This is a genomic window from Halococcus sp. IIIV-5B (assembly GCF_003602035.1).
In the GTDB taxonomy this organism is placed as follows: Archaea; Halobacteriota; Halobacteria; order Halobacteriales; family Halococcaceae; genus Halococcus; species Halococcus salsus.
In genome coordinates, this window is record NZ_QZWE01000005.1 from 1 (window position 1) to 53,940 (window position 53,940).

A 53,940-nucleotide genomic window follows, 5' to 3' on the forward strand; every position below is an offset into this window, starting at 1 on the left:
CCCCTCTCCCCTTCCTCCACTTCCGGGGTTCCTCCACCTTGATATCGACCGTCCGAGCCGCGCCGCCGTCTCAGGCGTCGGCCGTCCCGTGGACCTGGTCGCGGACCGCCGAGACGACGTCCGGTTCGGCCATCAGCGCCAGCCGGTCGCCGGGCTCGACTTCGGTCCTCGGCAGCGGGATCGTCATCGGCTCGCCCGCGCGACCGTGGGCGTAGATGCGAGCGTCGTCGGGGATCTCGAGCGCCACGACGCGCTCGCCAACCACCGGGGAGTCCTCGGGGACGACGAGCACGATCGCCGAGAGGTGCTCGGTGACGTCGGCGAGCACACTGAAATCGCCGCCGAGCAGTGCGGTCTTCGCCCCGGCCGCGCCGAGCTGCTCGGGGTAGATGATCTCGTCGACGCCCTCGCTGTACTTGCGGTAGACGTCCTCGGTGAACTCGTCGCTGATCCGGAGGACGGTGCGACAGCCGTGGTCGTTGCCCACCCGACAGACCTCGAAGTTGACCTCGGGGTCGCCGGTGAGGCCGCCGACCGCGTCCGCGGTTTCGAGGTCGGCCGATTCGAGCACCGCCTCCGAGGCCCCGTCGCCCTCGATCACGTCGAGCCCCGCCCCGCGAGCCCGTTCGACCTTCTCGGGGTCGTTCTCGACGACGGTCACCTCGTGGCCCTCCGTGTCGAGGATCTGTGCGGTTCGGATCCCGACGCGACCGTACCCCACCAGTACGCAGTTCATACCCCCTCTTGCGCACCGGGGATGAAAACCCTACCTGGTCTCGTATGAATGCCTTGCCAAGTCGTCGCCAACCCCTATGTACTCCCCGCAAGAATGGGCGCACGATGACGAAGATCGCTATTACCGGTGCGGCGGGCAACGTTGGGCGAGTCCTCGTTGAGGGGTTCGACGACCACGAGGTCACGCCGCTCACCTTCGAGGAAGCGGACGACCTGGAGTCGGTCGTCTGTGACATCACCGACCGCGAGGCGTTCGTCGAGGCGCTCGACGGCCAAGACGTCCTGATCCACCTCGCGGGCAATCCCTCGCCCTACGCCGAGTGGGACGACCTGAAGGACCCCAACATCGACGGGGTCTACAACGCCTACCACGCCGCGATCGAGAACGACCTCGACCGGGTGGTGTTCGCGAGCTCGAACCACGCCGTCAACATGGACGACACCTCCGACACCGCCGAACCCGAGACGATGGCCGCCGACGCGCCCACGGTCTACCCCGAGACCGCTGGCCGGCCTGACTCCTACTACGGCGTCTCGAAGGTCGCGGGCGAGGCGCTCGGCGACTTCTTCTCGAAACGCTACGACATCGAGGCCGTCAGCGTTCGTATCGGCTGGCTGATGACCGAGGACGAACTCGACGAGTCCCAAGAGACCGCGGACAGCGACTACCCCGAGGACGCCGCTCGGTTCGGGCGCGCGATGTGGCTCAGCCACCGCGACTGTCGGGACGTCTTCGAGTCCGCCGCCACCGCCGAGGTCCCGGACGAACCGCTGGTGGTCCACGGGATCTCGCGCAACGACGACCGCTACCTCTCGCTGACCGAGACCCAGCGCACCATCGGCTATCGGCCACGCGACAACGCGAGCGAAACGCTCGAAAACTGATCGTTCGGGACGGGAGAGCGACTGATTACTCGATGTGGCCTTCGCGCCGGAGCTGGTCGGCGTCCTGGTCCTCGTAGCGCCACTCGATCGTGCCCTTCTCGTCCTGCCAGTCCCAGGGTTCGATGATCACGACGTCGCCCTCGTTGATCCAGACCCGATACTTCATTCGACCGGGGATCCGCCCCATGCGCTCTCTCCCGTCCATACACCGTACGCGGACGTGGTTGCCACCGTTGTGCTCGGTGACGACACCGAACACCTGGTTGTCGTCCGGCATTCGGAGGTTCTTTCGTCCGGATCCTTCGCTCATACGTCCCGATAGGTGACATGGACCCTTAAGCCATTGGAAACGCTCGGTAGCGTTTGCCACGCCCGCGATGGAGGGGAACCGATCCGATGGATTGGTGCGCCCAGGGTCGGTACGGGTTCGAACTGTGCCCCCGAACGACTCCACGACCCCGTTCGCGAGCACCGAGGCGTACTACGCCGACCACCGGCCGGGCTACGGCGAGTCCGCCGTCGAGTACCTCCGACATCGATTCGACCTCGACGACGGGTCGCGCGTGCTCGACCTCGGTTGCGGGGCCGGTCAGGTCGCGGTCCCGGTCGCGTCACACGCCGGATCGGTCCTCGGGATGGACCCGAACCCGGTGATGCTCCGGGAGGCCGATGCGCGCGCTCGCCGCGCTGGACGGGAGAACCTGGAGTGGGTCGTCGGCTCGGACGCCGAACTGACGGGGGTCGAGGGCCCCTTCGATCTCGTCACGATGGGGCGCTCGTTTCACTGGATGGACCAAGCGCGAACCCTCGAACGGGTCCACGAGCTCACCGACCCCGGGGGCGGTGTCGCGCTCCTCACCAACCGCGAGTGGATCACGAGAGGGACCAAGGACTGGCAGGACGTGGTCTACGTCCACGTCGGCGAGTACATCGAGGACCTCCCCGACCGAACCGGCCCGATCGAGTACGACGACCCCTGGGACGAACTCGTCGCGACGTTCGGATTCACCGGAGTCGAGACCGCGACCTTCGAGTTCGAGCGCACCTGGGACGTCGATTCGGTCGTCGGCTACCTTTTCTCGCTCTCCTTTTGCTCGCCGGCCACCGTCGGGGACGAGAAAGGGGCGTTCGAGGCGGCCCTCCGTGCGCGGCTCGACGCGTTCGACGAACCGCTCGTCCAGGACGCCGCCGTGACGGTGGTCACCGGCAAGCGATAGCTCCGGCCACCGAAAGCGGCTTTCGCCGTCGCGGGCTACTCGTCCCATGCACGTCGTGGCCAACGCGGCGATGAGCGCCGACGGGAAGCTCTCCTCGCGCCGACGCGAGCAGGTCGTGATCAGCGGGCCCGAGGACTTCGCGAGAGTGGACGCCCTGCGAGCGTCGTGCGACGCGGTGCTCGTCGGGGTCGGCACGGTGCTCGCCGACGACCCTCATCTGACCGTCGAGGACCCCGACCTGCGCGACGAACGGCGCGCGCGCGGCGACCCCGAGCACCCCGCGCGGGTCGTGGTCGACACACGCGCGCGCACGCCGCCCGAGAGCCGGATCCTCGACAGCGAGGCCTCGACCCACGTGCTCGTCGGCGAGGCGGCCCCCGAGGACCGCCGATCGGCGCTCCGTGAGGCCGGCGCGCACCTCGTCGAGGTCGGCGACGACCGAGTAGATCTCACGTCGGGGTTCGCGGCGCTCGAAGCCGAGGGGATCGACCGACTGATGATCGAGGGCGGCGGCGAGGTCCTGTTCTCCGTGTTCGAGGCGGGCCTGGTCGACGAACTCTCGGTCTTTCTCGGCTCGCTGGTCATCGGCGGCCGCGACGCCCCGACCCTCGCCGACGGGGACGGCTTCGTCGACGATTTCCCCCCACTCGAACTCGATGGCGTCGAGCAACTCGACGACGGCGTGCTGTGTCGCTACGCGGTCGGGTGAATCCGTCCTGCGCGTCGAGGAAATCCATCGCGATCGATGGACGAGCGCGATGGGCGAACACCGAGATGTTTCGGTCTCAGCTCTCAGTTCGTGCGAGTTCCGTTTCGTTCACTGGAGACCGCTCCGACGGGTCGCTGGCATCGAAGACTTCGGTCGCTAGCCATGCCTCGGCCCGTCGAAGGCGATATCGAAGCGTCGATTCCGGGATCTCCGTTTCGGCCGCGAGGTCCGAAAGATGGGTCTCACGCGGGGTTTCGTAGTACCCCGCGGCGACAGCGGCTTCGAGCGCCGCACGCTGTTCGTACGGGAGGCCGGTTGTCGTGACCCCACCGTCACTCCGGTCGGTGGGACGCTGGAGCCTGTCGAACTGGAGGGAGACGCCGCTCGAAACCCGATCGTCGAGTTTCTCGTACAACTCGCCGAGTTCTTCCTCGGCTTGGATCAGGAGTCGCCACTCGGTCCGGTTCCCACGGCGCAGCGTGTCGAACAGCACGTTCGAGTCGAGCGTCGACGCGGCGATATCCAACACCGTGTGACACGCGCCGGGTTCGGTGGCGTAGGTGCTGATCGTTCGATTCGTTGGGCCCCGTTCGAGAACATCGTACTCCCACGCGCCAGCACAGTCGTCGTGGGCAGTCACACACCGATCGCCGTGGTCGGTCGTACTGTACACCTCGTCGAGCGCGTCCATCGCCGACTGCGGACCAGTGACCCGATCGACGAACCAGAGACCGTCGTCCGTTCGGCGGATCGTCTCCGACGTGGCGACCGCCTCCGGATTCTCGATGAAGAGATCCACCACCGGATTCACCCCTCGGTCGTGGGTCAGCGTGATACCGAGTTCCTGCATACTGAGTAGTGGTGAATCACGGGGATACACCTGACGCTGCATCCGTCGCCACGGTCAATCATCTTGACTCTCCGACGACGGTGGACCGGTGGCCTCTCGACTGTTCCGCCCGAGGAGCGTTCGGGGACCGAGGCTCCCAGTCAGCGTGCGCCACTCGATCAGCAGGAATCCCAAAACTATGACGACGAACCCGGCGAGCGTCGTCGGGGTCACCTGCTCGTTCAAAAGTAGCCATCCCACGACCGCCGCGACGACCGGGTTCAGGTAGGTGAGGAGGTTCGTCCGAACCGGTCCGATCGTATCGATGAGCCAGAGGTAACATGGATACCCGAGTCCGGTCGAGAAGATCCCGACATAGAGCACTGCGGTCAATCGTGACCCCGTCCAAGCGATCGACCCTGCCGGTTCGCTCAACAGGAGGCTCGCACCGTGGAGCAAGACCGCGCCGAGCACCATCCCCCAGAGGGCGACTGTGATCGACCCGGAATCGGGTTCGGCTCGTTTGAGGAGCACGCTGCCCAGCGAGGTTACGGCCGCCGCACCCAAGACGAGCGCCTGCCCGGTCGCATCCCCACCGAGCAGGTTCGACGGGTTCGGGTCGACGACGACTACCACGCCGACCAACCCAACCGCGACGCCGAGCCAACCGCTCGGCGAGAGTCGCTCGTTCGCCAGCAGGAAGTACGAGTAGACGGGCGCGAAGATCGCCATGAAACTGAAGAGGATCGCGGCGAAGCCCGCCGAAACCGTCTGTTGGCCCGAGAACAGCAATAGGTTCTCCAAAGCCACGATGAACAGTCCGAACGCACCGATCCCGTAGAGGTCGTTTCGGCTCTGTGGCACCACTCGATCGTTCGACAGGGCGACAACGCCGAGGAGCAGGATGGCCCCGATATCGAATCGGAGCGCGGCGTAGAACGCGGGTGGGACCGGGCCAACCGCCGCCCGGACACCCACGAACTGGGTCCCGAAGAACAGCGTCGTCAAGACGAACGCCCCGAGCTTTTTCGCGGTGCTCGTCACTCTTCTTTGCTCCTGTCCGGTCGCGGTGATGAGAGTACTATCATCGGGAGTGAGTAGCGGACGGATCGGGTTGAACACCGGTTCGTGCTATACCGAACACGAATACATTCGGGTAGAGAACGAACTCCGATTCACGAGATGGGTGGAAGTTCCATCACGTCTCGAACCCGTTCGAGGCGCGAACTCGGACGGAATTGATAACCAACCATATCATGCCCGAACCAAATCACTCCGACCGCGACGAGGCGATCGAGACGCTGTTCTACACGCCGCTGAAGCGACGCCGGAGCGTCTCCCAGGAACTGTTCGACGACCACTGGAAGGACGCCCACGGACCGCTGGTGCTCGCCTCCCCGGGCTCCACCAGTATATTCAATACCACCTCGCCCACGACGAGGGACGGCTCTGGCCCTCGACACCGGGCGTCAGCCGCGAGATCGAGGCCGACGAGCAGATCGATGGCGTTGCCGTGCTGGCGTTCGAATCGATGGACGAACGGGAGGCGTGGGTCGAGAACGGCGATGTGCTGATGGTCGACGAACAGAACGCCTTCGAGGAGACCATCGGCTACGAAACCATCGACGGGAACTCGACGACCCACGTCGATCACCGGCGAGACCCGGCTCCGAACGGCGACGACGACTACGAATCGTTGCACGTCCTCTTCCGGAAGAACGAGGGGACGTCCATCGAGCAATTCCACGAGTACATCGCCGAGGAGTTCGTGCCATCACTGGCCGAAAGCGACGACCTGCTTCGCCTCCGGAGTCACCTGATCGAGGGGTACGACAACTCTATCGACCAGCCGCCGGCACCGAACGTCTCTCACGACGCACCACCCGAAAAACAGTATCAGGCAGCGCTCGACATCGCGTTCGACGACCGACTCGCGCTCGAACGCTTCTTCGACTCGTCGGCGTACACCCGAACCGAGGAGCGGCAGCCGGAGTACATCGAACGGATCCACGCCTTCCCGGTTCGGAACACCTACGTTCACAACTACGACGGCGAGATGACGATCGCGGGCCAACGTGGCGCGACGGTCGCCGAAACCATCGCGGACATCGGTGCGCGCAACCAGACCACCGACGAGACCCTCGACCACTTCCGGAAGTAGTCGAATCAACCCAGTGGCCGACCGGCGACGATACCGTGGGGGAACGTTCCGAGGCCGAGACGGCAGCCGCGCCACCCCGACGCTCGCCACTGGCTCGGGTTCCATCGACGGCCGTCTCGAATTCGACAGCATCGACCATCGGAACGGTGGAGTGGTGTGTCGCTACGCGGTTGGCTGAAACCAGGGCCGCAGTGAAGGGCCGTCAGTCGTCGTCGGCGAACGCGGCTTCCGCTTCCGGTGCGGGTTCGTCGTGGGTTTCGAGATAGTCGTCGGCGTCGAGTGCGGCCTTCGCACCCATGCCGCCGGCGGTGACGGCCTGCTGGTAGTGCGAGTCGACGACGTCGCCCGCGCCGAAGATGCCGGGAACGCCGGTTCGGGTCTGACCGCCGCCGGTGCCGCCCTCGGTGTGGAGATAGCCCGTGGCGTCCATCTCGACGCCCGTTCCCTGGAGGTAGCTGGTGTTTGGGGTGTGACCGATGGCGAGGAACACCGCGCCGACGTCGAGGTCGTATTTTTCAGTATCCGGGTCGTCGCGTTTCTCGCTCGGACGCCCGTCGGGGTGAGTGAGAAGCGAGACACCGTCGATCCCGCCTTCGGGGGTGCCGTGGATCTCGTCGAGTTCGGTGTTCTTTCTGACCTCGACCTCGCCAGCCTCGACGTGCTCTTCTAGCCTATCGATCCAGTAGTCCTCGGCGCGGAAGGCCTCGCGGCGGTGGATCAGGTGGACTTTGGAGGCGAACTTCGTGAGGAAGCTGGCCTCCTCCATGGCGGCGTCGCCACCGCCGACGACGACCATCTCCTCGTCGCGGAAGAACGCGCCGTCGCAGGTCGCACAGGTCGAGACGCCGTAGCCCATGAGGTCGTCCTCGCCGGGGACGCCGAGGGTGCGTGCGCTGGCACCGCTGGCGACGATGACCGCGTCGGCGATGAGCGACTCCCCACTGTTCAGGGTGAGTTCGAACGGCCGACCCGAGTCGTCGACGTCCTCGACGACGCCGTGGCGGACGTCGGCCCCGAAGTTCTTGGCCTGGGTCTTCATCCGCTGGACGAGCTCCGAGCCGCCGATACCGTCGGGGAAACCGGGATAGTTGGCGACGTCGGTGGTGAGGGTGAGCTGGCCACCGGGCTCGTCGCCTTCGAGCACCAGTGGGTCGTTGTTCGAGCGGGCGGCGTAGATCGCGGCGGTCAGCCCCGCGATCCCCGACCCGGTGATGACCAGCCGGCGGTGTTCCGGCTCCTGGGTTTCGGACATACCTCCTGTAGGGTCCGCGGAAGTAATTAGCTTGTGGACTCCGGGCTCGAAGCGTTTAGGTGGGTCTCGGCTCTTCGACTCGCATGCCCGCAGACCTCGCGGAGAAGACCGACCGCTACGAACGACTCCTCGCCGAGGCGCTCGACGCCGCGAGCACTGCGCCGCCGGCGGGAACCCCGCTGGCCGGTGTCGCCGCCGACTACGAGGAGATGGCGCGGTCGTATCTCGAGGATGGCCGCCACTTCCGCGAATCGGGCGACCCCGTGAACGCGCTCGCGGCGTTCTCCTACGGCCACGGCTGGCTCGACGCCGGCGCGCGCCTCGGCGTGTTCTCGGTGCCGGACGAGGGCGACCTCTTCACGGTCTGAACCGCCTTCGGCGGTCGGTGTGCTTACAAGGGCTGGGTGTGTCAGTTCCGTTCGATGGAGGCCGTGCTGTGGTACGTGCTGACCGGCACCCGCGGTGGCACGAACCGCGTGCGGATCCTCAAGGCGCTCGATCAGCGCCCACGCAACGCCAACCAGCTCGCCGGGGACCTAGACCTCGATTACAAGACGGTTAGACACCACCTCGACGTGCTGGTCGACAACAACGTTCTCGAAAACAGTGGCGACGACTACGGCGCGGTCTACCTCCCGACGGACCAGGCGCGCCACCACTGGGAGACAATCGAGGACATCATCGAACAGGTGGATTGAGTATGGCCCGATTTGGGAAAGAGTATATGCGAGGCTGTGAGTTAGAGGTGAATAGATGGCGGTTCTGATCGACGGCATGCGCGTCTTCAGCGCGCTCAACGTGCTCTTCCTCCTCGTTCTCGCCTACATCTGGGGCCGGAACTACCTCCGATTCCGCTCGAAGCACACCCTCGGCCTCCTCGTCTTCGCCGTGTTGCTCCTCGCCGAGAACGCGCTGGCGATCTACTTCTTCGTCTTCCATCACGGTCTCACCGCGTGGGTGACCGACCCGTCGCTCGTCCCGCCGCTCGCCCAGGAGGCCATGCTGGCGCTCCGGGTGCTGGAGTTCGCCGGAGTCGCCTTCCTGACCTGGGTGACGTGGGACTGAACCCGGCCGCGACGGCGGCGTACCGGCACGACGATCCACCCTAAAAACATCCCGATTAACGAGGTGATATATGCCCCCGCTCTCACCGCTGCTCTGAGGCCGTGAGACGCCCGATCTCGGCGCTCGATTATCGGTACCTTTAAGTTCTTTACGGACTAACGTGCTGTCAAGCACCGAGTTCTGGGACCGTCCACAGAGTACCCCACACAGAGCACCGTATCAGAGTGCCTATCCAACAATGAGCGACACTACAACCCGGATCAACGAGAAGGAACGAGAGCAGACCGAAGAGGAGATCGACGAGCAGGAAGCGTCCGAGGACGAACTCGCCTGTCCCGAGTGCGGCGGCCGGCTCGCCGCCGACACCGAACACGGCGAGACGGTCTGTACGGACTGCGGGCTCGTCGTCGAGACCGACGAGATCGACCGTGGCCCCGAGTGGCGGGCGTTCGACTCGGCCGAGCGCGACCAGAAGTCGCGCGTGGGCGCGCCGACGACGAACATGATGCACGACAAGGGGCTGTCCACGAACATCGGCTGGCAGAACAAGGACGCCTACGGCAACGCCCTGAGTTCGCGCCAGCGCCAGAAGATGCAGCGGCTGCGGACCTGGAACGAGCGGTTCCGCACCCGCGACTCGAAGGAGCGCAACCTCAAACAGGCCCTCGGCGAGATCGACCGGATGGCGAGCGCGCTCGGCCTCCCGGACTCCGTTCGCGAGACCGCCTCGGTGATCTATCGTCGGGCGCTCGACGAGGACCTCCTTCCTGGCCGCTCGATCGAGGGCGTCTCGACCAGCGCGCTCTACGCCGCCGCGCGTCAGGCCGGCACCCCGCGGAGCCTCGACGAGATCGCGACCGTCTCCAGGGTTGGAAAGATGGAACTCACCCGTACCTACCGCTACGTCGTCCGCGAGCTGGGGCTCGAGATCCAGCCCGCCGACCCCGCAAGCTACGTCCCGCGGTTCGCCTCCGACCTCGACCTCTCGGAGGAGTCCGAGCGCCGCGCGCGCCAGCTCCTCGAGACCGCGAAGGACGAGGGTATCATCAGCGGCAAGAGCCCCGTGGGTCTCGCGGCCGCTGCGGTCTACGCCGCCGCGCTGCTCACCAACGAGAAGGTCACCCAGGGTGCGGTCAGCGAAGTCGCCGACATCAGCGAGGTAACCATCCGAAACCGGTACAAGGAGCTCCTCGAAGCCGAAGGCGACGTCATGGCGGCCTGAACAGCCGACGAACCGTCACCCGAAACCACACGAACTTTTTTGTCGGTCTCGGTCGTCAGAGAGCGGCATGGACGAAGCAGCCGTCCAACTGTTGTGTCCGGAGTGTGCCAAACACTGGCGGTCCGCGCCGCGCGACCTCCCCGCGAGCGACGCGGTCTTTCACTGCCCCAACTGCCACGCGAGCTATCGGCTCACCGAGTTCATGCGGACCGACCGCGACCTCACGACACTCCGACAGTTCGAGTAGCCCCCTCCATCGACCACGTTCGACCCGACCGGTCCCGGTACGTCCCTCGTCGACCTTCCCCCGCCACGACCCGATCAGAGCGGATCGTTCGTGAGGAACCGCCGTAGCCGCCCCGATACGGGGTTTTTTTACAGAGTAGTGTGTTAACGCGCGTCAGGATACTACTATTACCCTCCAGTCGTTAGGCGTACTCGCCCATGAAAAAGCAGGAGCTCATTCACCTCCACGGCCTGCTTGCAGAGGTACGCAAACACCATGAAGCACGAACCGGGACTTCGGTCGAGTACGAGTCCTACGAATCGCTCGGGGTCCGGCCGACCTCGATCCACAAGTCGAAGACCGACCACAAGGCCGCTGTTTTCGCACTCGCCGACGGGATAACCGCGGACATGCGACACAGCGAAGAGACCGAGACGGTCCCCGCGGCCGCCGACTGACGACCCGCGCCGGTTCTGCCGCTCGTTCACCGCCGAGCGCCAGCGTCGCCCTCACCCGTCGAGGAGCTCGTCGAAGTCGGGGAGCATACCGCCGTCCGTCGCCGAATCGTCCCCTTTTGAGTCGTCTTCTTCCGAATCACTACCGTCCGAGTCGTCGAGCACCTCGACCGAGAGCACGTCGAGCGGGATGTTCTCGAGGCGCTGGCCGATCTCCTTCCGGGCGATCCGGCTCGCGTGTTCCTCGCGTTCGACGTTGAAGACGGTCATCTCGAGTTCGAGCGCCACCAGCGCCTCGTCGGCGACTACGAACGCGGGCGGGAGCTCCTCGCCGCCGGGCGTGGTCCGCGTCCCCGCCTCGATCTCGACGTAGCTGAGGTCGGGGTTGAGCATCCCACCGGTCTTCGAGATGGCGATCCGCATCGCCTCGTCCGGCGTCTCGACGTCGTACACCGGGATGGCCGCCTCGACGACGACTCGACAGTCCATGGTGAGACCTTCGCCGGCTGCGGCTATCAACATTTGGTCGCCCCGAGTCGAAAGCGCCAACCCCCCCGCTGGTCGAGGTCCAGCGATGGAAACCGGGACGATCGAGGTCGATTCGCTCGCCGGCGGGGTCGACCTCCAGGCCACCCTCGAATCCGGGCAGTCGTGTTTCTGGGACCGCGCCGACGGCCGAATGTACGACGAATCGGGGGTCGCCCGCGGGTCAGCGTGGTACACCACCGTCCTGCCCCCGGACTTCGCCGGCGACTACGAGGTGGTTCGGGTTCGACAGACCGACGGCCGGCTGGAGTGGGAGTCGAGCACCGATGCCACCGACCATCTCACCCACCTCCTCCGGCTCGACGACGACCTCCCCGCGATTCAGGACGGGGTCCCCGACGACCCGCTCATCGAGACGGCGTTCGACGCCTACGACGGCCTGCGTATCGTCCGCGACCCGCCGTTTCCGACGCTGATCGCCTTCATCTGCTCGGCTCAGATGCGGGTCAAGCGCATCCACACGATGCAGCGCACGATGGCCGAGCGGTTCGGATCTCCTATACAATTCGACGGCGAGACCTACCACGCCTTCCCGACCCCCGACCAGCTCGCGGCCGCGACCGTGGACGACCTCCGCGACTGTTCGCTCGGCTATCGGGCCCCCTACGTCGCCGAAAGCGCGCGGCTCGTCGCGGACGGCGAACTCGATCCCACCGACGCCCGCGGGCGCGAGTACGAGGCCGCCCGCGAGTTCCTGAAGGGGTTCATGGGCGTCGGCGACAAGGTGGCCGACTGCATCCTCCTCTTCTCGCTCGGCTACCTCGAAGCCGTCCCGCTCGACACCTGGATCCAGACGGCCATCGCCGAACACTACCCCGACTGCGACCGCGGTTCGTACACCGAGACCTCGCGGGCCATCCGCGAGCGGTTCGGCGGTCGGTACGCGGGCTACGTCCAGACCCACGTCTTCCACTACCTCCGGGCCAACGGCCCCGACCTCGGCTGACCGGTCGGCGGACTTTTCACCCGCGTGGCCCTGCGTGCAGCCATGACCGACCGCGTTCGCGCACACGTCTTCGTCTCGGGAACCGTCCAGGGCGTCGCCTACCGTGCGAACACCCGCGATGCCGCACGCGAGGCGGGGCTCGACGGCTGGGTGAAGAACCTCGACGACGGCCGGGTCGAGGCGGTCTTCGAGGGCGACGAGGAGAGCGTCGAGGAGCTGGTCGAGTGGTGCCACACCGGCAGCCCGGCGGCCGCGGTCGAATCGGTCGAGGCCGACTACGGGGAGCCCGAGGGCGAGTCGGGGTTCGAGATAGACCGATAGTCCCGCACGCTTAATTCGCCGGCCCCCGGACGAACGGCCATGATCACGACCGATCGGATGGCCGCCGTCGACGCGAACGCCGCGGCGCTCGGCGTGCCACGGAAACAGCTGATGGAGTCGAGCGGCAACGCCGTCGCGCGCACCGTACGGGACCTCGTCGATCCCGGATCCCGAGTCACGATCGTCGCCGGGCGCGGCAACAACGGCGGCGACGCGCTCGTCGCGGCCCGCTTTCTCGACGCGTTCGACACCCACACGCTGTTGCTCGGTCGCGCCGAGACCATCTCGACCGACATCGCCCGCGAGAACTGGGACGCGCTCGTCGAAGCCAAGTACGACACCGAGGAAGTGCAGGATTCACAAGCTATCGACCTCGGGGATCCCGACCTCGTGGTCGACGCGATGCTCGGCACAGGAATAACGGGCGACCTCCGCGAACCCGAGGCCACCGCGGCTCGGGAGATGAACGAGTCCGGCGCGACGGTACTCTCGGTCGACGTCCCCTCCGGTGTGGACGCCGACACCGGGGAGCACAGTTCGAAAGCCGTCGACGCCGACCACGTGGTGACGTTCCACGATTCGAAGCCCGGGCTCGATTCGCTGGATGCCGACGTTCGGGTCGAAGACATCGGGATCCCGGCCGCCGCCGAGCGGTTCGTCGGGCCGGGCGACCTCGCGGTCGAGACGGATCCCCACGCACGAAAAGGCGATTCGGGCCGGGTGATGGTCATCGGCGGCGGGCCCTACACCGGCGCGCCGGCGCTCGCCGCGCAGTCGTCGCTCCGGGCGGGGGCGGATCTAGCCTTCGTCTCGGTTCCCGAGCGGGTCTTCGAGCCGATCGCGGGCTACGCCGAGGACCTCATCGTCCAGCCCTACGACGCACCCCAGCTGGGGCCGGACCAGGTCGACGACCTCCTCGACACCGCGACCCGCCACGACGACATCGTGGTGCTCGGTCCGGGTCTCGGCACCGCGGACGAGACCCTCGACGCGGTCGAGCAGTTCCTCTCGGGATTCGACGGCCGCGCGGTCGTCGACGCCGACGCGCTCTCGGTCGTCCCCGAGGTCGACACCGACGCGACCCTCGTCTGCACGCCGAACCGCCACGAACTCGCCGAGATGGGCGGGCCGGACGTCGACGACCTCGCGGCCCACGCCGACGAGATCGAGGCCTTCGCCGCCGACCTCGGTCACATCGTGCTCGCGAAGGCGAAGGACGACGTGGTCAGCGACGGCGAGCGAACCCGGATCTCGCGCGTCGGAACCCCGGGGATGACCGTCGGCGGTACCGGCGACCTGCTCGCGGGGATCACGGCCGCCCAGCTCGGCACCCGCGAGGCGTTCGACGCGGCCTGTGTCGCCCCCTACGTCAACGGTCGGGCCGCGGAGGCGCTCGACCGCGGGAGCAGGCTGCTCGCCTCGGAGCTCCTCGATGCCATCCCCGAGGCGATGCGGGTCGAGCGATGACCGACGCCGAGCGCGACGAGCGAACGGACCGGTTGACCCACACCACGAGCGAGGGCGACGCGGCGATGGTCGACGTCGGCGCGAAGCCCGACACCGCCCGGCGGGCGGTCGCACGGGGGACGATCCACCTGCGCGAGTCCACGGTCGCGGCGGTCCGCGCCGACGAGATCGAGAAGGGGGACGTGCTCACGACCGCGCGGATCGCCGCCATCGACGCCGTGAAACACACCTGGGAGACGATCCCGCTCTGTCACCAGATCCCGATCACGAACGTCGAAACCGAGTTCGAGGTTGCGGACGACCGCGTGACGCTGACCGTCGCGGTCGAAACCGTTGGAAAGACCGGCTGTGAGATGGAGGCGCTGCAGGGCGTGACGACAGGATTGAACACGGTCTGGGACATGACGAAGGCCGCCGAGAAGGACGAGGCTGGCGAGTATCCGGATACCGCCATCGAAGACGTACGGGTCGTCGAGAAGACGAAACGCGAGCTATGACTCGACCGGGACGGCGAGGGCGGCGGCCTTGTCGCGCGAGCGTTCGACCACCGACGGCCGCGCTGCGAACGACACCGTGACCTGGTCGCCGGCGTCGGTGTAGGTCACGTCCTCGACCTCGGCGTGGTCGTGGATCCACGAGACCACGCCCATCGTGTCGTCGGCCATCGGCATGACGAGCCGTTCGCGCTCGTAGGCCGGGAGCCCCTCCTCGATCCGCTCGACGAGCGTCTCGATGTCTGTGCCCGCGGCGGCGCTCACGGCCACCGGGTTCGGCGCGAGCGTCGAGAGCGCCTCGCGTTTCTCCTGGAGTTTCGCCTCGTCGACCAGGTCGGTCTTGTTGAGTACGGTGACGATCGGGGCCTCGTTCCGTTCGTAGAGCGTGTCGTGGGCGGTGACGAGTTTCTCGCGCATCCGCTCGACCGACTCGCTCGCGTCGACCACGAGGAGCACGAGGTCGGCACGGTAGACCGAATCGAGGGTGGACTTGAACGACTCGACGAGCCAGTGGGGCAGGTCCGAGATGAAGCCGACCGTATCGGTGACGAGGACGGGTCTGTCCATCGCGGCGCGGCGGGTGGTGGTGCCGAGCGTGGTGAACAGTTTGTCCTGGGATTCGGCGGTGGGGTCGAGGTCCGGGTGGAGCCCCTCGTTCTCGTCGACCTCGACGTCCGCCGCCAGCCGCCGGAGGAGGCTCGACTTCCCGGCGTTGGTGTAGCCCGCGAGCGCCACGAGGTCGAAACCCGACTCCCGGCGCTGTTCCCGGCGGTGTTCCTCGGTCACCTCGATCGTCTCCAGCTCGTCGCTGATCGCACTGATCTGGGCTTTGATGTCCTGTTCGCGCGACTCGTCGTACTCCCCGAGCCCCATGAACCCCGGGCGCTCCTCGCGCCGTGCGAGACTGACCTTCGCCTCGACCCGCGGGAGTTCGTACCGGAGCTCGGCGAGTTCGACCTGGAGCTGGGCTTTCTTCGTTCGGGCGCGCTGACCGAAGATCTCGAGGATCAAGCGAAAGCGGTCCATCACCGTCGTGTCGGTCGGGAGTTTCCGTCCCAGATTGTAGGTCTGGTACGGGCCGAGTCGATTGTCGAAGATCACCGTGCTCGCGCCGGTGTCGGCGACGAGCGTGGCGAGTTCGCCGACCTTCCCCTCCCCGAGGTGCAACGCGGCGTCCTCGGTTCTGGTCTGGGTGAGCGTTCCGACGACCTCGTAGCCCGCGGCTCGCGCGAGGTCCCGTATCTCACCGATGTCGGCGCTCCCGGAGTCGACCCGCTTTGCGATGATGGCCTTCATGTCGTTCGGTCGACGCGTCGCGTCGATCGTCCCGAGTTACGTGGCCGAACGCCTTCAATCCCGGGCCTGTCCGGAACGCACACGGACCCGACCGGGGGTGTTCAGTTCCGTTCTTCCGGAGGGACGAACGGGCCGACCGAGACGGTGTACCGCGCGATGGTGGCGAGGCGCACCATGTGGCTCAGGAGGACCGCGAGCGGGAGGAGGACGACGGCGACAGCCGCGGAGACCACCAGCGGCAGGAGCGGCTCGGCGACCATCGAACTCGGCAGTGTGGTGTAGGTCGTCGTGACGTAGAACGAGACGAGGAGCACCGGGATCCCGAGGTAGACCAGGCGACGCGAGAGCTCCGCGAGGTCCTGCTGGATCGCGATGGTCTTGAAGAACTGTCTGGCCACCGCGACCGCCTTCAGGAGGTCACGAACCGCGTCGAGCTCCTCGGTCGCGTCCTCGGAATACTCGTCGTTGCGGGCGCGTGCATCCGTCGCGGTCAGGAGCTGGGCGTAGGCCGGCCCGAGCAGCATCGAGACGACCCGCATCGTGTCGCCGGTTCCCCCGACGTCCGTGAGCCGGTCGGCGTACGACCGGAGGTCCGCGAGATACTCGTCGTCGGAGCCGTCGAGTTCGTCGTCGAGCCTGCCCGCGCGGTCGTCGATCGTCTCGCCGATGAGCGAGAGGAACTCCGCGGGGTCGTTCGGGCTCTCGGTCCGTCCCGCGACCTCCTCGACGGTGTGCCGGAAGTCGAGGGTGCCGTCGAGCCGGTCGGTGAGGCCGTCGACCGTACCGAACACCCGCGAGAGCACCAGCTGGTTGACGGTCAGCGTGATGGTGATCAACGAGAACACCCCGGAGATCACCCCACTGCCGAACATCGTCGCGACGGTGCCCGCCGGTCGGAACGTGACCAGCCCGATGCTCGTCAGCCAGAACGTCACGAGGAAGGTGAGGACGGCCACCAGCACCGAGACGACGAGCCGGTGCCCGTCGACGAGCACCCACTTCGTGAGTTTGTGCACGGGCTCAGACCACCCGGTTCGACCTGACGGTCGCGGTGCGGGTCTCGACCACCGTGCCGTTGACCGTGTTGACGGCGACCAGCGTGGCGGTGCCGTTCGTGGGGAGGACGACCGAGGCGCTCGTCTCGCCGCTGTCGAGCGCGGTCCGATGGAACGTCTCGCCGTCGACGACCACGTTGAGTTGGTTCACCCCGTTCGTGGTCGCGTTCGGGGTGAGGGCTATCGTGGTACGGACCTGCCCGACCGCCCACGACCCGCCCGTCGACGTACCCGCGAACGCGACCGAGTCCGTCGTGTTCAGGTCGACCGCCGGGCCGCGCGCGAGACAGCCCGAACTCGCCAGCAACACGACGACCACGACTACCCCGATCCGGGTCGCCCGATTCATCGCGTGAGGGGACTCGACGGCGGTGCTCGGTCGGCCGCCGGTCCGCGTACGTTCGTCATGCCGAACCCTCACGCGACGGTGGTAAGAGGATGACGCCTTCGTGGGCTGTTCACTGCGTCCGGACTTCGTCCTCGTCGCGGATCTTCTTGACCTCGCCCTCGCCCGCCGACTGTTCGCTCACGAGTTCGTAGAAGTCGTTCTGGAGGCCCGCCGGGAACTCGACGACTCCGATCCACGAGCCGTCGTTCTGCCACTCCTCGCGAACCAGGTCGCCGAACTGGCGGATCTGGGCCTGTGCGCTGCCGGCGTGGTCGGCGGGGATCTGGGCCGCCATCGTGACCTCCTCGAACCGGATCGGGATCACGGGTCTGAGCGCGTCGAGCGCGTCGTCGACCTGGTTCTCCACCGTGTCCATCGGGTCGATACGGAAGTCGGTCTCCCCCAGCGCGGACTCGATCCGGTCGGGCGGGTGGGGCGCGCCGTCCATCTGGGGGTTGATCGCGTTCCGCGCGATGATGTTGATGAGCTGGCGGCGCTTCTGTTCTTGCATCTCGCGGCGCTGGTCGGCCGTGATCTGGATCTCGCCCTCGCGGATGACCTCGGGGATGATGTCGAGGGGTTCAGTGGTGCCGAAGACGTCCTCGACGTCGGCCTCGGCGGGCCGATCGCCCCTCGAAGCGTCCTCGAAGACGTCCTCGGCCGCGATCACGTCCTCCAGCTCGCCTTCGAACTCGCCGCGCCTGATGGCGAGCGCCGCGTCCGGGTCGACCAACACCTCGAACCGCGCGCCGTGGGATTCGAGGCGTGCCGTCACCGCCTCGTCAAGCGATATCATACCCGACGTATCGGGCCGGACGCACAAGTCGCTTCGCTCTTCGCCGGGTCCCTCGACGGAAGCCGGCGGCTCACGGTCGTGTGAGGGACGCCGCGAAAGAGGGTGCGGGCGTTACTCCTCGTCGGTCTCGTCGGTTTCGAGGAGGTCGTACTCCGAGAGGTAGGACTCGATCTCGTCGTCGGGGAGCTCGCGGAACTGCTCGGTCTCGACGTCGACGGTGGCGACGCCGATCTCGGCGGCGGCGAAGGCGTCCTCGCCGGCGACCGCGAGGGTTTCGAGCGCGAGCCCGATGCCCCCATCGAGGTCCATGTCCTCGCGATACTCGTCTTCGAGGTGTTCGAGCATCTCGGAGCGGCCCGACCCGACCGCGAGGGCCTGCCACTCGCTCGGGACACCCGAGGGGTCGGTCTCGAAGAGACGGGGTTCGCCGTCCTCGATCCCGCCGACGATCAGCGCGACGCCGAACGGTCGCGCGCCGCCGACCTGGGTGTACTGCTGGATGTGGTCGGTGACGTCCTTCGTGAGGGTCTCGACACCGATCTGCTCGCCGTAGCGGAGCTGATTGATCTGGGCTTGCTGGCGTGCGAAGTCGATGAGCTGGCGGGCGTCGGCGACGTGGCCCGCGCTGGCGATCCCGATGTGGTCGTCGGCCTTGTGGATCTTCTCGACGCTCTCGCGCTCGACCAGCGGCGACTGGTAGCGCTTGTCGACGGCGAACACCACGCCATCGGTGGTCTTGACGCCGATGCTCGCGGTGCCGCGTTTCACCGCCTCGCGGGCGTACTCGACCTGGTAGAGCCGCCCGTCCGGTGAGAAGATCGTTATCCCACGGTCGTAGGCCTGCTGTTGGGCTTGTCCCTGCATAGTTTCAGATATCGAGTGACGTCGCCCCCACGAACCCGTCTTCCAGTCGGGCGTCGACTCGTCCGCCCCGCACGAAGGCGGGACGCCGTGCGTCCGCGAACGCGACGTTTCTCTTGTCCGCTTTTAATAACGCGCGACCTTTATACCTTTCTTCACAGGCACGTATCGTGCCGCTCGCTCCCATGATTTCGAGGGCTACCGGCGCTCCGTCGACCGAATCGACGCACGCCAGCGCGGCCCGTGCCCGCTCGACCTCGCTCCGCCGGACGCGCACCACCGCCCAGCCACGCCCCTCCTCGAACGAGAAGTCGATCACCTGTAGGTCGGCGTCGGCAGCCCCCGGATCCCCGAGGAGGTTCTGGGCGGCGTACCAGCACTCGCGCTGAAGGTCGCGCCGCCCGAAGCCAGCGTCGGGCCAGGACTCGATAGCGACCCCGAGATATCGCCGTCGGGGTCGGAGGTGTTTCGGGAGGTGTTTCATTCCCGCCGGGTCGTCCCCTCCCGTCCGCCGGCGCGCTCGGCCACCAGTACGCCGACCTGGTCGTGGACGCGCTCGACCGCCGTGAGCGAGAAGCCCGCGTCCGTCAGTGCGTCGGCCAGCGCCCCGACCGTCGCGGGGTCGTCGACCTCCGGCGAGTAGAACGGCTCGTCGGGGTCCGGGCCGTCGAAGAACATCACGTCGCCCAGCACGAACTTCCGCGGCCCGAGGTCGCCGATGGTGGCGATGGCCTCGCGTTTCTCGTCGTTCGCGAGGTGGTGCATCGCGAAGTTCGAGACCACGATGTCGACCGGCTCGTCGACGTTCGGCTCCCGGAAGCGTCCCTCCGCGAACGCGACGTTCTCGATGCCCGCCTCGTCGGCTTTTCGACGAGCTTCGTCCATCATCCCCGCCGAGATGTCGCGACCGAGGACGCGCTTCGCGTCGGGCGCGAGCGCGAGCCCGATCGCCCCGGTCCCCATCCCGAGGTCGAGCACGACGTCCTCGGACCCGGGCGCGGCGTGGTCGATCACCAGCGAGGCGGCGGCGCGGTACGCCTCGCTGTCCTGGCTCTCGTCGTAGTCGGCGGCGTGGTCGTCGAACCGGCTAGCGTGTTCCTCGATGGTCTTCTTCATACCTGCCCCGTCTGACCCCCGGCTCAATGAAGGACTCGCTCATGACCTCGCGGTTGCGGTCCACGAGCCGACCCCACTCCGCGAGCCCGGCCTCGATCGCCTCCCTACCGAACCCGATGACCTCGCCGAGCGCGTAGAGGTCGCGTGGCGCACGGAGTTCGAGGTGGCTGTCGGGCGTGGCGCTCACCACGTAGGGCGCGTCGTACTGGAAGACGATCTCCCGAAGCTTCCGGAGGTCCGCGAGCGCCTGGACGCGGCGGCCGCCGTGGAGCCGGCAGACCCGCCCGAGGTCGAACTCGAACCGGACGCCGTTCCGTTTCGCCGCCCGCGCGAGGACGTGGTTCACGTCGCCGTCGGCCATCGGCCGTGAGAGTACGTCGACTCGGGGCTCTTCACACGCGAACCGGTTCAGGTCGCGCGACCCGCGAACCAGCACGAGGGTCCGGTCGTCGCGGACCGACGTGATCCGCGCGCTCGCCGCCGACCGGTCCCGTTCCCGGACCTCGATCCCATCAACCACGTCGATGCCGTACTCGTCGGCGATCGTCTCGCGGCTCGGCCCCTCCCCGTCGAGGATCGCTTCGGCCGCGTTACGAACGACGACCCCCGAATACCCCAGGTCAGCGGCGCTCAGCGCGAACCGGGCGGCCGTGCTCTCGCCCGCCGGGTACGCGGTGACCGCCTCGTAGGGGCCCACGAGCTACGAACGCGCTTCGAGCGCGTCGGTCGCGTTCTCGACGGCCTGCTCCTTCTTCGCGGGGTAGGCCTCGACCTTCGCGCGGAGCTCGATCCCCTCGCCGCGTTTCACCTGCTCCTTGAACGCGGCCTGTTTGTCGAGCCGTAAGAAGAGCGAGCAGTTGTCGTCGATCCGTTCGTCGAGCTCCGCCGCGATGTCGTCGAGGTCGATGTCGGCGAGGACGTCGAGCACGTGGCGCACCGCGTCGGCGTTCTCGACGCGCGCCGAGAGCACCAGGATCCGGTCGCCGTGGAAGCCCTCGTTCTCGACGCGCTCGACCTCGAACCCCTCGGGCAGGAAGGTCCGGAGCGCGCGCTCGACCCGGAGTTCGTCCTCGGTGGCGTAGCAGAAGGCGCGAAGGTCGACGTAGTGGAAGGGAACGCTGGCCATCTCTCGATCGGGCTCTGGACGCTCTCAGTCCTCGGTGGCTTCCAGGGAGTCCTCGGGGACGCCCGATTCCTGGCCCTCCTCGAAGTTCACGGTGTAGGTCGCGTCGCCGAACATCGTCTCCATGACCTGCGTGACCGTGCCCGTCTCGCCGTCGTACTCGCTGTGGTCGTCGTGGAGGACCACCTCGTCGTCTTCCTCGAAGCTCATACCCACCCCTATCCGATGCCTGAATAAAAACCCACTTTTTCCGACTCGGGTCGACCCCCCCGCGATCGGCCGCCGTTCTCCGCACGACCGCCGCCCCGCCGAAGCCCTCAGCACGCTTCGCGTGCTTCGCCCTTCATCCACCAGGAAACGTGGCTCCGCCGAGCGCGGCTCGTCTTCACCTCTCGGGGTTGTGGGATCGCCCCGTCTCCGCCCCACGACCGCATCCATCCCGCGGCTACATCGCCGACAGCCGGTGGTGGAGTGATGTTCGCTCACGCTGCGCTCACGTGTCACTTGGTTCACGGCTTCCTGCGGTCGCCGTTCGCCTCGTGGTCGTTCGAGAGAGCGAAGCTCTCTCGTGATCCTCAAAAGAGCCTTCGGCTCTTTTGGACCTCGCGGAGCTTCGCTCCGCTCAGTGACGAAAGACGCGAAGCGTCTTTCGAACCACCTCCCTCCGGTCGGCCATGCCCCACTCCCCGTTCGCATCGAGGCGCATCGCTTCGCTCGCGCCTCGCAGGCGAGGGCTTCGGCGGTGCGGTGCTGTGCGGGGCGGTTGCGGTCGCGGAGGTGATAGTGGTTGTACCGTGAGTGAGCCGAAGGTGAACGAGCGGCCCTTTTTAGTCCAGGTTTTTCAAGGAGCGGTGCGCGAAGCGCACCCGACGCAGAAAAAAGTGGGAGAGTACAAGTCGATCGCTGGCCAATCCTTCAGTATGGCCGAAACCGAACTCGCCGAGCGCGAATGCGTCGCCTGCACCAGCGACGACGACCCGTTGGCGGGCGAAGAACTCGAAGTGTTCTCCGAGGGGATCGATGGCGACGTCTGGGACGTCGTGGACGACCACCACCTCGAAGGCACCTACGAGTTCGCGGACTTCCGCGATGCGCTCGAGTTCACCTACGAGGTGGGCGAGCTCGCCGAGGAGGAGTGGCACCACCCGGATATCCACCTCTCGTACGGTGAGGTCACGGTCGAGATGTGGACTCACAAGATCGACGGCCTCTTCGAGACCGACTTCGTCATGGCCGCCCGGATGGACCGGATCCACGACGACTACGAGCCGGACGAGTAGGGACCGATGCAGGAGACTCGCCACCAGGTCCTCGACGCCATCGCCGACGAACCAGTCTCGGGCCCGGAGCTCGCGGCCTCCCTCGGGGTCTCGCGCGCGGCCGTCTGGAAACACATCGAGGCGCTCCGCGAAGCCGGCTTTTCCATCGAGAGTGACGGCGGTTATCGACTGACCGGAGTTCCGGAGTACGGCGGGCCCGCGATCGAGTTCGGCCTCGATGCACCCTTCGCGGTCGAGTACCACGACAGCCTGCCGAGCACCAACGCCCGCGCACGCGAACTCGCCGAGGCGGGCGAGACCGACCGCGTCGTGGTCGCGAACGAACAGACCGGCGGTCGCGGCCGGCTCGACAGGGAGTGGGCCTCGCCGCCGGGCGGGGTCTGGTGTAGCGTGCTCTGCCGGCCCGCCCTCCCGCCGGCCCACGTCCCGATCCTCACCCTCGCGGCGGCGGTCGCGGCCGTCGAGACCGCCTGCGAGTTCGGCGTCGATGCCGGTATCAAGTGGCCGAACGACGTTCTCGTCCCCAGCGAGACGAGAGCCAGTCGGACGGAGTCCGACGACGTTCTCGTTCCAACTGCTGAAGGCGAGAAGAAACTCGTCGGGGTCCTGACCGAGATGGAGGGCGAGGCCGACCGGGTCTCGTGGGTGGTCGTCGGTATCGGGGTCAACGTCCGGGCCGAGGGCCTCCCCGCGGGTGGAACCGGACTGCTGGCCCACACCGACGACCTCGACCGCCGAGCTTTCGTCCAGCGCCTCCTCGAACGGTTCGACACGCTCCGAGGGAAACCGGAGACGGTGCTCTCGAAGTGGCGCGAGCACGCGCTCACCCTCGGGCGACGGGTCAGGGTCGAGACGCCCGGCGGGGAGGTCGTCGGCGAGGCGGTCGACGTCGAACTCCCCGGGACTCTCGTGGTCGAGACCGACGAGGGGACACGGCGGGTTCACGCGGGCGACTGCGAACACCTCCGACCAGTCTGATCCCAGGGTCAGTCGTCGGCGTCGTCCACCTCCTCGCGCTCGACACGAACCGTGAGCACGGGCACCGACGAGGTGCGGACGACGCGTTCGGCGACGCTCCCGAGCAGCAGGCGGTCGATGCCACCGCGGCCGTGGGTGCCCATCACGACGAGGTCACAGCCCTCGCGCTCGGCGTACTCGACGATCCGCTTGCTCGGTGCGCCCTCGACCAGCACGCGCTCGACCGTCACGCCGCTCGCGAGCTCCTCGACGCGGTCGAGCGCTCCCTCACCCTGGTCGTTCAGCATCGTCCCCAGCCCCTCGATCGCCGAGTCGGCCGGCAGACTGGCGTAGCCGGCGGTGTTGACGACGTAGATCGCGTGGAGCTCGGCGTCGTGGACCCGCGCGAGTTCGACGGCGTGCTCGACCACGGGGTCGACTTCCGGCGAGCCGTCGGTCGGAACGAGGATACGGTCGTACATGATTCCCTCTCCCCTTCGCGGCCCGCGGTCTAATCGTTCCCGGTGGTTCGTTCGGGTAGCACGACGCGTTCGATATCGGCGACACCCGCCCGTCGAACCACCCCTCGGACCGGGTCCTGCACGCCCGCGAGGTTGTTCGAATCGCCGTCGAGCACGCAGAGCCGTGCCTCGCGTCCGGGTTTAACGACGCCCGCATCGAGCCCGAGGAGGTCGGCCCCGTTGGCCGTCGCCATCCGGAGCACGTCGCGCGCCCGGCAGTCGGTGAGCTTCGCGGTGAACTCCATCTCGCGGAACATCGACGGGGAGTCCAACATCGCGTTGTCGGTCCCGAGCGCCACCGTCGTGCGGTCGGCGAGGCGTTCGATGGGCGGGAATCCCACGCCCGTCACGAGGTTCGAGCGGGGGCAGACCGCGACCGGGATGTCCTCCGCCGCGAGCCGGTCGAGGTGGTGGGATTCGGCGTAGACCATGTGAACCAAAAAATCGGGGTCGAGCGCGAGCGCGGGCTCGATGTCGGTAGCGTCGCGCTCGCCGGCGTGGATCCCGAACAGCTTGCCCGCCTCCCGGGTCGCCGACCGCTCGTCCTCGAAGTCGGCGTCGCGCGCGCCGCTCGCGCCGAAGCCGTCCGCTACCGCCATCGCCTCGACGGTCTCACGACCGAGGACCGTCGCGTCGATGGGCGAGTCCGCGAGCGCGTCCTCGATGGCCCGAACCCCCTCGACACCGCCCTCGCGGAACTCACAGAACGCGCCGGTCCCCGACTCGACCATGAAGTCGATGGTGCGTTCCATCCCCGCGACGAGGTCCTCGCGGCTCGCCGCCCGGAGCAGGCGGTGTTTCAGGCCGTCGGGCGGCGCGACCAACTCGTCGAGGCTCAGCCCACCGCCGGCCTCCTTCGCGATCGAGTCGCCGATGTGGGTATGGGCGTTGACGAACGCCGGGAAGACGATCCGCGAGGAATCCGTCGCTGCCTCCTCGACCGCCTCGATCCGGCCGTCCTCGACCACGACCCGTCCCTCGATCGGGTCGAAGTCGTGACCCGCGAGTATCGTGCCCTCGATCTCCATGGTCGGGGTCGGTGGCGAGTCGCCTTGAATGGCTCCGTCGATGGACGAGTCGTGTGTCTCGATTGTGGTTGAAACGGTCGGCGCGCGGCCTCCGCGCCGCCCGACGGGCGGCGCGAAACGCCCGTGCGAGGGATGAGCACCGCAGTGAGCGAGCGAACGAGGAGCGCAGTCGGCTGGGGAGGCGTGTGGCCGTCGCGGAACGGTGGCGGAGCGGGAGAGTGAGGAGTTGTACCGTGAGTGAGGCCAAAGGCCGAACGAGCGGCTCTTTTTAGTCCAGGTTTTTGCGAGGAGCGGTGCGCGAACGGAGTGAGCGTACCCGACGAAGTAAAAAAGTGGGTCGCTATTCCCCCGCGAACTCGTCGAGCGTGGTGTGGACTCCGGGGCGGACGTCCGAGACCAGCGCGCCGTCGATGTCGAGCCCAAGGACGGCGGCGGTGGCGTTGCCGACGCGCTCGGCCGCGTCGTGGGGGGCGTAGACCCCGAGCCGCCACTGGTCGCGCTGGATGGCGTCGAGCGCCTCGACGAGCGTCGACTGCCGACCCAGAGGGCGGATCTCGCCGCTCACCACCACCCGCGAGGAGGACTCGGTCATGCCGGGTCGCGAGGGCACGTCGAGGATCACGTCGTCGGCCTCGACCGCGGCCCGGTCGGCGATGGTGCGTTCGCGCTCGCGGATGGTGTCGTGGTCGGCGTCCACGAGGTCGTCGGGGGTGTCCCGGAGCTCGGCCCACACCGCGCGTTTGTAGAGGTCGCGTCGGTCGAGGCGGGCGGCGTCGGCGGCGGTCGCTTCGTGGTCCCTGAGCGCCACGATGAGGTCGGCGTCGTCCATCCGACGGAGGTCGTCGGCGGCGAGCCCGTCGTCGAGCAGGCGCTCGGCCGCGCGCCGGAGCATCGCCTTCCCGATACGGGCGACCGGGTGGCTGTAGACCACCGGGTTCATCAGCGCGCGCGCGACCAGCAGCGACTCCGCGGTCTGGACGTTCCCCTCGTCGAGTACGAGTTCGCCGTCGAGATACCGGAGTTCGCGAACGAGACGGTCGTGGTCGATGGTCCCGTAGGGAACCCCGGTGTGGTGGGCGTCGCGCACGAGGTAGTCCATCCGGTCGATGTCGAGTTCGCCCGAGACCAGCTGGCCGAGCCGGCCCTCGCCCGCGACGAGGCCCGCGATCCGCTTCGGGTCGAGGTCGTGCGCTTCGAGGATCGCGGCGACCTCGCCACCCGCGAGGAGCTCCTCGACGTCGTCGTGCTCCGCGCCCGTGTGGCGGTAGACCAGGGTTTCGAGGTTGTGGCTGTAGGGGCTGTGGCCGACGTCGTGGAGCAACGCGGCGGCCCGGACCCGTTCGGCTTCCCGTCCTTCGATCCCGAGATGGCCGAGCGCGCGGTCGGCGAGGTGGTACACCCCCAGACTGTGTTCGAAGCGGGTGTGGTTCGCCGAGGGGTAGACGAGGTCGACGGTCCCGAGCTGGCGGACGCGTCGGAGGCGCTGGACGAGGGCGGTGTCGAGCAGGTCGCGCGCCACCCCCCCGACCTCGATGTGGCCGTGGACGCTGTCCTTGATGGTCTTCATTGGGCTCCCTTCGGCGCGTTCGGTCAAGTAGTTTCACTTCCCTGTAGTGAATCGGGTCCATCGGCGCTCGTCGCGATGGCCCACGATATGTTACCGACGGTAAACACATCGATAGTTCAGGACAACGTCGATTACGATGGGGTTTATTAGCGCGCCATCGGTAACGGTCGATGTGATGGAACCCACCACGCGGAGGCGGCGATGACGACCGACCAGTTCAGCGTCGCGGGCGACGTCGCGGTCGTGACGGGTGCGTCGAGCGGTATCGGGCGAGCCATTGCCGAGCGCTTCGCCGAGGACGGGGCGGACGTCGTGGTCTGTTCGCGCGAACAGGCGAACGTCGACCCCGTGGCCGAGGGGATCGAGGAGTCCGGGGGGTCGGCGCTCGCGGTCGAGTGCGACGTCCGCGACCGCGACGCCGTCGAGGCGCTGGTCGAGGCAACAGTAGAAGAATTCGGCGGGGTCGACTGCCTCCTCAACAACGCCGGCGCGAGCTTCATGGCGAACTTCGAGGGCATCAGTGAGAACGGCTGGAAGACCATCGTCGACATCAACTTGCATGGCACCTACCACTGCACCCAGGCCGCTGGCGAGGTGATGCGCGAGAACGATGGCGGTCGGATCGTCAACTTCGCGAGCGTCGCGGGACAGGACGGCGCGCCGTTCATGAGTCACTACGCCGCCGCCAAGGCGGGGATCATCAACCTCACCTCGACGCTCGGTTACGAGTGGGCGAGCGACGGGGTCCGAGTGAACTGCATCGCGCCGGGGTTCGTCGCCACGCCGGGCGTCGCGAGCCAGATGGGTGTCACGGCCGACGAGATCGACCGGGACGACGTCGACCGGAAGATCGGAACGCCCGCGGAGATCGCCGACGTCGCGCAGTTCCTCGCCAGCCCCGCGTCGTCGTACCTCACCGGCGAGACGGTCACCGCCCGCGGCGTCCCAGACATCATGGAATCGCCCGAGTGATGGCCCGCGAGGTCTTCCTGCCGGTGGCGGCCCAGCCCAGCGTCGACGCGCTCTGCGAGCAGGCCGAACGCGCCGAAGGGCTCGGCTACGACCGGGTGTGGCTCCCCGAGACGTGGGGCCGGGACGCGGTCACCGTCCTGACGAGCATCGCCCACCGCACCAGCGAGATCGGGATCGGGACCTCGATCCTCCCGGTCTACTCGCGCTCGCCCGCGCTGATCGGCCAGACCGCCGCCACGTTGCAGGAGGTCTCGGACGGTCGTTTTCGACTCGGCCTCGGTCCGTCGGGTCCCATCGTGGTCGAGAACTGGCACGGCGTCGACTACGGCAACCCCCTCAGGCGAACCCGCGAGACCGTCGAGGTCGTCAAGCGGGTTCTCTCGGGCGAGGCGGTCAGCTACGACGGCGAGTACTTCGACCTCGCGGGCTTCCGGCTGCGATGTGAGCCCCCCGAACCCCGTCCACCCGTCGATGCAGCCGGGATGGGCCCCAAGAGCGTGGAGCTCGCGGGTCGGTTCGCCGACGGCTGGCACGCGCTCCTCCTCACGCGGGACGGGCTCCGCGACCGGCTCGACGACCTCCGTCGTGGAGCCGACCTCGCGGGTCGGGATCCCGACGAAATTCGCGTCACGCTCTCGCTGACCTGCGCCGCCCTCGACGACCCCGACCGGGCGCGCGAGTCGGTCCGCCAGCACCTCGCCTTCTACGTCGGCGGAATGGGCACCTTCTACCGCGACAGCCTCGCGCGCTCCGGCCACGAGGCGACCGCGAACGAGGTCTACGACCGCTGGCAGGCCGGCGACCGCGAGGCCGCGACCGCGGCCATCGACGACGACCTCCTGGATTCGCTCGCGGTCGCGGGTACGCCCGAGACGGCGCGCGACCGCCTCGAATCGTTCGCCGCCATCGACGGTGTGGACCGCGTCGCGGTGTCGTTCCCGCGCGACGCGAGCCTCGCGGAGATCGAAGCGACTATGACGGCGCTCGCGCCCTGAGACGCCGATTTCCACACCACAGGGTTTACCCGTCGGTGTACGTTTAGCCGGGCCACCTGTGGCTTGGACACCGGTCGTCTCGACGACAGCGACGATGGATCGGCGCACAATCGACATTCGTGCCGAGAGGCGCTCTGGCGGCGACGGTCTCGCCGTCGGGGCGATCTGATGGGGATCGCGTACGCGTTCGGGCTCGACGACGCCGACTGGGGCGAGATCGGGCTGTTCTTCGTCACGATCTGCGCGCTGGTCGCGCTGGTCGTCGTCGGTATCCTGAACCCGCCGCTGTTGAGCAACACCCTGACCGGCACCTACGACTGGGTGATGCACTACTTCGGCTGGTGGTTCATGGCGCTCGGCGGCGTCCTGCTCGTCTTCGGGCTGTTCATGACCCTCTCCAGATACGGAACGATCCGTATCGGCGGCGAGGACGCCGACCCCGAGTTCGGTTTCTACTCCTGGATCGCGATGGTGTTCACCGTCGGGTTCGGGAGTTCGATCATCGTCTGGGGGGTGGGCGAACCGATCCAGATCGTCAACAGCCCGCCGTCGACGCTGCCGGTCGGCGGCACCACGATCAAACCCCTCTCGCTCGCGTTCATGTTTCTCCACGAGTCGTTCCCGGGGATGGCGATGTGGTACATCCCGGTGGCGCTCTCGTTCGCGTTGATGGTCTACACCGGCTCGGTCTCGGAGTACAAACTCAGCTCGATGCTCGACGTGGCGCTCGACCGCGAGGACTACGGCTGGCTCTACTGGCTCGTCGACCTCTCGGCGCTGGTCGCGATGGTCGGCGGGATCGCCACCACGCTCGGGTTCACCGCCCAGCAGCTCTCGACCATCCTGGACGTGGTCTATGGGCTCCAGGCCACCGCGCTGACCTACGGCCTCCTTCTCGCCATCGGCCTCGTCTTCCTGGCCGACGTCTGGCTCGGGCTCAGAAGCGGGATCCAGAACGCTGCCCGGGTGACGATCGTGTTGATGGTGCTCGCGGCGCTGATGCTGTTCGTCGTCGGTCCCACGCTGTTCACGCTCAACATCTGGATCGACGCCACCGGGATCTGGCTCAACAACCTGCCGCGACTGATGTTCTTCACCGCGCCCACGAGCGGTGGCGACTGGCCCCAGCAGTGGACCAGCTTCTGGTGGGGCTGGTGGGCGGCCTGGGGGCTGTTCGTCGGGAGCTTCGTCGCGCGTGTCTCGAAGGGACGCACCATCCGCGAGACCTTCTTCGCGTTGGTGGTCGTGCCCTCGGGGCTCGTCTGGGCTCAGCACGCCATCATCGGCGGCTGGGTGCTCTCGCCCGAGTACTTCGGCCCCGTCAGCACCGCGCTCTCGAACGGCGACATCCCGGCCGCGGTCGCGACCGCCATCTCGATCACGCCCTACGGCAACGTTTTGGGGCTGCTGCTCGTGCTCGTGATGGTCGGCTACATCCTCACGACGCTGGACTCGGCGGTCTTCATGCTCTCGGCGATCACCCTCGGCACCGAGGACCCCAACGCACGCAATCGTGCGTGGTGGGGCGTGCTGCTTGCGTTCCTCGGTGTCATGACCCTCAACCTCCCGTCGTTCAGCGCGATGCAGTCGTTCTCGCCGGTGATGGCGCTGCCCTTCTCGCTCTACTTCCTCGTCCTGCTCTACGCGAGCTACGTCACCGCCCGCGACTACTACCACGAACACCTCATGGGTCCGGACGAGGAGCCGTTCTTCACGGTGAGCCACCGGCCGGACCCGGAAGCCAGCGAGACGACCGGCGGCAACCGGGCCGCGGGCGAGAACGACGACTGACCCGCGGTCTTCGCTCGAACTGAAGCGCTGTTTTCCTCCGTGTCGCGGCTCAGGAGTCGGTCGTGGCCGGTTCGTGAACCGCTCGGTAGCCCCCGTCGATCGCCTCGACCCGGTCGACGGTGCGCAGCGCCATCGAGCGTTCCTGTTTGGTCGTCACGGGAAAGTCGTAGCGTTCGGCCTCGTAGTCGAACCCCTTGCCCGTCGCCCGTCTTCGCTCGACGAACGCGCGGTGGCCGTCGAGTCGGTCCCCGATGACCCGCCGGGAGAGGTTGGGGACGTCCGCGACCCGGTCGGCGAATCCCTCGACGAGGCCGGCATCGAGCTCGTAACCCACCGAATTTCGCCCGGCGACCATCGCGGCGAGACCCGTGGTGCCGGTGCCCCAGAACGGGTCGAGTACCGTGTCGCCGTAGACCGAGTACATATTGATCAGCCGGTAGGGGATCGCGAAGGGATAGGCCGCCGAGCGCTCCCGCGACTCGCCGCCGTCGAGCGCCTGGCGCTCGCCCGTGACGTCGGTCCAGAGGTCGGAGAACCAGCGGTTGCGCTCCTCCCAGAAGTAGGCCGCCTCGTAGCGGCGGTCGGCGTGGGGTTCGAACCCGCGCCGTGTCGCGCCGTTCCGGAAGACCAGGATGTACTCGTGTTCGAGGGTGGCGTAGGCGTTCGGCGGGAGCATCCCGCTGCCCATGAACTTCGCGCCGGCGTTGGTCGGCTTCCGCCAGAGGATCTCGGGCAGCGGGTCGAAGCCGAGCGCCTCGAAGGCGTCGATAATTCGGGAGTGGTTCTGATAGACCCGAAAGCTCCCGTCCAGGGTCCGGGTCGCGTCGCCGACGTTGACGCAGGCGATGCCGCCGTCGACGAGCACACGGGCCACCTCGCGCCACACCCCATCGAGGAGGGCGTGCATCGCCTCGAACGCGCCGCGACCGTCGGCCGCCGCGAGCCGCTCCTCGACCGCGGGGTCGAGCTCGGCGAAGGTGTCGTCCCAGAGCTCGATCATGGGATACGGCGGCGAGGTCACGACGAGTTCGACGCTGTCGTCGGCGACCGCGTCGAGATCCCTCGCATCCCCGACGACGATGCGGTGGCTGGTTTCCACTACCCGAGACAGACGGCGCGCTCGCAAGAAACCCCCGATGGAGAACTCAGGCGGTGATCTCGCCGAACTTCTCGCGAACCTTCTCGATCTTCGGCTGGGCGTGGAACGAGCAGTAGGCGTCGCCGGGGTTCTTCGCGTAGTAGTTCTGGTGCTCCTCCTCGGCGCGGTAGAAGGTGTCGAGCGGTTCGACCTCCGTCACGACGTCGTCCTCGTAGCCGCCGTCGCTGTCGAGCGCCTCGACGTAGGCCTCCGCGGTCTCCTGTTGGGCCTCGTCGTGGGTGAAGACCGCCGAGCGGTACTGGGTTCCCACGTCGGGGCCCTGCTTGTTGAGCTGGGTCGGGTCGTGGACGGTGAAGAAGACCTCCAGCAGGCGCTCGTAGGTGATCGTGTCGGGGTCGTACTCGACCTGGACGACCTCCGCGTGGCCGGTGTTCCCCGAGCAGACCTCCCGATAGGTCGGGTCTTCGGTGTGGCCGCCGGCGTAGCCCGACGTTACCTCACTGACGCCGTCGAGCTCTTCGAGCGCGGCCTCGGTACACCAGAAGCAGCCGCCGGCGAGCGTCGCACGGTCCGTGTTTGATGCCATACCCGGAGTAGGGAGCGCAGCAACGAAAGCCCGTTGCTCGTGTGGACGGTTCAATCCTCGTGGTGCGGCGGGCGGTTCGGGTCGCGCGCGCCCAGCCGTTCCCCGCAGTGCGGACAGACCGTCGGGGTCTCCTCACGATCTTCGAGGAAGCCCGAGGCGAGGATGCTCGCCGGGAGCGCGAAGAAGGCGACCCCGCCGACCATCGTGAGGCCCGCCAGCGCCTTCCCGAGCGGGGTAACTGGAACCACGTCGCCGTAGCCGACGGTCGTCAGGGTCGCGATGCCCCACCAGAGGGCGGCCGGGATGCTCGAGAAGGCCTCGGGCTGGGCGTCGTGTTCGGCGTAGTAGAGCAGGCTCGACGCGATCACCAGCAGCACCGTCGCGCCCGAGAGCGCGATCGAGAGGTCCTCGCGTTTGGCCCAGATGACCCGTTCGAGCGTCTGCATCCGGCTCGAATACCGGGTGAGGCGGGTCAGTCGGAGGAGCCAGATCGGCCGCATGAGGAACAACAGGTCGACGTTCCCGAGGGCGGCCGCGAGGTAGAACGGGGCGATGGCGAGCAGGTCGATGAGCGGGTACGGCCGGGCCATGTAGCGCAATCGCCCGATCACCGGCCGAGTGTAGGTCTCGCCCGCGGTGGCCGCCCAGACCCGCGCGACGTACTCGACGGTGAAGGCCGCGATCGAGAACAGCGCGAAGGCCTCGAAGAGGTGGCCGTACTGGGCGTCGAGCGATCCGACGGTTTCGAGCATCACCAGGAGCGCGTTGAGGACGATCAACGCCATCACACACCAGTCGACCACCTGTCCGGGGGTGCCGCCCTCGCCGGTCGCGAGCAACGTGGCGAGACGGTGCTTCGGTGGCGGGTCGTCCGTCGTGTCGTGCATACCCGACCATCGACCAGGGGGACCAAAAATCGACGTGGGCCGGCGCTACAACACTTATGCCGACGGCCGGAGTGTGTGTGAGGGATGACCGATCCGACCCGGACGGGGGCCGAACTGTTCATCGAGGCGCTCGCCGACTACGGCGTCGAGCACGTCTTCGGCAACCCCGGGACCACCGAGCTCCCGGTGGTGCACGCCATCGCCGACAGCGACATCGAGTATATTCTAGGCCTCCACGAGGACATCGCGGTCGGGATGGCCGGCGGCTACGCCCAGACACGGCGCTATCACGCACACCACGACGATTCCGTGACGCCGCTGGGGGTGGCGAACCTCCACCTCGCACCCGGCCTCGCCCACGGTCTCGGCAATCTCTACGCCGCGAAGGTCGCCGGCGCGCCGCTGCTGGTGACCACTGGCAATCACAGCACGGATTTCCGCCACGAGGAACCCATTCTTTCGGGCGACCTCCTCCGGATGACCCGCCAGTTCTGTAAGAGTAGTCACGAAGTGCTCGACGTGGCCGCGCTCCCGACGATGGTCCGGCGGGCCGTCAGAACGGCGCTCACGCCGCCGACGGGGCCCGTCTTTCTCGGGCTGCCGCTCGATACGATGCTCGCCGAGACCGACGCCCACCCCGAGCGCCTCGGCCCGATCCCGACCGCCGGGAGCGGTGACTCGGCAGAACTCGACCACGCCGCCGACCGCCTCGTCGCGGCCGAGGATCCAGTCCTCGTCGTCGGCGACCACGTCGCGCGCGCCGGCGGGATCGAGGCGGCTGTGAGGTTCGCCGAGGCCGCCGGGACCCGCGTTCACAGCGAGATCCTCGCCAGTGAGACCGACTTCCCCGGCGACCACGACCAGTGGGTCTCGCCGATCCCACCCAACGAGGACCTCGCGGCGACACTGTTGAGCGCCGACACAGTGGTTTTCGCGGGCTGTTCGACCAACACCACGCTGACGCGCCACGAGCGCGAGCTCGTCGACGACGACACGACCTGTATCCACCTCACCGACGCGCCCCACGAACTCGGGAAGAACCAGCCGGCCGACGCCGCTGTTCTCGGCGACCCTGGGGCGGTCTTGGACGAACTCGCGGACCGGGTTCGCGACCGGCTCGACGAGGGAACCAGGACCGAGCGCCTCGACGCGGTGGCCGCGACGAAGGAGATGGTTGCGGGTCAGATAGCGGGGATCGGCACCGGCGACGAGGAGAGCCCACACGCCTCGAAGGCCGAGCTCGTGGACGCGCTCTACGAGGCCGCCCCCGACGCCTTCGTCGTCGACGAGGGGATCACCGCGAAGTACGCGATGCTCGCGCGCTGGCCGCTCCAGCCTGAACAGTACATCTCCAACAAGGGCGGCGGCCTCGGCTACGGGCTCCCCGCCTCCGTGGGCGCGGCGCTGGCCGAGTCCCTCCGGGACGAACCCCGCGACGTCATGGGGTTCGTTGGCGACGGCTCGTATCTCTACTACCCCCACAGCCTCTACACCGCTGCGCGCTACGACCTCGATCTCACCGTCGTGATCCCCGACAACCGCAACTATCGAATCTTGAAGGACAACACCCTCGACCTGCTCGGCGGCGACGAGACCGACTACGACTGGACCGACATGGAGTTCGCGCCACCGGTGGATATCCCGACGAACGCCGAGAGCCACGGCGCGCGTGGAGAACTGATCGAGTCACCCGAGGATATCGCCTCGGCCGTCACGAGCGCCCTCGGCCGGGACGGCCCGGACGTGCTCGACGTGCTGGTTCACGACTGAGACCACCACAACGCACATATCGCTGGTTTGCCGAGATGAGAACGAATGGCCCGTTCGGTTCCGGTTCTGGTCCTCGTGCTGGCGCTCGTTCTCGCGGGCTGCAACGGCTTCGTCTCCGATGACGACACCCCCACGGAGGCGGTCACGCCGGTCGCGGTGCCCACCGACGAGCCAACGCCGACCCCGACCCCACAGCTCGCCCCCGGTCTCGACGAGACGGGCGTCACCGACCCCGTCGAGCTCGGCGAGGCCCACGCCGCTGTGCTCGACAACCGCTCGTTCACGGTCCACAGCGAGACGACGGTCCGCTTCGCCAACGGCAGCACCTACCGACACGACGAGCGGATCGGACGGTTCGCGGCGAACCGAAGTCGGTACCACGTCTCGTCGAACGGCTCCGGGTCGGTACCGGTCCGCAACGCCTCGTGGTACAGCGTCGAAGCGTGGTCGGACGGGTCGCAGGTCCTCACCGCACAGCGGATCGACGGGAACACGTCCTACGACACGCAACGCGGTCTCGACGGGAGCCCGGCATCGGTTCGCGAGGGCTACAACGGGTTCTTCCGGTTCGAACCGGGGACCGGACAGGCGGTCTACACGGTGTTCGGCGCGACCGAGACCCGGTTCGTCGGCGAGACGCGTCGAAACGGGGATCGGTTCTATCAGGTCACGGCGACCGACGTGACGAACCCGAACGCGTTCGCCGACGGGGGCGTCGAGGAGCTCCGGTACCCCTCGCTTCGCGCGCTGATCGCGCCCACTGGCCTCGTTCGCGAGTACCGCCTCGATTACACCGCGACGCTCGACGGCCCGGGGGCCCCGAACGAGACGGGGCGAACGGTCCACGTCGACCGCTGGGTGAGCTACACCGACATCGGGACCACCACGGTCGAGCGCCCGTCGTGGTACGACGAGGCCGTCGCGAACGCCTCGACGGCGACGGGGTAAGAGTCTACTCGGGTGGGTCGACCCACAGCCGCTCGCCGTCGAGGGTCTCGGGAAAGATCTTCCCCGGGTTGAGGGTGTCCGTCGGGTCGAGCGCGTGTTTGACCGCACGCATCGCCTCGACGCTACTCTCCCCGTGCTCGGCCACGAGGTACTTGCGCTTTCCCTGGCCGACGCCGTGTTCGCCGGTCGAGGTGCCGCCGAGTTCGATCGCGCGCTCGACGATGGCGTCCGAGACCGCCGTGCCCGCCGCGCGTTCGTCCGGGTCGTCGAGGTCCACGAGCACGTTGTAGTGGACGTTGCCGTCGCCAGCGTGCCCGAAACACAGCACGTCGAGGCCGTGCGCCGCGGCCTCGTCCTTCGCGAACCGAACCATCGCCGGGTAGTCGCTGATGGGCACGGTGACGTCGCCGGGTTTGACGGGTCGGCGCGGCGGGTCGTAGGCGACCATCGCGGGCGCGAGGTCGCGGCGGGCCTGCCAGAGCCGCTCCATCGCCTCGCCCGCGCCGACCTCGAACCCCGTCGCGCCGCACCGTTCGAACACCTCGCGGCAGGTCTCGACCTCGGTCCCGATACCGTGGTTCGCGTGGAACTCGAGGAAGACTACCGGCGATTCGGGGAGATCGGTACCGGAGTAGGCGTTGGCGACCGCGGCGCTCAGCGGGTCGAGGAGTTCGATCGTGGCGACGTCGACCCCCGCCTGCATCGTCGCCGAGACCGCCTCGGCCGCGGCGTCGAGGTCATCGAACGTCGCCCGTCCGCCGCGGACCTGTTTCGGCCGGCGGGCGAGCTCGAACGTGATCCGCGTCACCACACCGAGCGTGCCCTCGCTTCCGACGAGGAGGTCGGTCAGATTGTAGCCGCTGGAGGTCTTCTTCGCCCGGCTCCCGGTCTCGATGACGGTCCCGTCCGCGAGCACAGCTTCGAGCCCGAGCACCCAGTCGTGGACCTCGCCGTACTTCACCGTCTTCGCCCCGCTCGCGTCGTTCGCCACCATCCCGCCGACGGTCGAGATGTCGGCGGACTGTGGGAGCGGCGGGAGGAAGAGGTCGTGGTCGTCGACCGCGTCGTTCACCGCCGACCCGAGCACGCCCGGCTCGACGTCGACCTGGAAGTCCGCGGGGCGGACGTCGAGCACCGAGTCCATCCGCGTGAGGTCCATGCTCACGCCGCGATGGGCCGGCAGCGCGTTGCCTTCGAGCCCCGTGCCCGCCGCGTAGGGCGTCACCGGAACGCCTCGCCGGGTGGCGGCCGCGAGCACCGCGCTGACTTCCTCGGTGGAGCCAGGCCAGCAGACCGCGTCGGGCACGACGTCCTCGCCGGGCGGTGTCCCCCAGTCGGCGGCGTGGTCGCCACGGTCGTCGTCGCCGAACGAGACCCGGTCGTCCGGGAGGTGGTCGGTCAGAAACGAACAATCGTGAGTCATGCCGGTCGTCCGTCCGCCGCGGGCATAAACCTCAAGGGAGAGGTGGCGGTCGGACACCGCTCGAAACGGGCTCGGACCGTGCTCATCCCCCGAGCAACCACCGCCGAAGACGCACGAGCGCGCTACCCCGCGTCGTCGTTCGGGTCGTGAGGTCGTCGACCGCCGCCTGCACCCGTTCGACCGGGTCGGTGTCGAACATCTCGTCGGCGAGCCGGGCGAGGAGCCACTCGGTCGCCTCGACGGCGTCGGCGAGGTCGTCGTAGGAGCCCACCCTGAAGTCGTGGGTGACGGGACCGCGGTCGGCCAGGCGCATCGAGAGGTGGAGGCGGAAGACGTCCGGGCCGTCCGGCCCTCGCTCGCCGAGCCGAACCTCGATGGTGGTCGTCTCGGACGGCTGGTACCGATAGCGATGCCAGCGCGTCCCGCCGGCCTCGAACGTCGGCGGCGTCGCCCACCCCGCCGGCATATCGACCCGATCGTCGACCATACCGGAGGGAACACGGCCCGTCCTTATCAAATCGATTCCCGCGATCCCCGGATGCAGCCTCAGCGACCGCGACGGGGACCACCGACGCCGATGGCTCCGACGATTGAATGGATCGTCCGATCCCGGTTCGGGACCCGTCCGTATCCGGTACCCGTGCTTTCCGGTTCTGGATCGAACGGTCTCTCTCCTATCCGATGTCCATCCGTTCGAACCGAACCCGACTGGCGAGCACCAGCGCCGCCGTGATGCCGAGGAGGACCAGCGCGCCAGCGAGGTCGTAGGTCCCGCCGACCAGGATCGCGTTCGGGTCGAAGTACGCCATCGGCGCGAGGGTGCCGAGCCACGAGACGTCGGAACCCACTACGAGCGATTCGAGGAGGTAGAGACCGAACAGTGTCCCGACCGCAGCGTTGCGCGCGGTCTCGACCCGGTCGAAGGCCACCGAACAGCCCAGTCCGATCGCCCCACAGCAGAGCAGATACGGGATCGAGAGCAGGTGGAGCGCCGCGAGGTCGGCGACCGCGACCGGCTCCTCGACCAGCCACGACCCGGCGACGAGCACCACGGGAACCACCACGCTGGCGACGAGGACGGGAACGAGCAACGAGAGGAACTTCTCGACGAGCACGCGTGAGCGCGAGACGGGAGTCGCGAGCAGCGTCTCCATCCGGTGGGCGTCGACGTCGCCCGCGACCGACTCGGCGGCGCTGTAGGCCAGGTAGATCCCGAAGAAGAGCCCCCAGAACAGGGTGTAGTACTCGCCGGCGAGCACCCCCTCGACGCTCGTGAGGCTTTCGAGACCGAAGGCCGCCCGGAACTGCGGCGGGAGCGCGTCCGCGAGACCCTGGACCTCGCTTCCGGCGACGATCTGCGGTGCGAGCGCGAGGAAGACCAGCCCCAGCAGCGAGAACGCGGCGCTGACGCCGAGCGCGCCGCGAACCCGGTGACGAGCCTCGTAGCGCAGTATCTCGAAGCTCATCCCAGATCCATCCTCCGGAAGCGGAGCTGGCTCGCGACGACGAGCACGAGGGTCGCGGCGAGCAGGACCGCTGCGCCCCCGAGGTCGTAGGTGCCGTCGAGCAGGATCGCGCTCGGGTCGAAGTAGTGCATCGGCGTGAACCGTTCGACGACCGCGTAGTCGGTGCCGGTGACCAGGGTTCGGGCGAGGAAGGCCACCACGAGCACGCCGACGGCCCCGCGCTGGGCGAGGCGCTCGGTCGGGAGGAACACCGAGAACGCGAGCCCGATCGCCGTACAGCACAGTAGATATGGAACGGCGAGGACGTGCAGTGCGATCAGGTTCTGGGTGTTCACGGGGTCGTCGATGAGCCAGCCACCGACGTATATCACCACGGGCGTGACCGCGTTGACCGCGAGGATCGGGACGAGGATCGAGGCGAACGCCTCGGCGACGACTCGTGACCGGGAGACCGGTGCGGCGAGGAGGGTGTCCAGCCGCCCGCTCTCGACGCCGCCCGCGACGAGTGAAGCCGTAGTGTAGGCGAGGTAAAGCCCGAGCACCAGGACCCAGCCGAACTGGTAGAGCTCGACCGACAGCAGCCCGGCGAGGCTGTCGAGGCTCTCGATCCCGAAGCCGACGACCAGCTGGTCGGGATAGCTCTCCAGGATGGCGTCGAGGTCGACGTTCGTGAACGAGGGCGTGAGCGCCACGAACATCGCGCCGTAGAAGCACGCGGCGGCGGTGATCGCGCCCGCCACGACGAGCCGGCGTTCGCCCTCGTAGCGCGCGACCTCAAGCACGCTTCTCGCCCCCGTTCGATGGCTCGACCTCGCCGTAGAATCGCATGAAGACGTCTTCGAGCGGCGCGTCGCCGATGTCGAGGTTGAGGACGTCGTAGCCCACGAGCCGATCGAGGAGCGCGTTGTAGTCGCCGGTGTAGGTGAACCGGACGGTGGTTCCCGCGCGACCGCTCGACGACTCTGCTTGGCCGTCGCCTTCGACATCGACTCCATCCGCTCGTCCCCCGTCGGCCGACGCCCCCGTCACCGACCGGTCCGTGCCGACGACCTCGATGTCGTGGGCCCCATCGAGCGCGAACGCTGCCGGGTCGACGGACTCGGCCACCCGGACCGAGACCCGCTTCCCGCCGCGGTCGAGCAGGGTCTCGACGGTTTCGAGTTCGACGAGGGTCCCGTTCCGGATGATCCCCACGCGGTCGCAGATCTTCTGGACCTCGCTCAGGACGTGCGAGGAGAAGAAGAACGTCACCCCGCGGGCCTGCTCGTCGCGGACGAACTCGTAGAACCGCTCCTGCATCAGCGGGTCGAGCCCCGACGTCGGCTCGTCCATGACCACGAGGTCGGGGTCGTGCATGAACGCGAGCACGATCGCGAGCTTTCGTTTGTTGCCCGTCGAGTACTCACCGATCTTTCGCTCCATCGGCGGGTCGAACAACTCCAACAGCTCCTCGCTCCGCTGGTCGCCCTTGAGCGAGGCCTGATATCGGAGGAACCGCTCGCCGGTGACGCGCTCGTCGAAGCCCATTACCGCCGGGACGTAGCCGAGGTGGCGTTTGGCCTCGATCATCGCGGCCTCGTCGGTCACGTCGTGGCCGAGCACGGTCGCGCTCCCGCTCGTCGGCGATTGAAACCCCAGCAACGTCCGGATGGTGGTGGTCTTGCCCGCGCCGTTCGGTCCGAGAAAGCCGAACACCTCGCCCTCGCGGACCGAGAACGAGAGGTCCTCGATCCCACGGATCTCGCCGTAGTACTTCGTCAACCCCTCGGTTCGTAGTGCGGCCATGACGACACCCGATGGAACTACGCCTGAAAATTGCATGAAGCTGTCGGGACCCCTGCACGCGAACGGGAGCGAAAGAATCCTGTCGGTCGCGGTGGGAACGCACCCATGACGGGGTTCGACGCGACGCGAGCCGCCGCCCGGGAGCGCGACGAGGCCGACCCGCTCGCCGGGTTCGCCGACCGGTTCTCGCTCCCCGACCGGCTCTACTTCGACGGGAACTCGCTCGGGCCAGCCTCCGAGGACGCCCACCGGACGCTCGATCGCGTGGTCGAGGAGTGGCGCGAGCTCGGGATCGGGGGCTGGACCGACGCCGACCCACCGTGGTTTCAGTATGGTGAATTCCTCGGCGACCGGCTCGCGCCGCTCGTGGGTGCGGGTAGCGAGGAAGTCGTCGCCGCGAACGCCACCACCGTCAACATCCACACCCTCGTCGGGACGTTCCTCGATACCCGCGACGATCCAGTCGTGCTGATCGACGAGCTCAACTTCCCGACCGACGGCTACGCCGTTCGGGCACAGCTCCGCCAGCGCGGGCTCGACCCCGAGACCCACCTCGTGGTGGTCGAGAGCGACGACGGGCGCACCATCGACGAGGCGCGCGTGGTCGCCGCGCTCGAAGCGAGGGATATCGACCTGGTCTTCCTGCCCTCCGTGCTCTACCGGAGCGGCCAGTTGCTCGATATCGAACGGCTCACCGCGGCCGCCCACCGCCACGACGCGCTCGTCGGCTTCGACCTCGCGCACTCCATCGGGGTCGTCCCCCACGATCTGTCAGCTCACGGCGTCGACTTCGCGGTGTGGTGTTCGTACAAGTACCTCAACGCGGGGCCGGGAGCCATCGCGGGTCTCTACGTCGACCGGGAGCACTTCGGGACGCCGCCGGCGCTCGCGGGCTGGTGGGGTCACGAGAAGGCGACGCAGTTCGAGATGAACCCTCGATTCACGCCCGCCGGGACCGCGGGCGCGTGGCAGATCGGCACCGTCCCGATGTTGAGCGCCGCGCCGCTCGAAGGCGCGCTTGACCTCGTCCACGAGGCCGGGATCGACGCGATCCGTGAGAAGTCGCTCGCACTCACCGACTACCTGACCGCGCTGGTCGATACCCGCCTCGGCGACGAGTTCACCGTCGGCACGCCGCGCGAGCCGTCGCGCCGCGGCGGGCACGTCGCGCTCGAACACCCCGACGCCCGCGGGGTCGTCGCCGCGCTCGGTGCCCGCGACGCGGTGGTTGACTTCCGACCGCCGGACGTCGTCCGTGTCTGCCCCGCACCGCTGTACACGAGCTACACGGACGTCTGGCGGTTCGTCGACGTGCTCGAAGCCATCGTCGCGTCGGGTGCGCACACGGACGCCGACGTCGATGGCGAGGTGACGTAGCGCCTCACTCCAGAACGGTCATCCCGTCCCCGGCGGGTTCGGCGTCCGTCGGGCGAACCCGGACCGCGGCGGCGATCTCGGCGGGGAGCGACACCGTCTCCTCGCGTCCCTCGGGCAGCACGGTCACCATCCCGAACGGTGCGACCTCGCGGACCTCGAGTTCCGTCTCGGGCGTGAGACCGGCGTCCGAGAGGTACGCCAGGATCTCGGGGTCGGTGTCGGCGACCTGGGTCACGACGGCGTGCTCGCCCTCGCCGTACTCCGAGAGCGGGTCGTCGTCGGCCCCGGTGTGTTCGAGGTCCGCGGTGGGGATCGGTGCGCCGTGTGGGTCGGCGGTCGGGTCGCCGAGCACCGCCGCGAGCTCGGTTTCGAGCCGCTCGCTGATGTGGTGTTCGAGGGTGTCGGCCTCGTCGTGGACCTCCGTCCAGTCGTAGCCCAGATGCTCGGCGAGGAAGAGTTCGAGCAGTCGGTGGTGGCGGATGGTTTCGAGCGCGATCAGGTCGCCCTCCTCGGTGAGGCGGACACCTTTGTACTCCTCGCGCTCGACCAGCCCGTGGCCTTCGAGGCGCTTCATCGTCGCCGTCACCGTCGGTGGCGTGACGTCGAGCGCGTCCGCGATGGCCGATGTCGGCACCGGCTCGTCGCCGTCGGCGAGCTGATAGACCGTTTTGAGGTAGTCCTCGGCCGTCGCGCTCGGCATACCTGCTCTACCTCATCGACCTACAAAATCGTTGCGTCGGCCCTCGATTCCGGCCTCGGGCGCGCTGGAAGAATTTCAGGCGCAGGCGGTGGGGGTGTGCTGGGCGTCGGTCTCGCCGGCCACGTCCATGAGCTCGTGGTAGCGGTTCCGGATCGTGACGTTGCTGACCTCGGCGACCTCGCTGACCTCGTCCTGGGTGAGCTTGCGGTTGGTGAGGATGCCGGCGGCGTAGAGCGCTGCCCCCGCGAGTCCGACGGGGCTCTTCCCGGAGTGGATCGCCTGCTCCTCGGCGGTGGTGAGGAGTTCGCGTGCGCGTCGCTCGGTCTCCTCGCTCACGTCGAGGTCGGAGGCGAACCGCGAGAGGTACTGCTGGGGTTTCGGCGGGGCGATCTGGAGGTCGAGCTCCTGGTTGATGTAGCGGTAGGCCCGCTTGAACTCCATCTCGTCGACCCGCGAGACCGCGCCGACCTCCTCGACGCTCCGCGGGAGCCCCATCTGCCGGATCCCGGCGTAGAGCGAGGCGGTCGACATCCCCTCGATCGAGCGCCCGGGGAGGAGGTCCTCCGCGAGCGCGCGGCGGTAGATCACCGAGGCGGTCTCGCGAACGTCCTTCGGGACGCCGAGGGCGCTCGCCATCCGGTCGATCTCGCCGAGGGCCTGTTTGAGGTTGCGTTCCTTCGAGTTCCGGGTCCGGAAGCGTTCGTCCCAGGTCCGGAGGCGCTGCATCTGCTGGCGCTTGCGCGAGCTCAGGGCGTTGCCGTAGGCGTCCTTGTTCTGCCAGCCGATCTGGCTGGAGAGCCCTTTGTCGTGCATCATCTTCGTGGTGGGCGCGCCGGTGCGTTTCTTCTCGTTGCGCTCGGCGGCGTCGAACGCCCGCCACTCGGGCCCGTGGTCGATCTCGTTCTCGTCGACCACGAGACCGCACTCGGTACAGACGGTCTCGCCGTGTTCCGTATCGGAGACGAGCCGGCCACCACACTCCGGACAGACCTGTTCGGTCTCGTCGGTCGTGGTCTCCTCGACCGTCCCCTGGGTCGTTCGTTCGTTCGATTCGTGCGCTCGGATGCGTGTCGTGTTACCTTCCAATATCGTGTGGGTGAGCGGATGCTCGAATGGTGATGTTCGCTGGCGGTACAACGGGGGGTTTCTACAGTGTATGGTACGGGGCTGAACTATTTAAGGGCTCCGGCCGTTTGCCGCCCGAAATCGGTATTGAGACGGGGTGAGACGACGATATGGGGTGTCGCGTCAACGGAAAAGGTCGGTACACGAACGGCGGCGACACACTGGCGTGCGTTCCGCCGGTCTGCGGGGGTCGCGAGCGTTTCCACGGCGCTCGTCGACCGGTCCGTCCGAATCCTGCGGAAACCAGTAGGTTGAGGTTCGGTCGGCGTCGAGCGGGTGTATGAGCCTCGAACGCGAGCACGACTGTCCCGACTGTGGCGAGCGACGGCAGTTCTATCGCGCCGCGAGCACGACGCTCCACCTCGGCGAGAAAGTGAAGTGGCGCTGTCCCGACTGTGGCTACGCGTTCGTCACCATCGGCGACGACATCAGCTCCGCGCCGGACCCGGCCTGACGACCGCCGTCGACACCGAGTCACCCCGGCGACGAGCATGGCTCGCGGTCGGTAGCAGATCTTTTTATACGCTGAGCACCAACGCCCGCCCAACGATGTACACGTGTGGTGTGGACGTACGTGCGGACGACGAGGAATGATACGGCCCTCGTTCGAACCCGTCGATACCGGCATCGCGGTCATGGACCCGATAGAGCGCCACCAGTACACGCTCTCGACGCCAACGCCGGTCACGCCCCACCCCGCCGAGACGGAACCGTTCCGGTTCCCGGTCGAGACCGCCGTCTCGATCCGCACCAGCGCGTTCTCGTTGCCGAGCGTCGTCACGATACACGTTCGCGACGGGAACGGTACCCCGGTCCGGACGGCCGAACACTTCGCGGACGAGCACCTGCCCGAAGGGACCTACGGTATCGAGCTGAACACGCCGGTGAAGCTCTACCTCATGGTCGAGGGGTCGGTGGACCTGACCGCCGACGCCGAGCGAATGTCGATCGAGTTCGGCGAGGAAGTCGACGTATTGGTGGGCGCGCGCTCACACCACGACCGGCCGGCGGCGACGGTGACGACGACGTCGGACCCCGAGGACCTGATGCAAGCGATTTCGACGTTCGGCTCGGCGCTCAAGGCTACCAGCCCCGAGCGCTCCTATCCCACGCTTCGAGGCCACCCGCCCACGGTCGAACTCGGCGAGGAACTCGACCTCGCGGGGCTCGAACCGCCCGACACCGGCGTGACGATCGAGGTTCCGGCGGACTGCCGGTCGGTGTTCGTGGTCGCGCCGCTGGCCTACTACCTCGGCGCGCGGGTGGTTCCGGGCGACCCACCCCGAATCCGGACCGAGACGGGATTCGAGTACGAACTGGACGGTCCCGCCGGCTTCGAGACCACCGTCGAACGCACCCTCAAGCGCGCCTTCTTCCTCGACTGTCTCACCAGAACGGAGGGGTTGTACCCCGTGGCGCTCCACGAGCGGTCGGCGCTGGAGTCGACGCTGGGGCTCGATTTCGGCGCGCTCTACGACCGTCCGCTGGCGGCCCGGCTCGAAGCCGCTCTCGACATCCCCTACGAAACCATCGAACCACACCTTCCCCAGTGGAAGCTCACCGCCCACGTCGAGCCAACCCCCGACAGCGTCGAGATGCTCCCCTTCCTCGTCGACGACCTCGCCGTCGTTCGCTGTAGCGAGACGGAGGCGACCGCGGACCAAGCCGAACCCGTTTCGGCCGACGCCGACGGCCGGACGACCGACCGTTCCGACGTGGCCGGCGCGTTCACCCGGAGCACGAGCCGTGGCGAACCGGCTCGGCACACCGCCCGAACGCGGTTCGTGAAACCCGACGCCGGCACGTCGCTCGAACAGACGTGGGTCGGCGACGGCACGCCGCTGGGCGCGAGCAAGGCCACGGTCGAGGCTTACCGGAACCGCCTCGACCGCACGCCGACCGAGGGCGACATCACCGTGCGGGTGGTCTGTAACGACCCCGCGATGGACGAGGAGCGGGGGCTGGTCGATACGATCTACGGCGACCGCGACCTCCCGTTCGACGTCGCCGTCGAGCGCGACCTCACCACGCGCGAGCTCCGCACCCTCCTCGCGGAACGGACCGACTTCCTCCACTACGTCGGCCACGTGGACGACGGCGGCTTCGAGTGTATCGACGGCACCCTCGACGCCGCGACGCTGGACTCGGTCGGGGTCGACGCCTTCCTGCTCAACGCCTGCCAGTCCTACGAACAGGGGATGAGTCTGATCCGGAAGGGCTCCATCGGCGGCATCGTCACCCTCGCCGACGTGCTCAACGCCGAGGCCGTCACGATGGGGAAGACGCTCGCGGGGCTGCTCAACGCCGGCTTCCCGCTGCGCGCCGCGCTCGAAGTCGCCCGTGACGAGAGCATCATGGGCGAGGAGTACCTCGTCGTCGGCGACGGCGGCTTCGCGCTGGCTCAACCGGCCGGGAGCTTCCCGAACCTCTGTCGCATCGAACGGACCGGCGAGACGTTCACCGTCGACTACACCATCTTCTTGACCTCCAGACAGGGGATCGGGAGCCTGGTCGTTCCCTTCTTCAGGGAGAACGACCAGTACTACATCTCCTCCGGGCTCGTACAGACGTTTACGGTCACGGAGGAGGACCTCCAGGCGTTTCTGGAACTGGAGGACGCCCCCGTCCGGGTCGGGAGCGAGCTGCGCTGGAGCCAGCGCCTGGACCTCGATACGCTCTGACCTACGGGCCGCTGATGCCGCCGTTGTTGCCGGCGGCCACGGGCCCGATCTGCGTCAGGAGGACCATCAGACCGAACAGCGCCGAGAGGGTTTTCGGGTGGTTCTGCAGGTACGTCCGGAGTTCGTCGGTGTCGGACATGACGTCCTACCCAAGACACGCCATCGATATGAATATTTTCGAAGATATCCTATAACAACAATTTAGGTCTAATTCGTTGAATAGACGGTACAAATCACTGAATCAACTCGTAGCGTAGAAAATGCATGAGGGAAAAGAGATGGCTGATGGACGACGTAGGTTGGAATGATGTCGAACGCTCGTCGAGCGTTCGAGCCGCCGGCTCGTGGGAGACGCGTGGCTCGACCGTGGACGGTTTTCGGGAGAACGGTGTTCCGAGGGCTACGAGAGCTCTGTTTCCAGGTCGTCCCAGCAGTCGGGACACACCTGCTGGTCGACGCAGTACCGCCTGATCTGGGTTTCCTCCGCCGTGATCTGTTTCGACGACCGGGTGGTGTCCTCGACCTCGAGCACGACCCGATGACGGGGGCGGCCATCCGGAAGCGGTTCCTCACAGAGTGGACACGGCTTCATTTCATGGTGTTTCGCGTGATACGTACATAAACCTATTCACCCATCCCGAGGGATAGAGTGACGTACGGCACCGCAAAGCAGCGGTTTCAGGGATACCCACCCCAATGGTTTTGTCCGCCGGTCGACAGACCGAACCGTGAAGGGCGTCGTGCTCGCCGCCGGCGAGGGAACCCGCCTCCGACCGCTCACCGCCGCAACACCGAAGGGGCTGCTCGATGTCGGCGGCAGGCCGATCCTCACCCGCTGTTTCGAGCGGCTAGTCGACCTCGGAGTGACGGAGCTGGTCGTGGTCGTCGGCTACGAGGGCGACCGGATCCGCGAGCGTTACGGCGAGGCGTTCGCCGGGGTCCCCATCAGCTACGCCGTCCAACACGAGCGCGACGGAATGGCACACGCCCTCCTCGCCGCCGAGGACCACCTCGACGGGCCGTTCGTGCTGATGGACGGCGACGGCGTCGTCTCGTGCGACCTCCGACGGCTGGTCGAGCGCCACCGCGACCCGGCCGTGGACGGGACGGTCCTCGTCCAGGAGGTCCCCGCGAGCGCGGCGCGCGAGAAGATGGTCTGCGTCCTCGACGAGAACGACGAACTCGTCGGCTGGGAGAACAAACCCGAGGACCCGCCGGACCCGAGCCTCGTGGCCGCGAGCGTCCAAACCGCGACACCGGCGCTCCTCGACGCCTGTCGGCGTGTCGAGCGCTCGCCGCGCGGCGAGTTCGAGATGAGCGACGCCATCGGCCACCGGGTCGCCGACGGCGCACGGATCGTCGGGATTCGGTGTGACGGCTGGCTGGTCAACGTCAACACGCCCGCCGACCTCGCGCGGGCGAACGAACTGGTTCGCGAGCGGGACTGAGGGGTTACTCGTCGAGCGCCTGCCAGGACAGTCGTGGACTCCGAGCGGCGCTCGCCTGGTCGATCCGCCGTGCCGCCGTTCGTTCCGGGGCGGCTTCGAGGGCATCGTCGTCATCGGCCGCGGCTTGGTCGAACGCCCGCGCGAGGTGGTCGAGCGAATCGCGGGTCTCGGCCTCGGTGGGTTCGGTCATCAACGCCTCGTCGACGGCCTCGGGCCACTTCGTGGTCGGCGGGTGAACCCCGTAATCCAGCATCCGCCGTGCGACGTCGGCGGCATCGCGGCCGGCGCTCGCGACGAACTCGTGGTGGAACGGCGAGAAGGGTATCTCGTAGTCGATCCGGCTCGCGAGGTAGTTCGCGTTCAGCACCGCTTTCGCGCTCGCGTCGGCGAGCCCCGCGTCGCCGAGCCGGGCGATGTAGGCGTAGGTCTTGATCAACACGAGCCAGTTGCCGGCGAAGCCGTGAACCTTGCCGACCGTCCGTTCGGGTTCGACCGTCTCGTAGCCCGAGTCGGTCTTCCGAACCTGTGGCGTGGGGAGGAACGGCGCGAGTTCCTCGACGACGCCGACCGGTCCGGCACCCGGACCGCCGCCGCCGTGGGGCGTCGCGAACGTCTTGTGGACGTTGTAGTGCATCACGTCGAAGCCCATGTCGCCCGGTCTGGCGCGACCGAGCAGCGCGTTGAGGTTCGCACCGTCGTAGTAGAGCAGTCCACCGGCCTCGTGGACGACTTCGGCGACCTCCTCGATGTCGCGTTCGAACAGTCCCAGCGTGTTGGGATTGGTGAGCATCAGCGCCGCGGTGTCCTCGCCCACCGCCGCCCGGAGCGCCTCGACGTCGACCCGCCCGTCCTCGGCGCTCGGGAGTTCGACCACGTCGTAGCCCGCGAGCGCGGCGCTCGCGAAGTTCGTGCCGTGGGCGCTCTCGGGCACGATGATCTCGCTTCGCTCCTCACCGTGGTGTTCGTGGTAGGCCTTCGCCACGAGGATCCCCGTGAACTCGCCGGCCGCCCCGGCCGGCGGCTGGAGGGTGACGCTCTCCATTCCGCCGATCGCCGCGAGATACTCCTGGAGCCGATAGCGGAGTTCGAGGTTGCCCTGCACCGTCCCCTCCGACCGGTCGGGGTGGGTCCCGGCACCGGGGAGGGCGGCGACGTCCTCGGTGAACCCCGGGTTGTACTTCATGGTACAGCTCCCGAGCGGGATCGGGCCGCTCTCGACGCCGTAGCTCATCTGCGACAAACGAGTATAGTGGCGCGCGAGTTCGGGTTCGGCGAGGTCGGGGAGGTCGAGCCCGTCCCGTGTGAGGTCGTCGGGCAGCGGTGAGTCCTCGACCGCGACCTCGGTCGAGCGTTTCTCGGCGAGCAGGGGTTCGTAGCGGTCGTCGTCCTCGGTCCACCGTGCCTGGTCGTAGTTCACGCGAGACACCTCCGGTGTCGAGTAGCGCGGAACCGTCGGTTCCGCGGACCATGTGAGCGGTGGCTACGCCGCCGCGAGCAGACGTGAGTAGAGGGCGGCTTCGCCGCGACCGTGATCATGCGACCACCTCCAGCGCCTCGGCCAGCTCGTCGGCGTGCTCGACGTTCGTCTCGGTGACACAGACCTGGACCAGGTGGTCGTCGATCGCGTGGACCGCGAACCCCCGTTCTTCGAGGTCGGTTCGAACATCGGAAGTCGGGCGGTCGGTTCGCGCCGCGAACTCCCGGAAGTGGTGGCGGTCGTGGACCGGCGCGGTGATCCCATCTATTTCGTCGAGCCGTTCGGCGAGGTCGCGCGCGTTCGTTACGCAGTCCTCGGCGAGGTTCACCAGCCCGTCGGGGCCGAGCCACACGGCGTGCATCGCGGCCCGGAGCGCGACCCACGCCTGGTTGGTGCAGATGTTCGAGGTCGCACGTTCGCGCCGGATGTGTTGTTCGCGCGTCTGGAGGGTGAGGGTGTAGGCCCGTCTCCCGCTCCGATCCTCGCTCGCGCCGACGAGTCGTCCGGGGACCTGGCGGAGGAAGTCCTCGCGGCAGGCGAACAGCCCGAGGCCCATCCCGCCGCTGGTGCCGAGGCCGAGCGCCGCGTCGCCGACCACCACGTCCGCTCCGACCGCCGCAGGCTCGGAGAGGAGGGCGAGCGCGACCGCGTCCGAGCCGAGACAGAACACCGCATCGTCGTCGGCCGCGAGGTCACCGATGGTCGAGAGCTCCTCCTCGATGGTCCCTCGTACAGTGGGGTTCTCGGCGTAGACCATCGCACAGTCCTCGTCGACCGACTCCGCGAGCGCGTCGATATCGACGTTGCCGTCGTCCATCGGATAGGATTCGACGACCGCGTCGGTCCCGGTGAGGTAGTTCTCGAGTACCTCTCGCCGGCCCGACTGGAGCTGTTCGGGGACCAGGATCCGCGTGCCCGACACCGACCGCGAGCGGAGCGCGAGCGTCGCGGCCTCGCCGAGCGCGCTCGCGGCGTCGTACATCGAGCAGTTCGCTATCGATAAACCTGTGAGTTCGACCAGCATCGACTGGTACTCGAAGAGCGCCTGGAGGAACCCCTGGGCGACCTCGGGTTGGTACTGGGTGTACGACGAGAGGAACTCGGATCGGTCGGAGAGGTGGTCGACCATCGAGGGGACGTAGTGGTCGTAGTGGCCTCGGCCGAGGAATTCGGTGAGGTCGTCGTTCCCGTCGAGCAGCGACGCCAGCTCGCCTCGAAGCTCGCGTTCGCCGCGTGGTTCGATCCCGAGGTCGCCCTCGAAGCGGACCGCCTCGGGGATGTCGAACAGGGCTTCCTCGCTCTCGACGCCGACGGCGTCCAGCATCGCCGCCGTCTCCTCGGCGGTCTGTGGAGCGAACGGACTCCCGGTTTCGGCAGCCGGACCGCGTCGGTCGTGACTCATCGGCGAGACCACCCACCAGTGGCGTGAGACGACATTGGTAGACCCTTCGTGGGTGGGCATATCAGACCGTCGTTCGAGGCGGGTCGACCCTCCCGAACGAACAGTTAAGACCGTGGCGAGCCATCGTTCCGCCCCGCTCCCGAGGCCGAGCGGGGGGACCAGCAACACTATGAGCACGACCGAAGACGTTCTCGACCACCACTTGGAAGCGTTCGGCGACCAGGACATCGAGGCGACGATGGCGGACTACGCCGACGACGCCGTCGTCATCACCCACGGCGACGTTCATCGCGGGCGCGAGGCGATCGCTGACTGGTTCGAGACCGAGCTGTTCACCGAGTTCGAACAGCCAGACGTAACGTTCGATCTGACCGAGAAGACCGTCGAGGGCGAGTACGCCTACATCACCTGGGAGGCCGACACGCCGGACACCGATTACGAGTTCGCGACCGACACGTTCGTGGTCCAGGATGGGAAGATCGTCGCCCAGACGCTCGGCGTGAAGGCCACGTCGAAGCACTGAGATCGGGGAAGCCCGACTAGGGCTACCTACTCGATCTGGTCGCGGTAGGCCTCGGCGTCCAGCAGGTCGTCGAACTCGCCCTCGTCGTCGAGGTCGACTTCGAGCAGCCAGCCGTCGCCGTACGGGTCGTCGTTGAGGAGCTCCGGCGCGTCGAAGACGTCGTCGTTGATCGCCGAGACGGTGCCCGAGACCGGTGCGTAGAGGTCCGAGACCGCCTTGATCGACTCCACCACGCCGAATCCCTCGTCGTGTGCGACCGCGTCGCCCGCCTCGGGGAGTTCGACGAAGACGATGTCGCCGAGTTCGTCCTGGGCGAACGCGGAGATACCGATACGGGCGGTCTCCCCGTCCTTTCGCGCCCATTCGTGACTCTCCAGATAGTGCTGGTCCTCGGGAACTTCGAAACTCATCGTTGGTAGAACGGGAGCGGCCTAATACGTGCGTCTTTCGGCTCGCCGCGGATCTCGACCCCCACCTCGGTCCCCGGCTCGGCGAACTCGCTCGGGACGTAGCCCATCCCGAGCGGGACCCCAAGTGTCGGGCTCATCGTCCCGCTCGTGACCGTTCCAACGGTTTCGCCCTCTGCACTGATCTCGTAGCCGTGGCGCGGGATGCCGCGTTCTTCGAGCTCGAAGCCCACGAACCGTTCTTCGGGGCCCGACTCCGCGACCGCCGCGAGCGCGTCCCGACCCACGAACTCGGTGTCGAGGTCGACCGCGAAGCTCACACCCGCCTCGACGGGGTTTCGGGGGTTCGTCTCGGCGTCGAAATCCTGGCCGGAGAGCAGGAAGCCCGCCTCGATCCGGAGGGTGTCGCGCGCGCCGAGGCCGCAGGGCTGACAGTCGAGGGCGTTCCAGACCGCCGCCGCCTCGTCCCACGGCGCGAGGAGTTCGAAGCCGTCCTCGCCGGTGTAACCCGTGCGCGCGACGAGACACTCGATGCCGTCGAGGCTCGTGACCCCCGCCGAGAACCGCCCGAGGTCGGCGATATCGCCCTCCACCGCTTCCCCGAGGAGGTCCACCGCATCCGGCCCCTGGACCGCCACCATCGCGGAGTCGGTCGTCCGGTTCTCGACGGTGGCGTCCAACCCCCACTCGTCGCGGTGGTCGACCCATCGGTCTTCCATCTCCTCGTCGTGACCCGCGTTCGGGATGAACAGGAAGTCGGCGTCGCGCTCGGCGGGGAGCCGATAGACGACCGTATCGTCGAGGATGACCCCCTTCGAGTCGGTGATCATCGCGTACTGCGCCTTCCCTGGGTCGAGGCTCGCGACGTCGTTGGTGGTGAGCCGATTCAGGAGCTCGGCGGCGTCGGGCCCCGACACCTCGATCTGGCCCATGTGCGAGACGTCGAACTTGCCGGCCGCCTCGCGGACGGCGGCGTGTTCGGTGCGGATGGAGTCGAACTCGACGGGCATCTCCCAACCGCCGAACTCGGTGGTCTTCGCGCCACTGGCGGCGTGTTCGTCGCCCAACGGTGGGTCACGGAGGTCCATGTCGATGGCGTCGTGCCGCGCGACCTAATCGTTTCCACTTCCACTTTTTTCTGCGTCGGGTTGGTTCGCTTCGCTCACCAACCGCTCCTTGAAAAACCTGGACTAAAAAAGGCTGCTCGCTCCCTCGCTCCGCTCGGTCACTCGCAGTACAATCACTACCATCCCCGCCACCACTCCCGCAACGCGCCACACGCCTCCCCAGCCGACTGCGCTCCTCGGTCGTTCGCGTTCGCTCACTCCTTGCGGTGCTCATCCACCGTCGGAGCCTTGCTCCGACGAGCCTGCCCTCGCGCAGCTCGCGCAAACCTCGCACAATGTCCGCGGTCGGCGCTCGTTTTCACTCGCGCACGACCGCGAGCGCGCGCCGACCGTACCCAGAACGACGAGATTCCACCGCGGGTCGAACCTCGGTCAGAACACCCGGGAGCGACGCGTGCCCCGCGAGGCAGTATCGTAGTAGTCGTCGACGAACTCGCGCCGCCACCAGTCACCACGCGACCACCGAGCGAACCACAACCGACGGTTTTTGCCCGCGTGCGGCCGAGCGGGTTGTATGACCGATACGGACCGACGGGCCGACCTCGCGGTGCGGGCGGCGGAAGCCGGCGCGGCCCTCGCGCTCGACTCGTTTCGCGGGGAACTCTCGGTCGAGACCAAGACCGGGAAGACCGACCTCGTCACCGCGACCGACCGCGCGGCCCAGGACCGCGTCATCGAGACCATCCGCGAGGGGTTCCCGGACGACGCGATCGTCGGCGAGGAGGACGACGCGCTGAAACGGGTCCCCGACGAGGGACCGTCGTGGGTCATCGACCCCATCGACGGCACGAGCAACTTCGTTCGCGGGCTCCGGATCTGGGGGACGAGCGTGACGGCCGTGGTCGACGGCGAACCCGTCGCCGCGGCGACGGTGTTGCCCGCGCTCTCGGACACCTACGTCGCCGACGGCTCGGGAACGCGGCTCAACGGCGACCCGGTGCGCGTCAGCGACCGCGGGGACCCGGAGACGTTCGCGGTCGTCCCGATCCTGCTCGGCGAGCGCCGGCTCGAGGACTACACCGCCACTATTGGGGCGCTCGCGAGCCGGTTCGGCGACATCCGGCGGTTCGGCTGCTCGCACGCCACGCTCGCGGCGGTCGCGGGCGGTTCGCTGGAGGCCGCGGTCGCGACCGCCGGGATGAGCCCGTGGGACACGGTCGGCGGCGCGCACATGATCCGCCAGGCCGGCGGCACCGTGACCGACCTCGCCGGCGAGCGGTGGCGGCACGACAGCGACGGCCTCGTAGCCTCGAACGGCGCGGCCCACGAGGAGCTGCTCGCGGCCGTCGGTCGCGAAGAGTAAGCGATCGTCGTCGTTCGCGAGCGGTCGGTTCGCTCGCGCGGTCAGCTGTTGTGGGGCTGTTCGTCGCGGTGGTTGTCGGGGTTCTCGGCTTCGCGGGCGGCCGCCTCGCGCTGTTCGGATTCGACCTCAA

63 protein-coding genes (1 of these 63 only partly in view) are annotated in these 53,940 nt (G+C 67.8%); 27 read left to right on the forward strand and 36 right to left on the reverse strand.

The window, feature by feature from the left end:
* Positions 1-70 precede the first annotated feature (70 nt).
* Entirely contained in the window at positions 71-736 is a 666-nt protein-coding gene (locus tag D3261_RS05110) for a TrkA family potassium uptake protein (protein WP_120069806.1), read from the reverse strand.
* 104 nt (positions 737-840) lie between these two features.
* On the opposite strand from D3261_RS05110, the gene D3261_RS05115 reads away from it, so the two are divergent.
* The gene (locus D3261_RS05115) at positions 841-1,620 is read left to right on the forward strand and encodes an NAD(P)-dependent oxidoreductase (protein ID WP_120069808.1); all 780 of its coding nucleotides are present in this window, start codon (positions 841-843) and stop codon (positions 1,618-1,620) included.
* A 25-nt stretch (positions 1,621-1,645) separates the two neighbouring features.
* Here the strand turns inward: D3261_RS05115 and D3261_RS05120 are convergent, their stop codons facing one another.
* The gene (locus D3261_RS05120) at positions 1,646-1,930 is read right to left on the reverse strand and encodes a translation initiation factor eIF-1A (RefSeq protein ID WP_120069811.1); all 285 of its coding nucleotides are present in this window, start codon (positions 1,928-1,930) and stop codon (positions 1,646-1,648) included.
* 124 nt (positions 1,931-2,054) lie between these two features.
* On the opposite strand from D3261_RS05120, the gene D3261_RS05125 reads away from it, so the two are divergent.
* Complete coding sequence (locus tag D3261_RS05125) at positions 2,055-2,837, forward strand: class I SAM-dependent methyltransferase (RefSeq protein WP_233553895.1); 783 nt, start codon at positions 2,055-2,057, stop codon at positions 2,835-2,837.
* Positions 2,838-2,883: 46 nt separating this feature from the next.
* Positions 2,884-3,546 carry a 2,5-diamino-6-(ribosylamino)-4(3H)-pyrimidinone 5'-phosphate reductase gene (locus D3261_RS05130; protein WP_120069813.1) on the forward strand — a complete coding sequence of 221 codons (663 nt, stop codon included), beginning with the start codon at positions 2,884-2,886 and terminating at the stop codon, positions 3,544-3,546.
* 76 nt (positions 3,547-3,622) lie between these two features.
* Here the strand turns inward: D3261_RS05130 and D3261_RS05135 are convergent, their stop codons facing one another.
* Entirely contained in the window at positions 3,623-4,396 is a 774-nt protein-coding gene (locus tag D3261_RS05135; RefSeq protein WP_158589355.1) for a helix-turn-helix domain-containing protein, read from the reverse strand.
* 54 nt (positions 4,397-4,450) lie between these two features.
* The gene (locus D3261_RS05140) at positions 4,451-5,419 is read right to left on the reverse strand and encodes a DMT family transporter (RefSeq protein WP_158589356.1); all 969 of its coding nucleotides are present in this window, start codon (positions 5,417-5,419) and stop codon (positions 4,451-4,453) included.
* Between the two features lie 487 nt (positions 5,420-5,906).
* On the opposite strand from D3261_RS05140, the gene D3261_RS05145 reads away from it, so the two are divergent.
* Positions 5,907-6,536 carry a hypothetical protein gene (locus D3261_RS05145; protein WP_147464930.1) on the forward strand — a complete coding sequence of 210 codons (630 nt, stop codon included), beginning with the start codon at positions 5,907-5,909 and terminating at the stop codon, positions 6,534-6,536.
* 202 nt (positions 6,537-6,738) lie between these two features.
* Here D3261_RS05145 and D3261_RS05150 read toward each other — a convergent pair whose 3' ends face one another.
* A complete protein-coding gene (locus D3261_RS05150; protein ID WP_120069824.1) occupies positions 6,739-7,788 on the reverse strand; it encodes an NAD(P)/FAD-dependent oxidoreductase in 1,050 nt (349 codons plus the stop codon).
* An 83-nt stretch (positions 7,789-7,871) separates the two neighbouring features.
* Between D3261_RS05150 and D3261_RS05155 the strand changes: the two genes are divergently transcribed.
* The 6 genes from D3261_RS05155 (at position 7,872) to D3261_RS05180 (ending at position 10,759) form a co-directional block, all read left to right on the forward strand.
* Positions 7,872-8,156: a DUF357 domain-containing protein gene (locus D3261_RS05155; protein ID WP_120069827.1), complete on the forward strand. Its 285-nt coding sequence runs from the start codon at positions 7,872-7,874 to the stop codon at positions 8,154-8,156.
* 54 nt (positions 8,157-8,210) lie between these two features.
* Complete coding sequence (locus D3261_RS05160) at positions 8,211-8,486, forward strand: winged helix-turn-helix domain-containing protein (RefSeq protein WP_120069829.1); 276 nt, start codon at positions 8,211-8,213, stop codon at positions 8,484-8,486.
* 55 nt (positions 8,487-8,541) lie between these two features.
* Positions 8,542-8,853: a hypothetical protein gene (locus tag D3261_RS05165; RefSeq protein ID WP_120069831.1), complete on the forward strand. Its 312-nt coding sequence runs from the start codon at positions 8,542-8,544 to the stop codon at positions 8,851-8,853.
* 238 nt (positions 8,854-9,091) lie between these two features.
* Positions 9,092-10,075 (forward strand): transcription initiation factor IIB family protein, encoded by a 984-nt coding sequence (locus tag D3261_RS05170; protein WP_120069834.1) that lies wholly within the window; start codon positions 9,092-9,094, stop codon positions 10,073-10,075.
* 67 nt (positions 10,076-10,142) lie between these two features.
* On the forward strand, positions 10,143-10,322 hold the full coding sequence (locus tag D3261_RS05175; RefSeq protein WP_120069837.1) for a hypothetical protein: 180 nt from the start codon (positions 10,143-10,145) through the stop codon (positions 10,320-10,322).
* Between the two features lie 197 nt (positions 10,323-10,519).
* Complete coding sequence (locus D3261_RS05180) at positions 10,520-10,759, forward strand: UPF0058 family protein (protein ID WP_007692035.1); 240 nt, start codon at positions 10,520-10,522, stop codon at positions 10,757-10,759.
* A 51-nt stretch (positions 10,760-10,810) separates the two neighbouring features.
* Here D3261_RS05180 and D3261_RS05185 read toward each other — a convergent pair whose 3' ends face one another.
* Positions 10,811-11,245, reverse strand: coding sequence for a DUF555 domain-containing protein (locus D3261_RS05185; protein WP_120070194.1), 435 nt, complete (start codon positions 11,243-11,245; stop codon positions 10,811-10,813).
* A gap of 85 nt (positions 11,246-11,330) precedes the next feature.
* On the opposite strand from D3261_RS05185, the gene D3261_RS05190 reads away from it, so the two are divergent.
* Genes D3261_RS05190 through moaC form a run of 4 tightly spaced genes read left to right on the forward strand, consistent with a single transcriptional unit; the run spans position 11,331 to position 14,533 of the window.
* Positions 11,331-12,248, forward strand: coding sequence for a DNA-3-methyladenine glycosylase (locus tag D3261_RS05190; RefSeq protein WP_120069839.1), 918 nt, complete (start codon positions 11,331-11,333; stop codon positions 12,246-12,248).
* A 42-nt stretch (positions 12,249-12,290) separates the two neighbouring features.
* Entirely contained in the window at positions 12,291-12,569 is a 279-nt protein-coding gene (locus tag D3261_RS05195) for an acylphosphatase (RefSeq protein WP_120069841.1), read from the forward strand.
* A 39-nt stretch (positions 12,570-12,608) separates the two neighbouring features.
* Positions 12,609-14,036: an NAD(P)H-hydrate dehydratase gene (locus D3261_RS05200; RefSeq protein WP_120069844.1), complete on the forward strand. Its 1,428-nt coding sequence runs from the start codon at positions 12,609-12,611 to the stop codon at positions 14,034-14,036.
* Complete coding sequence (gene moaC, locus D3261_RS05205) at positions 14,033-14,533, forward strand: cyclic pyranopterin monophosphate synthase MoaC (RefSeq protein WP_120069847.1); 501 nt, start codon at positions 14,033-14,035, stop codon at positions 14,531-14,533. Before D3261_RS05200 ends, moaC begins: the two co-directional genes overlap by 4 nt.
* Here moaC and hflX read toward each other — a convergent pair.
* From hflX to D3261_RS05255, 10 genes are all read right to left on the reverse strand, one after another.
* Positions 14,528-15,826 (reverse strand): GTPase HflX, encoded by a 1,299-nt coding sequence (gene hflX / locus D3261_RS05210; protein WP_120069850.1) that lies wholly within the window; start codon positions 15,824-15,826, stop codon positions 14,528-14,530. The genes moaC and hflX overlap by 6 nt on opposite strands.
* A gap of 101 nt (positions 15,827-15,927) precedes the next feature.
* The gene (locus tag D3261_RS05215; RefSeq protein ID WP_120069853.1) at positions 15,928-16,842 is read right to left on the reverse strand and encodes a hypothetical protein; all 915 of its coding nucleotides are present in this window, start codon (positions 16,840-16,842) and stop codon (positions 15,928-15,930) included.
* A gap of 4 nt (positions 16,843-16,846) precedes the next feature.
* Positions 16,847-17,230: a hypothetical protein gene (locus D3261_RS05220; protein WP_120069855.1), complete on the reverse strand. Its 384-nt coding sequence runs from the start codon at positions 17,228-17,230 to the stop codon at positions 16,847-16,849.
* A 109-nt stretch (positions 17,231-17,339) separates the two neighbouring features.
* A complete protein-coding gene (locus D3261_RS05225; protein ID WP_120069858.1) occupies positions 17,340-18,065 on the reverse strand; it encodes a ribosome assembly factor SBDS in 726 nt (241 codons plus the stop codon).
* Between the two features lie 111 nt (positions 18,066-18,176).
* Complete coding sequence (psmA, locus tag D3261_RS05230) at positions 18,177-18,929, reverse strand: archaeal proteasome endopeptidase complex subunit alpha (RefSeq protein ID WP_120069860.1); 753 nt, start codon at positions 18,927-18,929, stop codon at positions 18,177-18,179.
* A 4-nt stretch (positions 18,930-18,933) separates the two neighbouring features.
* The gene (locus tag D3261_RS05235) at positions 18,934-19,410 is read right to left on the reverse strand and encodes an Rpp14/Pop5 family protein (RefSeq protein WP_120069862.1); all 477 of its coding nucleotides are present in this window, start codon (positions 19,408-19,410) and stop codon (positions 18,934-18,936) included.
* On the reverse strand, positions 19,407-20,042 hold the full coding sequence (locus tag D3261_RS05240; RefSeq protein WP_120069865.1) for a class I SAM-dependent methyltransferase: 636 nt from the start codon (positions 20,040-20,042) through the stop codon (positions 19,407-19,409). The genes D3261_RS05235 and D3261_RS05240 overlap by 4 nt, the downstream gene beginning before the upstream one ends.
* Positions 20,014-20,739 (reverse strand): RNase P subunit p30 family protein, encoded by a 726-nt coding sequence (locus tag D3261_RS05245; RefSeq protein ID WP_120069867.1) that lies wholly within the window; start codon positions 20,737-20,739, stop codon positions 20,014-20,016. Before D3261_RS05245 ends, D3261_RS05240 begins: the two co-directional genes overlap by 29 nt.
* Before the next feature lie 3 nt (positions 20,740-20,742).
* Positions 20,743-21,168 carry an RNA-binding protein gene (locus D3261_RS05250; protein ID WP_120069870.1) on the reverse strand — a complete coding sequence of 142 codons (426 nt, stop codon included), beginning with the start codon at positions 21,166-21,168 and terminating at the stop codon, positions 20,743-20,745.
* Between the two features lie 24 nt (positions 21,169-21,192).
* Positions 21,193-21,375, reverse strand: coding sequence for a hypothetical protein (locus D3261_RS05255; RefSeq protein WP_007692052.1), 183 nt, complete (start codon positions 21,373-21,375; stop codon positions 21,193-21,195).
* A 710-nt stretch (positions 21,376-22,085) separates the two neighbouring features.
* Here D3261_RS05255 and D3261_RS05260 point away from each other — a divergent pair.
* Entirely contained in the window at positions 22,086-22,445 is a 360-nt protein-coding gene (locus D3261_RS05260; protein ID WP_120069873.1) for a 4a-hydroxytetrahydrobiopterin dehydratase, read from the forward strand.
* 6 nt (positions 22,446-22,451) lie between these two features.
* Positions 22,452-23,423 (forward strand): biotin--[acetyl-CoA-carboxylase] ligase, encoded by a 972-nt coding sequence (locus D3261_RS05265; RefSeq protein ID WP_120069875.1) that lies wholly within the window; start codon positions 22,452-22,454, stop codon positions 23,421-23,423.
* A gap of 8 nt (positions 23,424-23,431) precedes the next feature.
* Here the strand turns inward: D3261_RS05265 and D3261_RS05270 are convergent, their stop codons facing one another.
* The 3 genes from D3261_RS05270 to D3261_RS05280 all read right to left on the reverse strand — a co-directional run bounded on the left by D3261_RS05270 (position 23,432) and on the right by D3261_RS05280 (position 26,518).
* The gene (locus D3261_RS05270) at positions 23,432-23,884 is read right to left on the reverse strand and encodes a universal stress protein (protein WP_120069878.1); all 453 of its coding nucleotides are present in this window, start codon (positions 23,882-23,884) and stop codon (positions 23,432-23,434) included.
* Positions 23,885-23,913: 29 nt separating this feature from the next.
* Entirely contained in the window at positions 23,914-24,951 is a 1,038-nt protein-coding gene (locus tag D3261_RS05275; RefSeq protein WP_120069881.1) for an amidohydrolase family protein, read from the reverse strand.
* Between the two features lie 340 nt (positions 24,952-25,291).
* Positions 25,292-26,518 (reverse strand): HD domain-containing protein, encoded by a 1,227-nt coding sequence (locus D3261_RS05280; RefSeq protein ID WP_120069883.1) that lies wholly within the window; start codon positions 26,516-26,518, stop codon positions 25,292-25,294.
* A 201-nt stretch (positions 26,519-26,719) separates the two neighbouring features.
* Here D3261_RS05280 and D3261_RS05285 point away from each other — a divergent pair, with 201 nt between their 5' ends.
* From D3261_RS05285 to D3261_RS05295, 3 genes are all read left to right on the forward strand, one after another.
* A complete protein-coding gene (locus D3261_RS05285; RefSeq protein WP_120069885.1) occupies positions 26,720-27,490 on the forward strand; it encodes an SDR family NAD(P)-dependent oxidoreductase in 771 nt (256 codons plus the stop codon).
* Positions 27,490-28,485 carry a TIGR04024 family LLM class F420-dependent oxidoreductase gene (locus tag D3261_RS05290; RefSeq protein ID WP_120069888.1) on the forward strand — a complete coding sequence of 332 codons (996 nt, stop codon included), beginning with the start codon at positions 27,490-27,492 and terminating at the stop codon, positions 28,483-28,485. The genes D3261_RS05285 and D3261_RS05290 overlap by 1 nt, the downstream gene beginning before the upstream one ends.
* Positions 28,486-28,653: 168 nt before the next feature.
* Positions 28,654-30,276 carry a BCCT family transporter gene (locus tag D3261_RS05295; RefSeq protein ID WP_120069890.1) on the forward strand — a complete coding sequence of 541 codons (1,623 nt, stop codon included), beginning with the start codon at positions 28,654-28,656 and terminating at the stop codon, positions 30,274-30,276.
* Positions 30,277-30,325: 49 nt separating this feature from the next.
* Here D3261_RS05295 and D3261_RS05300 read toward each other — a convergent pair whose 3' ends face one another.
* Genes D3261_RS05300 through D3261_RS05310 form a run of 3 tightly spaced genes read right to left on the reverse strand, consistent with a single transcriptional unit; the run spans position 30,326 to position 32,848 of the window.
* Positions 30,326-31,375 (reverse strand): site-specific DNA-methyltransferase, encoded by a 1,050-nt coding sequence (locus D3261_RS05300; RefSeq protein ID WP_120069892.1) that lies wholly within the window; start codon positions 31,373-31,375, stop codon positions 30,326-30,328.
* A 46-nt stretch (positions 31,376-31,421) separates the two neighbouring features.
* On the reverse strand, positions 31,422-31,961 hold the full coding sequence (gene msrA, locus D3261_RS05305; RefSeq protein WP_120069894.1) for a peptide-methionine (S)-S-oxide reductase MsrA: 540 nt from the start codon (positions 31,959-31,961) through the stop codon (positions 31,422-31,424).
* Between the two features lie 50 nt (positions 31,962-32,011).
* Positions 32,012-32,848: an ion transporter gene (locus D3261_RS05310; RefSeq protein ID WP_120069897.1), complete on the reverse strand. Its 837-nt coding sequence runs from the start codon at positions 32,846-32,848 to the stop codon at positions 32,012-32,014.
* Between the two features lie 84 nt (positions 32,849-32,932).
* Here D3261_RS05310 and D3261_RS05315 point away from each other — a divergent pair, with 84 nt between their 5' ends.
* Together D3261_RS05315 and D3261_RS05320 are read left to right on the forward strand one after the other, a co-directional pair.
* Positions 32,933-34,618, forward strand: coding sequence for a thiamine pyrophosphate-binding protein (locus D3261_RS05315; RefSeq protein ID WP_120069900.1), 1,686 nt, complete (start codon positions 32,933-32,935; stop codon positions 34,616-34,618).
* 45 nt (positions 34,619-34,663) lie between these two features.
* Positions 34,664-35,566 carry a hypothetical protein gene (locus tag D3261_RS05320; protein WP_120069902.1) on the forward strand — a complete coding sequence of 301 codons (903 nt, stop codon included), beginning with the start codon at positions 34,664-34,666 and terminating at the stop codon, positions 35,564-35,566.
* 4 nt (positions 35,567-35,570) lie between these two features.
* Here D3261_RS05320 and D3261_RS05325 read toward each other — a convergent pair whose 3' ends face one another.
* From D3261_RS05325 to D3261_RS05345, 5 genes are all read right to left on the reverse strand, one after another.
* Positions 35,571-36,989, reverse strand: a complete 1,419-nt coding sequence (locus D3261_RS05325; protein WP_120069905.1) for an FAD-binding oxidoreductase — start codon at positions 36,987-36,989, stop codon at positions 35,571-35,573.
* 82 nt (positions 36,990-37,071) lie between these two features.
* Positions 37,072-37,476, reverse strand: a complete 405-nt coding sequence (locus D3261_RS05330) for a hypothetical protein (RefSeq protein ID WP_120069907.1) — start codon at positions 37,474-37,476, stop codon at positions 37,072-37,074.
* Between the two features lie 187 nt (positions 37,477-37,663).
* Complete coding sequence (locus tag D3261_RS05335; RefSeq protein ID WP_120069910.1) at positions 37,664-38,455, reverse strand: ABC transporter permease subunit; 792 nt, start codon at positions 38,453-38,455, stop codon at positions 37,664-37,666.
* Positions 38,452-39,237, reverse strand: a complete 786-nt coding sequence (locus D3261_RS05340; protein ID WP_120069913.1) for an ABC transporter permease subunit — start codon at positions 39,235-39,237, stop codon at positions 38,452-38,454. Before D3261_RS05340 ends, D3261_RS05335 begins: the two co-directional genes overlap by 4 nt.
* Positions 39,230-40,240, reverse strand: a complete 1,011-nt coding sequence (locus tag D3261_RS05345; RefSeq protein WP_120069915.1) for an ABC transporter ATP-binding protein — start codon at positions 40,238-40,240, stop codon at positions 39,230-39,232. The genes D3261_RS05340 and D3261_RS05345 overlap by 8 nt, the downstream gene beginning before the upstream one ends.
* Before the next feature lie 105 nt (positions 40,241-40,345).
* On the opposite strand from D3261_RS05345, the gene kynU reads away from it, so the two are divergent.
* Positions 40,346-41,617 carry a kynureninase gene (kynU, locus tag D3261_RS05350; protein ID WP_120069918.1) on the forward strand — a complete coding sequence of 424 codons (1,272 nt, stop codon included), beginning with the start codon at positions 40,346-40,348 and terminating at the stop codon, positions 41,615-41,617.
* 4 nt (positions 41,618-41,621) lie between these two features.
* Here the strand turns inward: kynU and D3261_RS05355 are convergent, their stop codons facing one another.
* Both D3261_RS05355 and D3261_RS05360 read right to left on the reverse strand, forming a co-directional pair.
* A complete protein-coding gene (locus D3261_RS05355; RefSeq protein ID WP_120069920.1) occupies positions 41,622-42,317 on the reverse strand; it encodes a metal-dependent transcriptional regulator in 696 nt (231 codons plus the stop codon).
* Positions 42,318-42,392: 75 nt separating this feature from the next.
* Positions 42,393-43,403, reverse strand: a complete 1,011-nt coding sequence (locus D3261_RS05360) for a transcription initiation factor IIB family protein (protein ID WP_120069923.1) — start codon at positions 43,401-43,403, stop codon at positions 42,393-42,395.
* Between the two features lie 319 nt (positions 43,404-43,722).
* Between D3261_RS05360 and D3261_RS20300 the strand changes: the two genes are divergently transcribed.
* The gene (locus D3261_RS20300; protein ID WP_192927946.1) at positions 43,723-43,896 is read left to right on the forward strand and encodes a hypothetical protein; all 174 of its coding nucleotides are present in this window, start codon (positions 43,723-43,725) and stop codon (positions 43,894-43,896) included.
* Positions 43,897-44,032: 136 nt separating this feature from the next.
* Positions 44,033-46,123, forward strand: coding sequence for a hypothetical protein (locus tag D3261_RS05365; RefSeq protein ID WP_120069925.1), 2,091 nt, complete (start codon positions 44,033-44,035; stop codon positions 46,121-46,123).
* Position 46,124: 1 nt separating this feature from the next.
* Here D3261_RS05365 and D3261_RS20305 read toward each other — a convergent pair whose 3' ends face one another.
* Positions 46,125-46,262, reverse strand: coding sequence for a hypothetical protein (locus tag D3261_RS20305; protein WP_199693928.1), 138 nt, complete (start codon positions 46,260-46,262; stop codon positions 46,125-46,127).
* 261 nt (positions 46,263-46,523) lie between these two features.
* Entirely contained in the window at positions 46,524-46,715 is a 192-nt protein-coding gene (locus D3261_RS05370) for a hypothetical protein (protein ID WP_120069928.1), read from the reverse strand.
* A gap of 136 nt (positions 46,716-46,851) precedes the next feature.
* Between D3261_RS05370 and D3261_RS05375 the strand changes: the two genes are divergently transcribed.
* Positions 46,852-47,571 carry a sugar phosphate nucleotidyltransferase gene (locus tag D3261_RS05375; RefSeq protein ID WP_120069931.1) on the forward strand — a complete coding sequence of 240 codons (720 nt, stop codon included), beginning with the start codon at positions 46,852-46,854 and terminating at the stop codon, positions 47,569-47,571.
* 4 nt (positions 47,572-47,575) lie between these two features.
* Here the strand turns inward: D3261_RS05375 and gcvPB are convergent, their stop codons facing one another.
* Positions 47,576-48,988: an aminomethyl-transferring glycine dehydrogenase subunit GcvPB gene (gcvPB, locus tag D3261_RS05380; RefSeq protein ID WP_120069934.1), complete on the reverse strand. Its 1,413-nt coding sequence runs from the start codon at positions 48,986-48,988 to the stop codon at positions 47,576-47,578.
* A 115-nt stretch (positions 48,989-49,103) separates the two neighbouring features.
* A complete protein-coding gene (gene gcvPA / locus D3261_RS05385; protein WP_120070196.1) occupies positions 49,104-50,450 on the reverse strand; it encodes an aminomethyl-transferring glycine dehydrogenase subunit GcvPA in 1,347 nt (448 codons plus the stop codon).
* 169 nt (positions 50,451-50,619) lie between these two features.
* Between gcvPA and D3261_RS05390 the strand changes: the two genes are divergently transcribed.
* Positions 50,620-50,973, forward strand: a complete 354-nt coding sequence (locus D3261_RS05390; protein ID WP_120069937.1) for a nuclear transport factor 2 family protein — start codon at positions 50,620-50,622, stop codon at positions 50,971-50,973.
* 26 nt (positions 50,974-50,999) lie between these two features.
* Here D3261_RS05390 and gcvH read toward each other — a convergent pair whose 3' ends face one another.
* Both gcvH and gcvT read right to left on the reverse strand, forming a co-directional pair.
* On the reverse strand, positions 51,000-51,383 hold the full coding sequence (gene gcvH / locus D3261_RS05395; RefSeq protein WP_120069940.1) for a glycine cleavage system protein GcvH: 384 nt from the start codon (positions 51,381-51,383) through the stop codon (positions 51,000-51,002).
* Positions 51,380-52,468, reverse strand: a complete 1,089-nt coding sequence (gcvT, locus tag D3261_RS05400) for a glycine cleavage system aminomethyltransferase GcvT (protein ID WP_120069943.1) — start codon at positions 52,466-52,468, stop codon at positions 51,380-51,382. Before gcvT ends, gcvH begins: the two co-directional genes overlap by 4 nt.
* A 553-nt stretch (positions 52,469-53,021) precedes the next feature.
* Between gcvT and D3261_RS05405 the strand changes: the two genes are divergently transcribed.
* Entirely contained in the window at positions 53,022-53,810 is a 789-nt protein-coding gene (locus tag D3261_RS05405) for an inositol monophosphatase (protein WP_120069946.1), read from the forward strand.
* A gap of 41 nt (positions 53,811-53,851) precedes the next feature.
* On the opposite strand, the gene D3261_RS05410 is transcribed toward D3261_RS05405, so the two are convergent.
* On the reverse strand, positions 53,852-53,940 hold the final stretch of the coding sequence (locus D3261_RS05410) for a hypothetical protein (RefSeq protein WP_120069948.1). Its footprint extends 139 nt past the window's final position; 89 of the gene's 228 nt are visible here — the last part of the coding sequence; the start codon falls outside the window, past its right edge; its stop codon occupies positions 53,852-53,854.

Coding starts and splice junctions, on each gene's coding strand:
- D3261_RS05285 (WP_120069885.1), top strand. CDS start 26,720: ATGACGACCGACCAGTTCAGCGTCGCGGGCGACGTCGCGGTCGTGACG.
- D3261_RS05190 (WP_120069839.1), top strand. CDS start 11,331: ATGGAAACCGGGACGATCGAGGTCGATTCGCTCGCCGGCGGGGTCGAC.
- D3261_RS05250 (WP_120069870.1), bottom strand. CDS start 21,168: ATGGCCAGCGTTCCCTTCCACTACGTCGACCTTCGCGCCTTCTGCTAC.
- D3261_RS05335 (WP_120069910.1), bottom strand. CDS start 38,455: ATGAGCTTCGAGATACTGCGCTACGAGGCTCGTCACCGGGTTCGCGGC.
- psmA (WP_120069860.1), bottom strand. CDS start 18,929: ATGCAGGGACAAGCCCAACAGCAGGCCTACGACCGTGGGATAACGATC.
- kynU (WP_120069918.1), top strand. CDS start 40,346: ATGACGGGGTTCGACGCGACGCGAGCCGCCGCCCGGGAGCGCGACGAG.
- D3261_RS05135 (WP_158589355.1), bottom strand. CDS start 4,396: ATGCAGGAACTCGGTATCACGCTGACCCACGACCGAGGGGTGAATCCG.
- D3261_RS05240 (WP_120069865.1), bottom strand. CDS start 20,042: ATGAAGAAGACCATCGAGGAACACGCTAGCCGGTTCGACGACCACGCC.
- D3261_RS05145 (WP_147464930.1), top strand. CDS start 5,907: ATGGACGAACGGGAGGCGTGGGTCGAGAACGGCGATGTGCTGATGGTC.
- D3261_RS05150 (WP_120069824.1), bottom strand. CDS start 7,788: ATGTCCGAAACCCAGGAGCCGGAACACCGCCGGCTGGTCATCACCGGG.
- D3261_RS05185 (WP_120070194.1), bottom strand. CDS start 11,245: ATGGACTGTCGAGTCGTCGTCGAGGCGGCCATCCCGGTGTACGACGTC.
- D3261_RS05165 (WP_120069831.1), top strand. CDS start 8,542: ATGGCGGTTCTGATCGACGGCATGCGCGTCTTCAGCGCGCTCAACGTG.
- D3261_RS05220 (WP_120069855.1), bottom strand. CDS start 17,230: ATGAATCGGGCGACCCGGATCGGGGTAGTCGTGGTCGTCGTGTTGCTG.
- D3261_RS05390 (WP_120069937.1), top strand. CDS start 50,620: ATGAGCACGACCGAAGACGTTCTCGACCACCACTTGGAAGCGTTCGGC.
- D3261_RS05175 (WP_120069837.1), top strand. CDS start 10,143: ATGGACGAAGCAGCCGTCCAACTGTTGTGTCCGGAGTGTGCCAAACAC.
- D3261_RS05330 (WP_120069907.1), bottom strand. CDS start 37,476: ATGGTCGACGATCGGGTCGATATGCCGGCGGGGTGGGCGACGCCGCCG.
- gcvPA (WP_120070196.1), bottom strand. CDS start 50,450: ATGAGTCACGACCGACGCGGTCCGGCTGCCGAAACCGGGAGTCCGTTC.
- gcvH (WP_120069940.1), bottom strand. CDS start 51,383: ATGAGTTTCGAAGTTCCCGAGGACCAGCACTATCTGGAGAGTCACGAA.
- D3261_RS05180 (WP_007692035.1), top strand. CDS start 10,520: ATGAAAAAGCAGGAGCTCATTCACCTCCACGGCCTGCTTGCAGAGGTA.
- D3261_RS05325 (WP_120069905.1), bottom strand. CDS start 36,989: ATGACTCACGATTGTTCGTTTCTGACCGACCACCTCCCGGACGACCGG.
- D3261_RS05260 (WP_120069873.1), top strand. CDS start 22,086: ATGGCCGAAACCGAACTCGCCGAGCGCGAATGCGTCGCCTGCACCAGC.
- moaC (WP_120069847.1), top strand. CDS start 14,033: ATGACCGACGCCGAGCGCGACGAGCGAACGGACCGGTTGACCCACACC.
- D3261_RS05270 (WP_120069878.1), bottom strand. CDS start 23,884: ATGTACGACCGTATCCTCGTTCCGACCGACGGCTCGCCGGAAGTCGAC.
- D3261_RS05200 (WP_120069844.1), top strand. CDS start 12,609: ATGATCACGACCGATCGGATGGCCGCCGTCGACGCGAACGCCGCGGCG.
- gcvT (WP_120069943.1), bottom strand. CDS start 52,468: ATGGACCTCCGTGACCCACCGTTGGGCGACGAACACGCCGCCAGTGGC.
- D3261_RS05225 (WP_120069858.1), bottom strand. CDS start 18,065: ATGATATCGCTTGACGAGGCGGTGACGGCACGCCTCGAATCCCACGGC.
- D3261_RS05155 (WP_120069827.1), top strand. CDS start 7,872: ATGCCCGCAGACCTCGCGGAGAAGACCGACCGCTACGAACGACTCCTC.
- D3261_RS05310 (WP_120069897.1), bottom strand. CDS start 32,848: ATGCACGACACGACGGACGACCCGCCACCGAAGCACCGTCTCGCCACG.
- D3261_RS05265 (WP_120069875.1), top strand. CDS start 22,452: ATGCAGGAGACTCGCCACCAGGTCCTCGACGCCATCGCCGACGAACCA.
- D3261_RS05315 (WP_120069900.1), top strand. CDS start 32,933: ATGACCGATCCGACCCGGACGGGGGCCGAACTGTTCATCGAGGCGCTC.
- D3261_RS05235 (WP_120069862.1), bottom strand. CDS start 19,410: ATGAAACACCTCCCGAAACACCTCCGACCCCGACGGCGATATCTCGGG.
- D3261_RS20305 (WP_199693928.1), bottom strand. CDS start 46,262: ATGTCCGACACCGACGAACTCCGGACGTACCTGCAGAACCACCCGAAA.
- hflX (WP_120069850.1), bottom strand. CDS start 15,826: ATGAAGGCCATCATCGCAAAGCGGGTCGACTCCGGGAGCGCCGACATC.
- msrA (WP_120069894.1), bottom strand. CDS start 31,961: ATGGCATCAAACACGGACCGTGCGACGCTCGCCGGCGGCTGCTTCTGG.
- D3261_RS05120 (WP_120069811.1), bottom strand. CDS start 1,930: ATGAGCGAAGGATCCGGACGAAAGAACCTCCGAATGCCGGACGACAAC.
- D3261_RS05170 (WP_120069834.1), top strand. CDS start 9,092: ATGAGCGACACTACAACCCGGATCAACGAGAAGGAACGAGAGCAGACC.
- D3261_RS05130 (WP_120069813.1), top strand. CDS start 2,884: ATGCACGTCGTGGCCAACGCGGCGATGAGCGCCGACGGGAAGCTCTCC.
- D3261_RS05160 (WP_120069829.1), top strand. CDS start 8,211: ATGGAGGCCGTGCTGTGGTACGTGCTGACCGGCACCCGCGGTGGCACG.
- D3261_RS05195 (WP_120069841.1), top strand. CDS start 12,291: ATGACCGACCGCGTTCGCGCACACGTCTTCGTCTCGGGAACCGTCCAG.
- D3261_RS05290 (WP_120069888.1), top strand. CDS start 27,490: ATGGCCCGCGAGGTCTTCCTGCCGGTGGCGGCCCAGCCCAGCGTCGAC.
- D3261_RS05370 (WP_120069928.1), bottom strand. CDS start 46,715: ATGAAGCCGTGTCCACTCTGTGAGGAACCGCTTCCGGATGGCCGCCCC.
- D3261_RS05280 (WP_120069883.1), bottom strand. CDS start 26,518: ATGAAGACCATCAAGGACAGCGTCCACGGCCACATCGAGGTCGGGGGG.
- D3261_RS05320 (WP_120069902.1), top strand. CDS start 34,664: ATGGCCCGTTCGGTTCCGGTTCTGGTCCTCGTGCTGGCGCTCGTTCTC.
- D3261_RS05115 (WP_120069808.1), top strand. CDS start 841: ATGACGAAGATCGCTATTACCGGTGCGGCGGGCAACGTTGGGCGAGTC.
- D3261_RS05405 (WP_120069946.1), top strand. CDS start 53,022: ATGACCGATACGGACCGACGGGCCGACCTCGCGGTGCGGGCGGCGGAA.
- D3261_RS05275 (WP_120069881.1), bottom strand. CDS start 24,951: ATGGAGATCGAGGGCACGATACTCGCGGGTCACGACTTCGACCCGATC.
- D3261_RS05355 (WP_120069920.1), bottom strand. CDS start 42,317: ATGCCGAGCGCGACGGCCGAGGACTACCTCAAAACGGTCTATCAGCTC.
- D3261_RS05255 (WP_007692052.1), bottom strand. CDS start 21,375: ATGAGCTTCGAGGAAGACGACGAGGTGGTCCTCCACGACGACCACAGC.
- D3261_RS05345 (WP_120069915.1), bottom strand. CDS start 40,240: ATGGCCGCACTACGAACCGAGGGGTTGACGAAGTACTACGGCGAGATC.
- D3261_RS05110 (WP_120069806.1), bottom strand. CDS start 736: ATGAACTGCGTACTGGTGGGGTACGGTCGCGTCGGGATCCGAACCGCA.
- D3261_RS05365 (WP_120069925.1), top strand. CDS start 44,033: ATGATACGGCCCTCGTTCGAACCCGTCGATACCGGCATCGCGGTCATG.
- D3261_RS20300 (WP_192927946.1), top strand. CDS start 43,723: ATGAGCCTCGAACGCGAGCACGACTGTCCCGACTGTGGCGAGCGACGG.
- D3261_RS05295 (WP_120069890.1), top strand. CDS start 28,654: ATGGGGATCGCGTACGCGTTCGGGCTCGACGACGCCGACTGGGGCGAG.